General features: G+C 63.0%; 51 protein-coding genes and 1 pseudogene (2 of these 52 only partly in view). 34 read left to right on the forward strand and 18 right to left on the reverse strand.

Annotated features, from left to right (window positions below; genetic code table 11):
* Positions 1-11: the start of a hypothetical protein gene (locus P6U23_RS06560; RefSeq protein ID WP_407178755.1), read on the reverse strand. It extends 391 nt beyond the left edge of the window; 11 of the gene's 402 nt are visible here — the first part of the coding sequence; it begins with the start codon at positions 9-11; its stop codon lies off the left edge, out of view.
* Between the two features lie 238 nt (positions 12-249).
* On the opposite strand from P6U23_RS06560, the gene P6U23_RS06565 reads away from it, so the two are divergent.
* A complete protein-coding gene (locus P6U23_RS06565; protein WP_407181352.1) occupies positions 250-1,419 on the forward strand; it encodes an MFS transporter in 1,170 nt (389 codons plus the stop codon).
* 42 nt (positions 1,420-1,461) lie between these two features.
* Here the strand turns inward: P6U23_RS06565 and P6U23_RS06570 are convergent, their stop codons facing one another.
* Positions 1,462-1,968 carry a hypothetical protein gene (locus tag P6U23_RS06570; RefSeq protein WP_407178756.1) on the reverse strand — a complete coding sequence of 169 codons (507 nt, stop codon included), beginning with the start codon at positions 1,966-1,968 and terminating at the stop codon, positions 1,462-1,464.
* A gap of 301 nt (positions 1,969-2,269) precedes the next feature.
* Between P6U23_RS06570 and P6U23_RS06575 the strand changes: the two genes are divergently transcribed.
* Genes P6U23_RS06575 through P6U23_RS06585 form a run of 3 tightly spaced genes read left to right on the forward strand, consistent with a single transcriptional unit; the run spans position 2,270 to position 5,677 of the window.
* Positions 2,270-4,339, forward strand: a complete 2,070-nt coding sequence (locus tag P6U23_RS06575; RefSeq protein WP_407178757.1) for a TonB-dependent siderophore receptor — start codon at positions 2,270-2,272, stop codon at positions 4,337-4,339.
* Positions 4,340-4,349: 10 nt separating this feature from the next.
* Complete coding sequence (locus P6U23_RS06580) at positions 4,350-5,501, forward strand: PepSY-associated TM helix domain-containing protein (protein WP_407178758.1); 1,152 nt, start codon at positions 4,350-4,352, stop codon at positions 5,499-5,501.
* A complete protein-coding gene (locus P6U23_RS06585) occupies positions 5,501-5,677 on the forward strand; it encodes a hypothetical protein (RefSeq protein WP_407178759.1) in 177 nt (58 codons plus the stop codon). The genes P6U23_RS06580 and P6U23_RS06585 overlap by 1 nt, the downstream gene beginning before the upstream one ends.
* 120 nt (positions 5,678-5,797) lie before the next feature.
* On the opposite strand, the gene P6U23_RS06590 is transcribed toward P6U23_RS06585, so the two are convergent.
* Entirely contained in the window at positions 5,798-6,592 is a 795-nt protein-coding gene (locus P6U23_RS06590; RefSeq protein ID WP_407178760.1) for a GntR family transcriptional regulator, read from the reverse strand.
* Between the two features lie 175 nt (positions 6,593-6,767).
* Between P6U23_RS06590 and pcaB the strand changes: the two genes are divergently transcribed.
* The 6 genes from pcaB to P6U23_RS06620 all read left to right on the forward strand — a co-directional run bounded on the left by pcaB (position 6,768) and on the right by P6U23_RS06620 (position 14,250).
* The gene (pcaB, locus tag P6U23_RS06595; RefSeq protein WP_407181353.1) at positions 6,768-8,108 is read left to right on the forward strand and encodes a 3-carboxy-cis,cis-muconate cycloisomerase; all 1,341 of its coding nucleotides are present in this window, start codon (positions 6,768-6,770) and stop codon (positions 8,106-8,108) included.
* 82 nt (positions 8,109-8,190) lie between these two features.
* Positions 8,191-9,528: a cation:dicarboxylate symporter family transporter gene (locus tag P6U23_RS06600; RefSeq protein ID WP_407178761.1), complete on the forward strand. Its 1,338-nt coding sequence runs from the start codon at positions 8,191-8,193 to the stop codon at positions 9,526-9,528.
* Positions 9,525-10,919: a class II fumarate hydratase gene (locus tag P6U23_RS06605; RefSeq protein ID WP_407178762.1), complete on the forward strand. Its 1,395-nt coding sequence runs from the start codon at positions 9,525-9,527 to the stop codon at positions 10,917-10,919. The genes P6U23_RS06600 and P6U23_RS06605 overlap by 4 nt, the downstream gene beginning before the upstream one ends.
* Before the next feature lie 150 nt (positions 10,920-11,069).
* Positions 11,070-11,747: an HAD family hydrolase gene (locus P6U23_RS06610; RefSeq protein ID WP_407178763.1), complete on the forward strand. Its 678-nt coding sequence runs from the start codon at positions 11,070-11,072 to the stop codon at positions 11,745-11,747.
* Positions 11,748-11,990: 243 nt separating this feature from the next.
* Positions 11,991-12,941: an alpha/beta fold hydrolase gene (locus tag P6U23_RS06615; protein ID WP_407178764.1), complete on the forward strand. Its 951-nt coding sequence runs from the start codon at positions 11,991-11,993 to the stop codon at positions 12,939-12,941.
* Positions 12,942-13,233: 292 nt separating this feature from the next.
* Positions 13,234-14,250, forward strand: a complete 1,017-nt coding sequence (locus P6U23_RS06620; protein WP_407178765.1) for an NAD(P)-dependent alcohol dehydrogenase — start codon at positions 13,234-13,236, stop codon at positions 14,248-14,250.
* A gap of 39 nt (positions 14,251-14,289) precedes the next feature.
* On the opposite strand, the gene P6U23_RS06625 is transcribed toward P6U23_RS06620, so the two are convergent.
* Positions 14,290-14,943 (reverse strand): TetR/AcrR family transcriptional regulator, encoded by a 654-nt coding sequence (locus P6U23_RS06625; protein WP_407178766.1) that lies wholly within the window; start codon positions 14,941-14,943, stop codon positions 14,290-14,292.
* A gap of 242 nt (positions 14,944-15,185) precedes the next feature.
* On the opposite strand from P6U23_RS06625, the gene P6U23_RS06630 reads away from it, so the two are divergent.
* Genes P6U23_RS06630 through P6U23_RS06640 form a run of 3 tightly spaced genes read left to right on the forward strand, consistent with a single transcriptional unit; the run spans position 15,186 to position 18,992 of the window.
* Entirely contained in the window at positions 15,186-15,683 is a 498-nt protein-coding gene (locus P6U23_RS06630; RefSeq protein ID WP_407178767.1) for a (2Fe-2S)-binding protein, read from the forward strand.
* Positions 15,680-16,738, forward strand: coding sequence for an FAD binding domain-containing protein (locus P6U23_RS06635; protein WP_407178768.1), 1,059 nt, complete (start codon positions 15,680-15,682; stop codon positions 16,736-16,738). The genes P6U23_RS06630 and P6U23_RS06635 overlap by 4 nt, the downstream gene beginning before the upstream one ends.
* Positions 16,728-18,992 carry a xanthine dehydrogenase family protein molybdopterin-binding subunit gene (locus P6U23_RS06640; RefSeq protein WP_407178769.1) on the forward strand — a complete coding sequence of 755 codons (2,265 nt, stop codon included), beginning with the start codon at positions 16,728-16,730 and terminating at the stop codon, positions 18,990-18,992. Before P6U23_RS06635 ends, P6U23_RS06640 begins: the two co-directional genes overlap by 11 nt.
* Positions 18,993-19,685: 693 nt before the next feature.
* On the opposite strand, the gene P6U23_RS06645 is transcribed toward P6U23_RS06640, so the two are convergent.
* The 4 genes from P6U23_RS06645 to P6U23_RS06660 form a co-directional block, all read right to left on the reverse strand.
* A complete protein-coding gene (locus P6U23_RS06645) occupies positions 19,686-21,287 on the reverse strand; it encodes a gamma-glutamyltransferase family protein (RefSeq protein WP_407181354.1) in 1,602 nt (533 codons plus the stop codon).
* 292 nt (positions 21,288-21,579) lie between these two features.
* Entirely contained in the window at positions 21,580-22,089 is a 510-nt protein-coding gene (locus P6U23_RS06650; protein ID WP_407181355.1) for an Lrp/AsnC family transcriptional regulator, read from the reverse strand.
* A 152-nt stretch (positions 22,090-22,241) separates the two neighbouring features.
* Positions 22,242-23,660, reverse strand: a complete 1,419-nt coding sequence (locus P6U23_RS06655; protein ID WP_407178770.1) for a cytosine permease — start codon at positions 23,658-23,660, stop codon at positions 22,242-22,244.
* A 289-nt stretch (positions 23,661-23,949) separates the two neighbouring features.
* Positions 23,950-24,393: a MarR family winged helix-turn-helix transcriptional regulator gene (locus tag P6U23_RS06660; RefSeq protein WP_407178771.1), complete on the reverse strand. Its 444-nt coding sequence runs from the start codon at positions 24,391-24,393 to the stop codon at positions 23,950-23,952.
* Between the two features lie 216 nt (positions 24,394-24,609).
* Between P6U23_RS06660 and P6U23_RS06665 the strand changes: the two genes are divergently transcribed.
* From P6U23_RS06665 to P6U23_RS06710, 10 genes are all read left to right on the forward strand, one after another.
* A complete protein-coding gene (locus P6U23_RS06665) occupies positions 24,610-25,887 on the forward strand; it encodes an amidohydrolase/deacetylase family metallohydrolase (RefSeq protein WP_407178772.1) in 1,278 nt (425 codons plus the stop codon).
* Between the two features lie 131 nt (positions 25,888-26,018).
* Positions 26,019-28,310, forward strand: coding sequence for a xanthine dehydrogenase family protein molybdopterin-binding subunit (locus P6U23_RS06670; protein ID WP_407181356.1), 2,292 nt, complete (start codon positions 26,019-26,021; stop codon positions 28,308-28,310).
* Positions 28,307-29,143, forward strand: coding sequence for an FAD binding domain-containing protein (locus P6U23_RS06675; RefSeq protein ID WP_407178773.1), 837 nt, complete (start codon positions 28,307-28,309; stop codon positions 29,141-29,143). The genes P6U23_RS06670 and P6U23_RS06675 overlap by 4 nt, the downstream gene beginning before the upstream one ends.
* Positions 29,140-30,354 (forward strand): xanthine dehydrogenase family Fe-S subunit, encoded by a 1,215-nt coding sequence (locus tag P6U23_RS06680; RefSeq protein ID WP_407178774.1) that lies wholly within the window; start codon positions 29,140-29,142, stop codon positions 30,352-30,354. The genes P6U23_RS06675 and P6U23_RS06680 overlap by 4 nt, the downstream gene beginning before the upstream one ends.
* A 73-nt stretch (positions 30,355-30,427) precedes the next feature.
* A complete protein-coding gene (locus tag P6U23_RS06685) occupies positions 30,428-31,570 on the forward strand; it encodes an ABC transporter substrate-binding protein (RefSeq protein ID WP_407178775.1) in 1,143 nt (380 codons plus the stop codon).
* 75 nt (positions 31,571-31,645) lie between these two features.
* Positions 31,646-32,518 carry a branched-chain amino acid ABC transporter permease gene (locus tag P6U23_RS06690; RefSeq protein ID WP_407178776.1) on the forward strand — a complete coding sequence of 291 codons (873 nt, stop codon included), beginning with the start codon at positions 31,646-31,648 and terminating at the stop codon, positions 32,516-32,518.
* Positions 32,515-33,561, forward strand: coding sequence for a branched-chain amino acid ABC transporter permease (locus tag P6U23_RS06695; protein ID WP_407178777.1), 1,047 nt, complete (start codon positions 32,515-32,517; stop codon positions 33,559-33,561). The genes P6U23_RS06690 and P6U23_RS06695 overlap by 4 nt, the downstream gene beginning before the upstream one ends.
* On the forward strand, positions 33,561-34,343 hold the full coding sequence (locus tag P6U23_RS06700) for an ABC transporter ATP-binding protein (protein WP_407178778.1): 783 nt from the start codon (positions 33,561-33,563) through the stop codon (positions 34,341-34,343). Before P6U23_RS06695 ends, P6U23_RS06700 begins: the two co-directional genes overlap by 1 nt.
* Positions 34,336-35,040 (forward strand): ABC transporter ATP-binding protein, encoded by a 705-nt coding sequence (locus tag P6U23_RS06705; protein ID WP_407178779.1) that lies wholly within the window; start codon positions 34,336-34,338, stop codon positions 35,038-35,040. Before P6U23_RS06700 ends, P6U23_RS06705 begins: the two co-directional genes overlap by 8 nt.
* Positions 35,012-35,395, forward strand: a complete 384-nt coding sequence (locus P6U23_RS06710; RefSeq protein ID WP_407178780.1) for a Rieske (2Fe-2S) protein — start codon at positions 35,012-35,014, stop codon at positions 35,393-35,395. Before P6U23_RS06705 ends, P6U23_RS06710 begins: the two co-directional genes overlap by 29 nt.
* 5 nt (positions 35,396-35,400) lie before the next feature.
* Here the strand turns inward: P6U23_RS06710 and P6U23_RS06715 are convergent, their stop codons facing one another.
* From P6U23_RS06715 to P6U23_RS06760, 10 genes are all read right to left on the reverse strand, one after another.
* Positions 35,401-36,255 (reverse strand): alpha/beta hydrolase, encoded by an 855-nt coding sequence (locus P6U23_RS06715; protein WP_407178781.1) that lies wholly within the window; start codon positions 36,253-36,255, stop codon positions 35,401-35,403.
* A gap of 21 nt (positions 36,256-36,276) precedes the next feature.
* Entirely contained in the window at positions 36,277-37,254 is a 978-nt protein-coding gene (locus tag P6U23_RS06720; protein ID WP_407178782.1) for an ABC transporter substrate-binding protein, read from the reverse strand.
* Positions 37,223-38,293 (reverse strand): hypothetical protein, encoded by a 1,071-nt coding sequence (locus P6U23_RS06725; RefSeq protein WP_407178783.1) that lies wholly within the window; start codon positions 38,291-38,293, stop codon positions 37,223-37,225. The genes P6U23_RS06720 and P6U23_RS06725 overlap by 32 nt, the downstream gene beginning before the upstream one ends.
* A gap of 47 nt (positions 38,294-38,340) precedes the next feature.
* On the reverse strand, positions 38,341-39,792 hold the full coding sequence (locus P6U23_RS06730; RefSeq protein WP_407181357.1) for an FAD/NAD(P)-binding protein: 1,452 nt from the start codon (positions 39,790-39,792) through the stop codon (positions 38,341-38,343).
* 5 nt (positions 39,793-39,797) lie between these two features.
* Entirely contained in the window at positions 39,798-41,303 is a 1,506-nt protein-coding gene (locus P6U23_RS06735; RefSeq protein ID WP_407178784.1) for an amidohydrolase family protein, read from the reverse strand.
* Positions 41,300-42,217 carry a polysaccharide deacetylase family protein gene (locus P6U23_RS06740; protein WP_407178785.1) on the reverse strand — a complete coding sequence of 306 codons (918 nt, stop codon included), beginning with the start codon at positions 42,215-42,217 and terminating at the stop codon, positions 41,300-41,302. Before P6U23_RS06740 ends, P6U23_RS06735 begins: the two co-directional genes overlap by 4 nt.
* Positions 42,214-43,407 (reverse strand): amidase, encoded by a 1,194-nt coding sequence (locus P6U23_RS06745; RefSeq protein ID WP_407178786.1) that lies wholly within the window; start codon positions 43,405-43,407, stop codon positions 42,214-42,216. The genes P6U23_RS06740 and P6U23_RS06745 overlap by 4 nt, the downstream gene beginning before the upstream one ends.
* 7 nt (positions 43,408-43,414) lie before the next feature.
* On the reverse strand, positions 43,415-44,899 hold the full coding sequence (locus P6U23_RS06750) for a 4-hydroxyphenylacetate 3-hydroxylase family protein (protein ID WP_407178787.1): 1,485 nt from the start codon (positions 44,897-44,899) through the stop codon (positions 43,415-43,417).
* A gap of 231 nt (positions 44,900-45,130) precedes the next feature.
* Positions 45,131-46,471, reverse strand: a complete 1,341-nt coding sequence (locus P6U23_RS06755; RefSeq protein WP_407178788.1) for an 8-oxoguanine deaminase — start codon at positions 46,469-46,471, stop codon at positions 45,131-45,133.
* Between the two features lie 14 nt (positions 46,472-46,485).
* A complete protein-coding gene (locus P6U23_RS06760) occupies positions 46,486-47,343 on the reverse strand; it encodes an alpha/beta fold hydrolase (RefSeq protein WP_407178789.1) in 858 nt (285 codons plus the stop codon).
* 349 nt (positions 47,344-47,692) lie between these two features.
* Between P6U23_RS06760 and P6U23_RS06765 the strand changes: the two genes are divergently transcribed.
* The 11 genes and pseudogenes from P6U23_RS06765 to P6U23_RS06815 all read left to right on the forward strand — a co-directional run.
* Positions 47,693-49,270, forward strand: a complete 1,578-nt coding sequence (locus P6U23_RS06765; protein WP_407178790.1) for an ABC transporter ATP-binding protein — start codon at positions 47,693-47,695, stop codon at positions 49,268-49,270.
* The gene (locus P6U23_RS06770) at positions 49,263-50,360 is read left to right on the forward strand and encodes an ABC transporter permease (RefSeq protein WP_407178791.1); all 1,098 of its coding nucleotides are present in this window, start codon (positions 49,263-49,265) and stop codon (positions 50,358-50,360) included. Before P6U23_RS06765 ends, P6U23_RS06770 begins: the two co-directional genes overlap by 8 nt.
* Entirely contained in the window at positions 50,357-51,277 is a 921-nt protein-coding gene (locus P6U23_RS06775; protein WP_407178792.1) for an ABC transporter permease, read from the forward strand. Before P6U23_RS06770 ends, P6U23_RS06775 begins: the two co-directional genes overlap by 4 nt.
* 54 nt (positions 51,278-51,331) lie before the next feature.
* Positions 51,332-52,417: a BMP family ABC transporter substrate-binding protein gene (locus tag P6U23_RS06780; protein ID WP_407181358.1), complete on the forward strand. Its 1,086-nt coding sequence runs from the start codon at positions 51,332-51,334 to the stop codon at positions 52,415-52,417.
* Between the two features lie 256 nt (positions 52,418-52,673).
* Positions 52,674-53,729 (forward strand): catalase family peroxidase, encoded by a 1,056-nt coding sequence (locus tag P6U23_RS06785; RefSeq protein ID WP_407178793.1) that lies wholly within the window; start codon positions 52,674-52,676, stop codon positions 53,727-53,729.
* On the forward strand, positions 53,726-54,304 hold the full coding sequence (locus tag P6U23_RS06790) for a cytochrome b (protein ID WP_407178794.1): 579 nt from the start codon (positions 53,726-53,728) through the stop codon (positions 54,302-54,304). The genes P6U23_RS06785 and P6U23_RS06790 overlap by 4 nt, the downstream gene beginning before the upstream one ends.
* 189 nt (positions 54,305-54,493) lie before the next feature.
* Positions 54,494-54,691 (forward strand): annotated as a pseudogene (locus P6U23_RS06795) (hypothetical protein); the annotation flags it as partial.
* 111 nt (positions 54,692-54,802) lie between these two features.
* Positions 54,803-55,522, forward strand: coding sequence for a DUF4331 family protein (locus P6U23_RS06800; protein ID WP_407181359.1), 720 nt, complete (start codon positions 54,803-54,805; stop codon positions 55,520-55,522).
* Positions 55,523-55,675: 153 nt separating this feature from the next.
* On the forward strand, positions 55,676-56,191 hold the full coding sequence (locus tag P6U23_RS06805; protein ID WP_407178795.1) for a Dps family protein: 516 nt from the start codon (positions 55,676-55,678) through the stop codon (positions 56,189-56,191).
* 328 nt (positions 56,192-56,519) lie between these two features.
* Positions 56,520-57,146: a sensor histidine kinase gene (locus P6U23_RS06810; protein ID WP_407178796.1), complete on the forward strand. Its 627-nt coding sequence runs from the start codon at positions 56,520-56,522 to the stop codon at positions 57,144-57,146.
* A gap of 154 nt (positions 57,147-57,300) precedes the next feature.
* Positions 57,301-57,671, forward strand: the 5' portion of a protein-coding gene (locus P6U23_RS06815) for an HdeD family acid-resistance protein (RefSeq protein WP_407178797.1). Its footprint extends 238 nt past the window's final position; 371 of the gene's 609 nt are visible here — the first part of the coding sequence; its start codon is at positions 57,301-57,303; its stop codon lies beyond the right edge, outside the window.

Below are 57,671 nucleotides of genomic sequence, written 5' to 3' on the forward strand. Positions count from 1 at the left end.
ATGAGGCGCATGCCCGCTTGTCCACCTGCCAGCCTATATCGAACGCGCGATCGAGAGCGTCAAGCTCGAAGGCCGCAGCATCGGGGAACAGACACGGAACTGCCGTTGCGTTGGATGCGCATGCCTAATATCGCGTCATGTTGCTTGACCGATAGGCTCCGGACAGGGAAGTTGCGGGTCGTGCACGCCCCTAACACCAACAAAGTGCAGGAAACGCCCGCCTCTGCGCCCGACTCGCGTCAGGCTTGGCTGCGGCTTGCGCTTGCGCTTCTCATCGCCTCCATCGGCAGCGTCGGCCTGTGGACGGTCGTCGTCGTGCTGCCCGTGGTGCAGACGGAGTTCTCAGCGAGCCGTGGCGCGGTCTCGCTGGCCTTCACGCTCACCATGCTCGGCTTCGGGCTCGGCGGCGTCGTCGTCGGCAGAATGACCGACCGCTTCGGCATTGTCGTTGCGATGGGGGCAAGCATCGTCGTTCTCGGATGCGCCTATGTCCTGGCCGGGCTGTCGGGGACCCTGTGGCAGTTCATCGCCGTGCACTTCCTGATCGGACTGGGCACGTCCGCAAATTTCGCGCCGCTGATGGCGGAAGTGTCGCATTGGTTCGAGCGCTATCGCGGTCTCGCGGTGACCATCGTCGCCAGCGGAAATTATGTCGCGGGCGCGGCCTGGCCGCCGCTCACCACGTGGGGTATTGGGAGCGCCGGGTGGCGCGCAACCTACATCGCGATCGGCGTGTTCTGCGCGGTGACGATGGCGCTGCTGCTTCTGGTGCTGCGTGCGCAGATCGGACATGCCGCGGTTCGCGATCACGCCGGCGAGGCGCCGCCGCGTCTTGATCTCAACCTCTCGACCAATGCGCTGACCGCGCTGCTCTCGATTGCGAGCATCGCCTGCTGCGTGGCGATGGCGATGCCGCAGGTCCATATCGTCGCCTATTGCGGCGATCTCGGTTACGGTGTGGCGCGTGGCGCCGAAATGCTGTCATTGATGATGGCGCTCGGCATCGTCAGCCGCATCGGCTCGGGAGTCCTGGCCGACAAGATCGGCGGCATCCGCACGCTTTTGATCGGATCGGTCGCGCAAGGTTTTGCGCTCTTGTTCTACCTGTTCTTCGACAGCCTGACCTCGCTCTATCTCATCTCCGGAATGTTCGGCCTGTTCCAGGGTGGTATCGTGCCGAGCTATGCCATCATCGTGCGCGAGGCGATGCCGGCGCGGGAGGCCGCCACACGCGTCGGCCTGGTGATCTTCGCCTCCGTGATCGGCATGTCCTTCGGTGGCTGGATCTCCGGCGTGATCTTCGACGCGACCGGCTCCTATGCGGCGGCCTTCGCCAACGGCCTTGCCTGGAACGCGCTCAACATGGCGATCGTGCTCGCGCTGCTCCTGCGCGCACGGGCGCGCCTGGCGGTGGCGTAGGCCGCCCTAGGGCCTCGCCTTGCGGGAAATGACAGGGCGTTTTTAAGGCTTTGCAGCCTGAGAAATCCATTCGGGCGTAAGAATCTCATTAATTCGCTGAATGATTTCCGTGACCGCGTTTTCCGCTCGCCAGAAAGGCAGCAAGTCATCTCCTCTCAGAGCTGCTCCATCTGCACGCAATGCCTCCGCCGCACGCATCGCGGCGTAAGGCAGCTCTTCATAAAGACTCCGCAACTCGATCGCTTCTTCGGATCGAATGACAAATCGGCGCTTCGGAAGAGCTGGGAATGGCTGCTGTCGAAGAGGTTTGGCCACTGCGATCTCCCTTCTGTTTTCGCGTTTGATAATAGCACGGCTTACGGGGCGAGAGTGATCGGCAAGATCCCGTGAAACTTCAAAATCAAGGCATTGCCCTGCAGGGACTTGAACCGCTTGATCACGCATCAAGATCGATGATGCGCATGGAAACGTTCTAAACTTGATGCCGATTTTTGACCGCTTCCAAAGTTGAGAGCTTCTAGAGAGAAATCGCGTCCAATTTCTTTTCACGATCGTTTCGTGGCGTTAGGGGGTGCCTCATTAGGGGTTCCGATGGGGCGCAACTTTGAAGACTTCAGCACCGGCAGGGGTGAGCGCGGCTTTCCTCATTATCGCAATAGCGGCGACGGCGGGCAGGGCGCAGGCACCTTCGACATCCGAGCAGCAGGATACGGCGGCACCACTTCCTCCCGTCACGATCGATGCACCGAGACGGCGTGCGCAATCCGGGAGCACAAATCGGACCGTGAGCGTGGCGCGCTCAGCGCGTTCGGTGCATTCGACAACAGTACCCGAACGCGGCGTTGAAACTGTGCGCACCGAAACCGCGGCGAGGAAGGGTACATTCCAGCAAGGCAATGGTCCGATCCAGGGTTACGTCGCTCATCGTAGCCTCGTCGGCACCAAGACCAATACGCCGCTGCTGGAGGTGCCGCAGGCGATCTCGGTCGTCGGCCGCGAGCAGATGACGGACCAGAATGCGCAGACGGTGGTCCAGGCGTTGGGATACACGGCCGGTGTCGCCACCAACAACAGCCCGAACGACACGCGCTTCGAGTCGCTCCGCATCCGCGGTTTTCAGCCGGTGCTCTACCTTGATGGTATGGAGCTTCCCTACGGCGCCAGCAGTTTTGCCCAGCCGAAGATCGATCTGAATTTGCTCGAACGGGTCGAGGTGCTCAAAGGTCCTTCTTCGTCGCTGTATGGGCAAATCGCGCCAGGTGGCATGGTCAATCTGGTCAGCCGTTTGCCTTCGGCGACGCCGGTCAATTCGGTTGAGTTTCTGGCCGATAGCTGGGGCCGGGCGCAGACCAACTTTGATATCGGCGGCGGCGACCCAAAGGGCGATGTGATGTATCGTATCGCCGGCACGCTGCATGGCGGTGGAACGCAGGTCGATTTCGTCGATGATTTTCGTGGTGCGATCGCGCCGTCCTTGACCTGGAGACCCGACCTCGACACGACATTCACGTTCCTGAGCGGCTATCAGCGTGATGTCACCGGGCTTGCGCTGCAGTTCTTCCCCGCCGTGGGCACGCTGTATCCGAATCCGAACGGCCGGATTCCGCTCACCAAGTTCGTTGGCGAGCCCGGCTTCGATCATTTCGATCGCACGCAATATTGGGTCGGTTATCAGTTGGAGCATTCGTTCAATGAAGTCTGGACCGTGCGCCAGAGCCTTCGTTACACTGGCGTCGAGACCAACACCTATGCGGTCGCGGGCGCCGGCGCGCTGGGCTCCACGGCGCTGCGGCCCGATCTTGAGACCTTGAACCGCGGCGTTTTCTCCTTCCCCGAAGATGCCACGGCGCTCACGATGGATAACGAGGCGGAAGCGCGGTTCTCGACCGGGCCGCTCGCGCATGTCGCGCTGCTTGGCTTGGATTACCGGCATGCGACCAGTGAACTGAACGAGGGTTTTGGGTCCGCGCCTGCCGTCAACCTGTACAACACGGTCTATGGCGCGCCGATCACGTTCCCCGTAACCACGATTCATAGCGGCCAGACACAGGATCAAACAGGTCTCTACCTCCAGGACCAGATCGCGCTTGGCCGCTGGCGCCTGACACTGAGCGGTCGCCATGATTGGCTGAACACGGAAACGCTCAATTTCATCAAGGGTACGCAGCAGAACCAGGATGATGAGGCTTTTTCCGGCCGCGCCGGCTTGAACTATGTGTTCGATTTCGGCCTTTCGCCCTATGTCGCCTATGCGCGCTCGTTCCAGCCGATGCTCGGCCTGACGCAAGCAGGGACGCCCTTCAAACCAACAACGGCCGAGCAGGTAGAGGTCGGCGCCAAGTATCAGCCGGTCGGCACCAATCTGCTGCTGACGGCAGCGCTCTTCAATATCGTCCAGCAGAACGTGACGACACCCGATCCGACCAATCCGCTGTTTAGCGTGCAGACCGGCGAAGGCCGCTCGCGCGGCGCGGAGTTGGAAGCCACGGCAAGCCTGACCGAGGGATTAAAGCTGATCGGCTCCTACACATACACCGATACGGAAGTGACGAAGACGAACACCCTCAGTCAGCTTGGCAGGCAATTCACGGTCACGCCGCGCAATCAGGCCGCGCTATGGGCCGACTATACCTTGCAGCAAGGGCAGTTTGCCGGTTTCGGATGGGGCGGCGGCATCCGGTACATCGGCGAGTCCTACGGCGATGCGGCAAATACGATCCTGATCCCCGGCTACACGCTGGTCGACGCGGCCCTCCACTACGATCTGTCCTATCTGGATCCCAGGTTGCGCGGCGTCAAACTCGCCATGAACGCGACCAACCTGTTCGACAAATACTATGTCGCGACATGCACGAGCCTGAATGCCTGCTATCTCGGCTCCGGCCGCACGATCACGGGCAGCGTGCGCTACACCTGGTGAGGCCGCCATCATGACGCCGCGCGTGGTCGGCATCTGGAAGGACGTCCACAAATGGACGAGCCTGGTCTGCACGCTCTTCCTGTTCATGCTCTGCCTGACCGGATTGCCGCTGATCTTTCACGAAGAGATCGATCAATCGCTGGGCGTCAAGGCCAAGCCCGATGCTGTCGCCGCTTCGACGCCGCTCCTCAGTCTCGATCGCATCCTTGAGATCGGCCGCGCGTGGCGGCCGGGCGAGGTCATAACCTTTGCGGTCCCGGACGATGATGAGCCGATGTGGCATCTGTTCATGGCTCCCGAGCTCAACGCCCGCAGACCGACCGCGATTGTCACGATCGACGGTCACACCGGACGGGTGTTGCGCGAGGGCGGCAGCACCAGGAGCCCGATCATCAAGTTCATCAAGGACCTCCATACCGATCTGCTGCTTGAAGAAAGGGGCATGTTGTTTCTCGGGGCGATCGCGCTGTGCTTCGTCGTCGCAATCATATCCGGCGTCGTGGTGTATGGCCCGTTCATGCGGCGGCTCGATTTCGGAGCGGTCCGTCGTCGCACGCGGCGGCTCTATTGGCTCGACCTGCACAATCTTGCCGGAATCGTTCTCACCGCGTGGATGCTGGTGGTCGGCATCACCGGCATGATCAATACGCTGTCGCAACAGGTGGCGCGGCACTGGCAAGCGACCGAACTCGCCCAAATGATCGCGCCTTGGCGCGACGCTCCGGTGCCGGCGAGGCTATCGTCGCCGCAGGCGGCGATCGATGCCGCCGTGGCGGCCGCGCCTGGAATGAAGGTCGAGTCGGTCGCGATGCCGGGCACGCCCTTCGCAGGCGGTCATCACTATGCCGTGTTCCTCAGCGGCGACCAGCCCTTGACCTCACGGCTGATCAAGCCGTTTCTGATCAACGCCGCCGACGGAACGCTCTCGGATACGCGAGATCTGCCCTGGTATGCGAAGGCACTGTTCGTTTCGAAACCACTGCATTTTGGCGATTATGGCGGCATGCCGCTCAAAGTGATCTGGGCGTTGCTGGATGTTGCGACGCTGATCGTGCTCGGAAGCGGCCTCTATCTTTGGATGGCGCGCTTCCGCGCGGCTGGTTCGCGACAGGTCGAGCATGTTGCTACAGGCGTTGCTTCGACGGTTTCGGAGTCCCGCTGATGGCGGTCTCGCGACGCTCGATTGCGCGGATATTCCGGTTTCCACTCATCATCGCCCTGATTGCCGTGTTCGGCCTGGTATCGGCGCTCCTTGGCGATGGCGTTTGGGACGCCGCATCGTGGATCGCGCTGACAATCCCTTTGCTCATCATGACATTCTTTCTGCTTCGGCCGTAAGCCAATGGGCCAGGACGCAGCGGGGAGCGAGTCGTTCTAAGCCGGAAGAATGAGATTCTAGCCGCGTAGCTGCGCGAGGGTAGACAGTTCGATGGACCCGGCTCGAGGCAAAGCCGGCCCTCACTTGCTCCGCGCGGATCGCGCGCGTGGCCGGCCTCCACTTTGGTTCGAAGCAGTCGATCCTTGCCGCGTGAGCCGCATGGAATAGCCATAGCGGTCGGCCGGATGGACGCTGATCGAGATTTCCGCCAGCGAATTCGGGCTCAGCACGTATTGGCGCCGGATCTCAAGCGCATGCGATCCGGCCTCGGCGCGAAGTTTGGAGGCGATCCGCGGCGGCACGCCGATCGCGCGGATGTCCTGGCGGATCTCGGCGATCTGCCGGCCGGTGATCGCCTCGAGCAGCGTGCCGAAGATGCCCGCATGGTTCTTCATCCGGGCGCGCACCTCACCGGCATAGGCGGCATCGATGTAGATATCCGTCCAGCAGATCGGCAGCCTCGTTTTATCTCCAGGAACGAGGCGCACGCTCGAGATGCGTAACCAGCGGCGGCCGGCGCGGCAGCCGAGCCAGGCGGCGAGTTCGTCATCGGCGACCTCTTCCGCGACCTCCTGGATGTCGCGCACTGTCTCGATGCCGAATTGCTGGACGGCCTCGATGGTGCCGAGGGTCTGGATGAATCCGTGCCCCCCAAGGGAAGGGGAGGATGCCTCCACCCGCGTGCCGGCGCTTTTTTTCCGGCTCACCAGGCCTGAGGCCTGCAATTCCTGCATGGCCGCGCGAACGGTCGAACGGCTCACGCCAAATTGGGCCGCGAGTTCGATCTCGTTCGGGAGCACCGAGCCCACGGGATAACGCCCCGTGGCGATCGCCTCCGTGAGGCTGCGAGCAACATAGGCGTAGCGCGTTTCCAATCTTCACCGTCTCCATTCGGCCCAAAGGACATCGGCAAGCCGGCACGGCCGTGTCAAGGCCGGGTCTTGACAAGCCGGAATATGTACGATCAAAATATTATGTTCGTACATAGTTCAGACGTACATAGCTCAGACATAGGGAAGCGCCTTGGCCAGCACCGTCTTCGATTCCGTCATGTTCCGCGACATGTTCGGCACGCCCGCGATGCGCGCGATCTTCTCCGACGAGGCGCTTGTCGGCCGCTATCTCGAGGCGGAAGCGGCGCTCGCCCGGGCTGAGGCTCGCGCCGGCGTCATCCCGGCGGCAGCCGCAGAGGCGATCGACCGGGCCAGCCGCACGATCACCATCGATTTCGACAGGCTGCGGCAGGAGACGGAGATCGTCGGCTATCCCATTCTGCCGCTGGTGCATCAGCTCTCGGCCGCGGCGGGTGAGGCGGGACGCTACGTGCACTGGGGCGCGACGACCCAGGACATCATGGATACGGCCACCGTCCTCCAGCTTCGTGCCGCGCTCGACATCATCGCCGCGGATCTGGTCGAACTCGGCGGCATCCTGGCGAAACTCGCCACGAAATATCGCGACACGCCGATGGCCGGCCGTACCCATCTGCAGCAGGCGCTGCCCGTCACCTTCGGCTACAAGGCCGCGGTGTGGCTGTCCTCGATCGAGCGGCATCGCGAGCGCGTGGCTCAGGCCCGCCCTCGTGTCCTCATGGGGCAATTTGCCGGCGCGGCCGGCACGCTCGCCTCGGTCGGCGAGCAGGGCTTGGAAATTCAACGCCTGTTCTGCGAAGAGCTTGGCCTCGCGCAGCCCACCGCCACCTGGCACGTGGCCCGCGACGGCATTGCCGAAGCCGTGGCGCTGCTTGGGCTGATCACCGGAACGCTCGGCAAGATCGCGACCGACGTCATGATGATGTCGGCGACGGAATTCGGCGAGGTGTCGGAGCCTTTCGTGCCCGGCCGCGGCGCCTCCTCCACCATGCCGCAAAAGCGCAACCCGATCTCCAGCGAGCTCATGCTGGCCTCCGCCAAGGCCGTGCGTCAGCACGTCGCCACCATGCTCGACGGCATGATCCATGATTTCGAGCGCGCAACCGGTCCCTGGCATCTCGAATGGGTATCCGTGCCCGAGGCCTTCCTGCTCACCGCGGCTTCGCTCGCCAGCGCCAAGTTCATGCTCGCGGGTCTCGTGGTTCACGAACGGCGCATGCGCGAAAACCTCGACCTGACGCATGGCCTGATCGTCGCCGAGGCCGTGATGATGGCGGCCGCGCCGAAGCTCGGGCGGCAGCGTGCGCATGACGTGGTGTACGAGGCCTGCCGCAAAGCAATCCAAAGCGGCGGTCAGCTCGCCGACATTCTCGCAGCCGAGTCGGAAATCGTCACCGCGCTCGGCAGCATCGACATGATCCGCGCGCACTGCGATCCCACCCGCTATCTTGGGCTTTCCGGCGAGATGGTCGATCGGGCGATCGCGCTCGCCAAATCGGCGCAGGCAAAGCGGGGCTGACCGAACTCGCAAGAAACCCTTCAAGGCGCCCTCAAGAGCGCGCTTGCGACATCCCACAATTGTTTCAGGAGGAGACCGTGCCATGACGGCGATGGCGGACATCGGCGGAGCGGACGCGAAGTGTGGAAAGGAGCGCTCGCTCCTCGGCAATCTCGGCTTTCAGGTCGCCGTGAGCATGGCGCTGGGCATCGTGGTCGGGCTGGTCTGGCCGGACTTCGCGACTTCGCTGAAGATCCTCGGCGACATCTTCCTGCGGCTGATCAAGACCGCGGTCGCCCCGCTGGTCTTCCTGACGGTGGCCGTCGGCGTGGTCGCCGCCGGCGACATCAAGCGCGTCGGCAAGGTCGGCCTGACCGCCATGATCTACTTCGAGATCGTGTCGACGCTTGCGCTTGCGCTCGGCCTGGTGTTCGGCAACCTGTCCGGCGTCGGCCGCAATCTCGGCCACATCAGCGCATCGGCGGATGCGGCCAAGGGCGCTGCAGCGGCGGCAAAGGCGGCGGAGGCCTCGCACACGACGTTCGCGCAATTTCTGCTGAACGTCTTTCCCGACAATTTCGTCGGCGCCTTTGCGCGGGGCGAACTCTTGCAGGTGCTCGTCATCGCGCTCATCTTCGGCTTCGGGTTGATGGCGCTCGCGCCTGCGAAGCGCGCGCCGATCGAGAACGGGCTCAACATCATCTCGACGGCGCTCTTCGAGTTCATCCACATCATCATGCGGCTCGCCCCGATCGGCACTTTCGGGGCCATCGCCTATGCCGTGGGCTCCAATGGGACGGCCGTTCTGTTGTCGCTCATCTATTTTGTAGCGGCCTTTTACGTCCTCATCATCCTGTTCATCGCCGTCGTGCTCGGGACGATCTGCGCGGCCTTTCGTTTTAGCCTCTTCGACCTGCTGCGCTATCTGCGTGATGAGATCATGATCATGCTCGGCACCGCCTCCTCGGAGAGCGTGCTGCCACGCTTGCTTGAAAAGCTCCCAGCCTATGGCGCCTCGAAACAGACCGTCGGCCTGGTGCTGCCGACCGGCTATGCCTTCAACCTCGACGGCACCTCCCTGTTCATGTCGATGGGCGTCATCTTCCTCGCCAATGCCTATGGCGTGTCGCTGAGCTGGCAGCAGGAGCTTGGTATCCTCGCCATCATGTTGTTGACCTCCAAGGGCGCCGCGACCGTCTCAGGCGGATCCTTCGTCGTGTTCGCGGCCACGGTGACCACGACAGGCATCCTGCCTGTCGAGGGCCTCGCCTTGATCTTCGGCGTCTACCGCTTCCTGTCGATCGCGCTCGCCACCTGCAACGTCATCGGCAATGCGGTGGCTACGATCGTGGTGGCAAAACTCACCGGCGAGTTCGATGACGGGGCGCGCGCCAGGACGGCCATCGAGCCAAATCCGATTCCGAAGGACGATCGGTCATGACGCGCACGACACGAACGGAGCACGACGCCTTCGGCGCCGTCGAAATCCTGGTAGATCGCTACTGGGGTGCTCAGACCGAGCGGGCCCGCGCGGTCTTTGCTGTCGGCGAGGAGCATTTTCCACTCTGTCTCATCCATGCCTTCGGCCTGCAAAAGATCGCAGCCGCCCGCGCCAACCGCAGGCTCGGCGCGCTTGATCCCGCGCTTGCCGATGTGATTGAGCGCGCCGCGGCCGAACTGCGCGAGGGCAGGTTCGATACGCATTTCCCACTCACGATTTGGCAGACCGGATCCGGCACCCAGACCAACATGAACGTCAATGAGGTCATCGCCAACCGGGCCAACGAACTGCTCGGCCAGCCTCTTGGGACCAAGTTGCCGGTGCATCCCAACGATCATGTCAACCGCTCGCAATCCTCCAACGACAGTTTCCCGACGGTGATGCACATCGCGACCGCGCTGGAGCTGCGCGACCGTCTCTGTCCCGCGCTCGCCGTGCTGGAGACTGAGTTCGCCGCCAAGGCGAACGCCTTTGCCGACGTGCTCAAGGTCGGCCGCACCCACCTGATGGACGCCGTGCCCATGACGGTCGGCCAGTCATTCGATGCCTTCGCTCGGCAGGTCGGAAACGGCATCGTGCGCTTGCGCGATGTACTGCCGCGGCTTTGCGTATTGCCGCAAGGCGGCACGGCGGTCGGGACCGGCCTCAACGCACCGCGCGGTTTCGACACCGCCTTCTGCGAGGAGGCGAGCGCACTCGCCGGAATAGACTTCACGCCGAACGCGAGCAAATTCGAAGGCATGGCCGCACACGACGCCCTGGTCGAGGTGTCGGGGGCGCTGAATGTTATCGCCGTGTCGCTCCTGAAGATCGCCAACGACATCCGCCTGCTCGGCTCGGGACCTCGCTGCGGCCTTGGCGAATTGATCATCCCGCATGACGGCCTTACCTCGTCGATCATGCCGGGCAAGCGCAATCCGACGGTGGCGGAGGTGGTGGCGCAGGCCGCCTTCCAGGTCATTGGCAACCACGCCACGGTCTCGGCGGCCGGCGCGTCGGGGAGCTTCGAGCTCAACGTCGCAAAGCCGGTCCTGATCTATAATGTGCTGCAGTCCATCCGCATCCTGGCCGACAGCGCGACGATGTTTGCCCAGCGATTGGTGCGCGACCTCGAGGTCGATCGCGCGCGGCTCTCGCGCAATGTCTCCGACGCCTTACTGCTCGCGACGGCCCTCAACCCGGTTCTCGGTTACGACAAAGTCGCGGAAATCACCGCGAAAGCCCTGCGGGACGGAATCACGCCGCGGGAGGCCGCCGTCGCACTGGGCTTTATCTCGGCCGATGAGTATGACCGCTATGTCGATCCGCGGCGCATGGTCGGACCGCACTGACCGTCGTGCGTCTCCGAACAGATATAAGCGAAAGCTTTATCCCTTATTAGAATTTCCAAGTCGCCGCGGCGCGGCGCTTGAGCCAAATTTGCCTGAGGAAGCCTGTGGGACAATGCACGCGAGGGCAGCTTGGATCGCTTCGGAGCCATCATGTTCGACGTCGATGGGACGATGGCGGAGACCGAGGAGTTTCATCGGCGCGCATTCAACGACGCGTTCGGCCATTTCGGCTTGCCGTGGAGCTGGGATATTGCGACGTATGGCAGGCTGCTGCGGGTTGCCGGCGGGCGGGAGCGGATTCGACACTTCCTGAACTCCCTGCCCGAGCGGACCTTCGTTTTGTCGGACAAGGACATCGACGCGCTGCATCGCTTCAAGACGCGGAGATATGCGGAGCTCGTTTGCAGCGGCGCCTGCGAGCTGCGACCAGGAGTGGCTGCGCTGATCCATCAAGCCCGCGATCGGGGCGTGCCCTTGGCGATCGTGACCACCACGTCGCGTGACAACATCGTCGCGCTGCTAAGCAGAAATCTGGGACCGGATTGGAAGCGGAATTTCGACGTTATCGTCGCAGGAGAGGACGTGTCCAAGAAAAAGCCGGAACCGGACGCCTATATCGTGGCTCTCGGCGCCCTTGGCCTGCCCGCCGCGACCTGCCTGGCCATCGAGGATTCCCGCAACGGTCTCGTTGCGGCGGCCGCTGCCGGCGTGCCGGTCCTGATTACGCGCAGCCTCTACTTTCGCGACGAGGACTTCACCGGCGCAGCTACGGTCGTCGACCATCTGGTCGAGCTGCACCCTCAATTCTGGTTCGATCAAGATCATTGATTGGCAAAATCAAGCGGATCGCGACGTGACGACAAATTGGCGTCGGCGACTTTCATCCAACTCGCGGTCGCATCCCTGATTGCGGAGTTGTTCCGACCGGTCCGCCGACACGATCCTGCGCGTGCAGATCGGCGCACCGGGTGCAATTGGGCAAGCGACGGCGGAACCGCCATCCGCGCTGCAACCTCCGATCGCATTGGTCGTTACTCGGTGTCATGACCTTTCGGAACCGGGGAGAGTCCCATGCCGAGATGTTGCAAACTCTTGGTGACGTTCGTAGTCGTCAGTCTCTGCTTCGTTCGTGCCTCGGCGGAGGAATTGAAGCCGCGGTCCGATGACGGGGATCTCGGTCTGGGCTTCAGGAGCCACTATGCCGAGGTCAATGGCGTGAAGCTGCACTATGTGGCTGGCGGCACGGGTGAACGAACCGTGCTGCTCATCCCTGGCTGGCCCCAGACCTGGTACATCTGGCGAAAGGTCATGCCGGAGCTTGCGAAGGACTACCGCGTGATTGCCGTGGACACGCGCGGCATGGGTGACTCCAGCCGCCCCGACAGCGGCTACGACACCGAAACCACAGCGAACGATCTGAGCGAACTGATGCACAAGCTCGGCGCGGACCACTATGCGGTGATCGGCCACGACGTCGGCATGTGGATCGCCTACCCGTTGGCAGCGCGGCACGGCGGGGCGATCGACAAGCTCGTCGTCAGTGAAGCCCTGATTCCCGGAGTCAGCCCAACGCCGCCCATGTTGCTGCCGCCTGACGCGAATGCAGGGCTGACGCAATTCATGTTCAACCAGCTACGGGATTTGCCCGAGTTCCTCGTGGCGGGGCGGGAAGGTCCCTATCTGCGCTGGGTTGTCCAACATCTCGCCTATCGGCCGGATCGCGTTGCCATCGAGGAGTATGTCCGCGCCTATTCCGTGCCGGGCGCGATGAAGGCAGGCTTCGCCTACTATCGCGCCATCCCGCAAACGCAACGACAGAACCAGGAACTCATGAAGGCCAAGCTTTCGATGCCCGTGCTCGCTATCGGCGGGACGATCGGAGCCGGCCAAACCACCATCGACACGATGCGGCGCGTATCGGATCACGTGGACGGCGCAATTCTCAAAGACTGCGGCCACTACACGCCGGAGGAATGCCCCGACCAGTTCCTCAGGCTTGTGAAGCCGTTTCTGGCACGATGAGGCGCCGCCAATCTCTGCCAATCTCTGTTGCCTCAGCGAAAATTCGCTTACCTGAGAGGTAATGGAAAACATCTGCCGACTCGCTAGATATGGGACTTCTGTTCGTCGAGTGGCAGGTGAGCGGCGTAGTAGCGGGCATTCGGTTCGAATGCGGGGCTTGCGATCGCTTCGCGCTTGAGTGTGAGCGGACAGCGGAGGCAGTGAGCTACTTCGACACTTTGGCGTTGCCTGCTACGGGCCAGCCAATGGGCAAATGAACAACTCCCGAAACGACAACAAGGGCGGATGAAGCATGCGCTGCTATGCATTCTCCAAGATCATCTCATTGGACGATCTCGTCCTGACCGAACGGCCGGATCCGGTGCCGGGTCCGCGCGACATCTTGCTGCGCATGCGCGCCGCGGCGCTTAATTTCCGCGATCTGGCCATTGTTCGCGGGCACTATCACGTGGACGTTTCGCCGCCGCTGGTGCCGGTTTCCGACGGCGCCGGTGAAGTCATCCAGATCGGCAGCGAGGTCACGCGGTTTCGGATCGGCGATTTGGTCTGCCCGACCTATCTGCCGGAGTGGATCGATGGCCCGATTCGGCCGTGGAACGTCCGGCGGCGGCTGGGCGGGCCGAGCGACGGCGTCTTGTCGGAGCTCATGTGCCTGCACGAAGACGAGGCGGTGCGTGCCCCGCGCCATCTCGATGCCGCCGAGGCCGCGCAGTTGCCGGTGGCGGCGGCGACGGCCTGGCATTCGCTGTTTCAACTTGGCTCGGTGCGCCCGGGCGAAACCGTGCTGATCCAGGGAAGCGGCGGGATCTCGACAATTGCGCTACAACTCGCGCATGCCGCCGGCGCGCGAACGATCATGGTGACGCGCAACGATCGCCACACGGACGCCTTGCGTGCATTGGGCGCCGATGATGTGCTCAGCAACGGTGCTGCCGAGAATTGGCCGCACGATTTGCTCAACTTGACCGGTCAGAGGGGCGCGGAGATCTCGGTCAACGTTGCGGGTGGCAGCACGCTGACCCGCTCGATCGCCGCAACCCGAATGGGCGGCCTGGTTCATCTGGTGGGCTATGCCGCAGGCACCATCGCCGATCTCGACATCTTCACCGCAATCAGGCACGCAACCACCATCCACGTGGCGACAGCCGGCAATCGGGAGAATCTCGAAGACTTGGTGCGTGCGGCGGAGCGGCACAAGATCCGGCCGGTCATTGCCAACCTTTTTCGGCTGAAGCAGATTCGTGATGCTTTCGCTTTCCTCGCAAAGGGAGGTCACCTCGGCAAGGTCGGTCTGATCCTGGATTTCTAGTCGCGCTCGAGCAGCCAATCCGAAGCCGCTTAGTCCGCGCTAGCGCTTTCTCTTTCGCGCCGCTGGTTTTCGGCCGCCGGCGCGCTGCTTCGGCGCGGCCTTGCGTGGAGGCTCCGGCTGCACCCGCAAGCCGTCGACGAACACGTCCATCAGCCGCAGCACGGTCGCTTGCCAGCCGGGTTGGTCGTGCAAATAGCACATGCCGACCAGCGCGCGCAGCAGATCCTCCGGGCTGACATCGGGGCGGATCTCGCCGGCGTTAATGCCGCGGTCGAGCAATATGCCGATCGCCTTGGTCAGGCGCTCGAACGAAAAGCTGTGCAGCTCCGGCGAGCCGTGCGCCGCCAGCGCCAGCGCGGCGGCCATGCCCTTCTTGGTCGCGACGAACTCGATGTTGGAGGCGAGCCAGCGGCGCAGCGCATCGACCGGCTTGGCTTCGCTCTTCAGGTTTTCCGCGAGTTCGCCGAGCTGCTCCACTTCGCGCCGGTAGACCGCCTCGTACAAGGCCTCGCGGGTCGGGAAGTGGCGATAGAGCGTGCCGATGCCGACGCCGGCCTGCCGCGCCACGGCTTCCAGGCTCGCCTCCGCGCCGCCCGCGCTGAACACGGCCTTGGCGGCCTCGAGCACGCGCTCGCGGTTACGGATCGCATCGGCGCGGGGTTTCCGAACGAGTGCCGCGGATGGCTCAGTCATCTCACTTCTTCGTGCCTACACGCGATCTTTTTTTGCATCGTCATACCCGGGCTATCTTTTTGTTCGAGCATGACCTTTTTCGCAAGAACCGGTAGCCGCTTTCGCTTCCCATGCCTAGGGTCCCTTGCAAAGCGGAGGGTGCCTCCGTATATGCCTCGCCGCAAACAGACGGCAGTTGGGGTGACCACCGCGAGTGGCCGCCGGCTTCAGCCGTTCGACCATAGCACTGATCGGAGCCTTGCATGATTAACTCCATCAGCCTCACCGTGAATGGGGTCCGGCGCGACATCGCGTTGCCAGACCCGCGGGTGACGCTGCTCGATCTCTTGCGTGAGCAGTTGGATCTGACCGGCACCAAGAAGGGATGCGACCGCGGCCAATGCGGCGCCTGCACCATTCTGGTCAACGGCCGGCGCATCAATTCGTGCCTCGCCCTGGCGATCAGCCATGACGGCGCGGACATCACCACAATCGAAGGCCTGGCGCAGGGCGACAAGCTGCATCCGCTGCAAGCGGCCTTTATCGAACATGACGGTTTCCAATGCGGCTTCTGCACCCCCGGGCAGATCATGAGCGCGCTGGGCCTGATCAATGAAGGGCAGGCGGGCTGCGACCCCGAGCGCATCCGTGAAGGCATGAGCGGCAATCTGTGCCGTTGCAGCGCCTATGCAGGGATCACCGAAGCGGTGCTGGAGGTGCAGCAGAGCCTCGCCGCCGAGAAGGAAAGGCGCGTCGCATGAAAAGTTTCGACTATGTCAGGCCGGCAAGCATTCCCGAAGCGGTATCTGCGGCGAGCGCGCCGGGCGCAGCCTATCTTGCCGCCGGCACCAATCTGCTCGACCTCATGAAGGGCGGCGTGAGCCGGCCGGACCGGCTCGTCGATGTGACGCATCTGCCGGGGCTCGACCGCATCGAGCCGCTGGCGGATGGCGGCGTGCGTATCGGCGCGCTGGTGCGTAACGCCGATCTCGCCCATGACGCGGCCTTTGCGAAGGCCTATCCGGCTGTGGCCGAAGCCCTGCTGTCCGGCGCATCGGCGCAATTGCGCAATGCCGCCACGGTCGGCGGCAACCTGCTGCAGCGGACGCGTTGCGCTTATTTCTACGACGTCGCGAGCGCCTGCAACCGGCGCGCACCCGGGACCGGCTGCGACGCACGACAGGGCGAGAACCGGTTGCATGCCGTGCTCGGCTGGAGCGATGCCTGCATCGCCACCCACCCGTCGGACTTCTGCGTGCCGCTGGTCGCACTCGATGCCGTCGTGGAAATCGAAGGCAAGGGCGGCCGGCGCAATGTGAAGCTGGAGGATTTGTATCGCCTTCCGGCTGACGCGCCGGAATGGGAGACAGTGCTCGAGCCCGGCGATCTGATCGTGGCGCTCAAGTTGCCCGGCGATGCCAGCGACTTCGCCGCGCACGCGCGTTATCTGAAGGTGCGCGAGCGCACCTCCTATGCCTTCGCGGTGGTCTCGGCCGCGGCTTGTCTGCGGCTGGAGCGCGGCAACATCGCGGAGGCGCGCATCGCGCTCGGCGGCGTCGCCGCAAAGCCCTGGCGCGCGCATGAGGCCGAGAAGGTCTTGGCCGGTGGCGCGCCAAACGGCGAGACCTTCCGCCGCGCCGCGGAGGCTGCGCTCGCGGGCGCAAAACCTTCCGGCGACAATCAATTCAAGATCGAGCTCGCGCGGCGTATTGTCGTGCGGGCACTGAGCCTCGCCGCGAGCGGCACGCCAGAGCGCATTCCCGCTTTGCCGGCTTCCCCCTTCTCATCTGTCCCCGGAGCGTTGCATGACGCCTGAGATCCGCCTCACCGAATCCCCGGTCCATCTGCGGCATGGCGCGAATATCGGCCAGCCGTTGACCCGCCGCGACGGCATTTTGAAAGTCACCGGCAAGGCGCCTTACGCCGCTGACCGCCATCCCAAGGGAATGCTCTATGCCGTGCTGGCTGTGAGCAGCATCGCGCGCGGCCGAGTCACGTTCCTCGATGTCGCCGCGGCCAAAAGCCATCCCGGCGTTGTTGACGTCATGACGCCCACGCACAAGCCGCCGCTCGCGGAAGATCCGGATGCGAAGACCAATCCGTTCATGTTCCGGATGGAGCTGCTGCAGAGCGATGCCGTGCGCTATGCGAACCAGCCGATCGCGGTGGTGATCGCGCAAACGCTGGAAGCCGCGACCGAAGGCGCGGCCTTGCTGGCGCCGACATATGAAACGCTGCCGGCGCGCGTCGGCCTCGACGCCGATGAAAGCTTCGTGCCGCCCGCTGTCGGACCCGGCCATCCCCCGATCGTCGAGCACGGCGACGTCGAGGCGGGACTTGCCGCCTCCGCCAAGGCGATCGATGCGAGCTATGAAACGCCGGCGCAGTATCACAATGCGATGGAGCCGCACGCGATCGTCGCAAGCTGGGATGGCGACAAGCTTTCCATCGACACGCCGAGCCAGGGGCTTGCCTGGGCGCAGGGACGCATCGCGGGCCTGTTCGGCATTCCCGTGGAGAACATCCACATTCGCAGTCCATTCCTCGGTGGCGGTTTCGGATCCAAGGGCCTGATCTCTGGACCGCAGATCCTCGGCATCATGGCGGCACGCCTGGTCGGCAGGCCTGTGAAACTGGTGCTCCGCCGCGAACAGATGTACGGCCCCGTCGGCCATCGCGCGCCGACCCGGCAACGCCTTCGCCTCGGCGCCGACGGCAACGGCCTCCTGACCGCGCTGGAACATCAGGCCAAGACGGTCACGAGCTCGTTCGACGATTTCTACGAGTCGGCTGCCGATGCCTCGCACACGCTCTATGCGAGCCGTGCGATCCGGACCGCGCATGAGGCGGTGCGTGCCGATACCGGCACACCACTGTTCATGCGTGCGCCTGGCGAGGCAACGGGCTCGATTGCGCTGGAGAGCGCAATCGACGAGATGGCGTGGGCCTGCGGCATCGACCCGCTGCAATTCCGCATCAGGAACGATGCGGAGGTCGAACCGATCTCCGGCAAGCCGTTTTCGTCAAAAGCCCTGCGCGAATGCTACACCAAGGGCGCCGAGCGCTTCGGCTGGTGGGAACGTCCGCTGAGCCCAAGGCAGATGCGCGATGACAATGGCTTCCTGGTCGGCTGGGGCATGGGCACCGCGACCTTTCCGGCGCTCATGTTCCAGGCCAATGCGCGCGCCGTGCTGCGCGCCGACGGCAGTGGCGTCATGGAGACGGGCGCGCATGACATGGGGCAGGGCGCCTGGACGGCGCTCGCGCAAATCGCGGCCGATGGCCTTGGTCTCGATATCGACCGCGTCGAGTTCAGGGCCGGCACCTCGGATCTGCCCGATGCCGGCATCGCCGGCGGCTCGGCGCACACCGCGACCGCGGGTGTGGCCATTCACAATGCCGGCGCGGCCGTGATCGCAAAGCTGGCTGATCTCGCCACGCGCGACCAGCGCTCGCCTTTGTTCGGCGCCGGCAATGCCGGCGTGATCGCGCGCAACGGGCACCTGCATCGCCGCGACGACGAGACGCGCAGCGAATCCTATGCCGATATCCTGCGGCGCGCCGGTCTCGCCGAAATCGAAGCCACGGGCGGGGGCGCGGCCGATCCGGCTGCGCAGGCGGACTACGCGATGCACGCACATGGCGCAGTGTTTGCGGAAGTGAAGGTCGATCCCGATCTCGGCCAGATCCGCGTCACCCGCATGGTCGGTGCGTTCGCGGCGGGGCGCATCATCAACCCCAAGCTGGTGCGTAGCCAGCTCTTCGGCGGCATGATCTGGGGCCTGTCCTTTGCGCTGCACGAGGAAGCCGTGATGGACCGCCGCTCGGGCCGCATCATGAATCCGAATCTCGCGGAGTATCATGTGCCTGTGAATGCCGACGTGCCGTCGCTGGATGTGCTGACCGTCGATGAGCATGATCCTCACGTGAACCCGCTCGGCATCAAGGGTGTCGGCGAGATCGGCATCACCGGCAGCGCCGGCGCGGTCGCCAATGCGGTCTGGCACGCCACCGGCGTCCGCCTGCGCCGCTTCCCGATCCGGATCAGCGATCTCTTGGTCGCGAGTTGACGAAGAGGCAGATGGCCGCCTTGCGATTTGCTGTGACCTTGCTCCACAAGCGGGGAGAGGTCGCATCGCATCGGTAGATGCGATGCGACCTTTTCCCCCAAGCAGAGAGGAAACATTGCCGATCAGCTTGACGTGACTGTGCTCGAGCGACGGGCGTGGCACACAGAGGTGAGTTGGAGCCATCGCCGCTGCGCGAGCTTTCGCGCTTGAAGTGTATACGGCAGCGCCAATCCTCCTTGGATTGAAAATGCGCTTTAATTGCAATGTGTTAGCCACCTCATACTGTTCGTCGCGCCGCCAGGCCTAGCCTTTGCGCGAACAACCGCTCGGGAGGCAACGATGCCCGAATGGCTTACCGTCCCCGCGACGATCACTTGCGTTGTTCTTTTGACCATTATCGTTCTCATTGCCGTTGGCGCTTGGTAGGTAGCAGAGACTGCTTTCAAGCCGCTCGGGAGGTAACGATGTTCCGACCCGAATGGTATATTCCGATGATCGCTTGCGTCTCGTCCCTGAGCATTTTCGTTTTGATGATTGCCGGCGCTTGGTAGCGCCCGCGCCCGACCTCCGGCGCGAGCGCGAGCGAAGTATCCAATCCGCGGATGCAGTCTGGATTGCTTGGTCGCTTCGTTCCCAGGAATGACGGCCTGAGTGAAAGCCTTCGTACGGCTGTGCAAAGAGATCGGAGGGGCGCTAGCTCTCCGCGACCGTCTCGCCCCAGGCGTGGAAGACCTCGGTCGCGCCGCTGTTGGTATCGCCCGCGCGCAGCACAACGCTGGGGAAGGCGAATTTTCCGGGCCAGCTCTGCACCCGCGCCTCTTCATAATCAAAGTGCCGGCGCATGAACTCGCGCACATCCTCTGGAAGACGTGTATCGCCGATCACGATCTTGCCTTCGCTGGCATCGATGCGTGGCTGGTGAATGGCCGCGTCCAAGTCCATGCCGAAATCCATCACAAAGGACAGGATCTGTGTCACGGCGGGTAGGATGCGGCGGCCGCCGGACGCGCCGAGCGCGAGCCGCCTGCCATCGGCGGTCTGCGCCACTACGGGCGTATAATTGGTCAGGCAGCGTTTGCCCGGCGCCAGCGAATTGGCGACGCGCGGCGTCGGATCAAACCACATGATGCCGTTGTTGAAGGTGATCCCGCTTTGCGGGGTGACGAATTTGGAGCCGAAGGTCGAGAGCAGCGTTTGCGTCACCGCTGCCATGTTGCCGTCGCGATCGACCACCGCGTAATGCGTGGTGCAGCTCGGCGCCAGATATTCGGCACCGAGCGCGCGCCGCCCCTCCGCGTCGCCCATATCCTTGAGCCGCTCACGATAGGCCGATTGCAGCGCAAGCGCGTAGTCCGCGTAGACCGCCGCATTCGGCGCAGTGCCGGCCTGCGCCCGCAAATCGTCTTTCGATAACAGCCGCAGCGTTTGCGCGAGCGTCGGTCCGGCCGTGAGCTCCGGTGTCGCGTAGACGCTGCCGCCGCGATAGGGAATCTTCAGCGGCTCGCGCAGATGGGCCTGGAAGGAGGCGAGATCCTCCACCGACAGCGAGCCGCCGGCCGCTTGAATATCGGCCGCGATGCTGCGCGCGAGGTCGCCTTGGTAAAAGTCGCGCGCGCCAGCTTCGGCAAGCTGCGAGAGCGTCGCCTTGAGACGATCCTGCGGCAGGCGGACAACCGACCGGATGCCCCATTGCGGCTGCGGCGGCAGGCCGTCCTTCAGGTAGGCGGCAGCGCTCGCAGGATAGCGCCGCAAATCCGCCGCCGAGCTGCCGATGGCGAGCGCGGTCCACCAGTCCACGAGAAGACCGTCGTCGGCGAGCGCGACGCTCGGCGCGATCAGCTCACGCCACGGCAGCTTGGCGTAACGCCGGTGCGCTTCCGCGTGTCCGGCGACGACCCCGGGTACCGCGATCGAGGAGGGGCCGTGCAAGTTGCGGTCATCCTTCACCCGCGGCCAGGGAAAGATGTCGGATGCCGCAGCCCCGTCGCCGGTGAGCGGATAGTCCTCGACGCGCAGGCTTTGCGGCGCGCGCATGCCGTAGTCGATCACCTCGTAGCGATCTTCCTTGACACGGTAGAGCACCATCGCGCCGCCGCCGCCAATGCCACTCATCCAGGGCTCCAGCACCCCGAGCGCAAAGCCGGTTGCGATCACCGCATCGACGCAATCGCCGCCTGCGCGCAACACCTCCGCGCCGACCTCGGCTGCTCGCCGGGATTGTGAAGCAACGATGCCGCCCTTGGAGGTCACGGCAGGTTTTCGGATTTGCTGGAGGTTCGAGAAATGGTCGGACATTGGCTTCTTTCGCGCTGACGTTCCGGCAGTAAGTGTGCGTAACAGCCGTACCAAGTCCTTGTCCAGATCGCCGCTGCCGGTCAGCGTTGCGAAGATAGACATCTTCTAGGACTGCGCGACATTGCGTGAGGTGCGGCAGATGCCAGGGAGTGAAGGTACGGTGAGCAGGAGATGTCGCTACGTAAGGCGCGAGCGATATCAGCGCTCCCATAAGCACAGGCGCTGTTTATGCGAAGGCAATTGGCCCCTGCGGACACGGCGGTGGAGTGACGGCGTTCGTCGACGCAGCGACTTACAGCGTTGCAGACTGCCGGGCCGCCGCTTCGCGGCCGCTTTGTGCCGGGGCATAGACCAACGGCAGCTCCGTCGTGGACTTGATCTGCTCCATCGCGAACATCGAGGAGACGTCGTAGAGATCGATCTTCTCGATCAGGCGCCGATAGAGTTCATCATAGGCGCGGATGTCGGGCACCACGGCCCGGATCAGATAATCGACGTCGCCGCTCAGGCGGAAGAAGTCGACGACCTCCGGGAAGCCGATCACGATCCTTCTGAAACGATCCACCCATTCCGCGTTGTGCTGATTGGTCTTCACCGCGATGAAGACGCTGACGCCGAGGTTCAGCTTCTCCGGATCGAGCAGCGCGACGCGTCGGCGGATATAGCCCGCGTTCTCCAGTTTCTGGATCCGCCGCCAGCACGGGGTGGCGCTCAGTCCGACCTTGTCGCCGATGTCCTGTACCGAGATCGTGCTGTCCACCTGGAGGATGGCCAGGATTTTGCGATCGAGTTCATCGAGCATATGGGACATATGTGCTATCTATTCGTCTTTATGAATAGTATTATTCTACGATACGGTCTCCATCTAGCAAAAACTTGTGCCAAGCTGCCCGCAAAGGCGGCAGCCGTCTGAGCAAAAAAAGCGCGCCGCGAGCCGCGGCGGGCGAGCACCGATCACCGGCCTACATTGGTTGCCGCAACCGATGAAGGCGATGCGACCTGTTTACCTAATGCCAGATAGACCGCGCCCGACACGAGGATGCCGGCGAGCCAGCTCAAATCGGCGCCGCCCAAAAGATTGATCGAAATCGGTCCCTGCAGCGCGCCGACCAGGCCGTCCTCCAAGGACCATCCGGCCACGAGCCCCGCAAGGAAAGCGATGATGCCACCCCCATTGATGTCGCCATAGGCGCTCGTTTCCGGCGATCGGTAGAGCTGGGGAACCTCGATATGGCCTTTGCGCCTGATGAAGAAATCGGCCAGCACCACCCCCGCCCACGGGCTCATCCAAAGCAACAGGCTGACCATCCAGTTGTCGAACGCCTTCGCGAACGAAGGCGCGAAGATGAAATAGATCGTCACGAGATAACCGGCCACGCCGACGATGATCGTCAATGTGAACCGTGAGAAGTTAAGTCCCGCGCTCAGCGCGGCCAGCGCCGCCGAATACACGTTGAGAATGTTGGTGGCGATCGGGCCGTGCAGCACCAATAGCAGAATCAGGATGCTGGTGGGACCGCCGAACACGGCGCTCACCATCTTGGCGGGATCGGTGTCCAGCGTGGTGCTGGCGATCGTGGCGCCGACAATGGCGAGCCATACGGTGGGTACGAACATGCCGACATAGCTGTACCAGAAGACCGAGCTCGAAGGGACGCTGCGCGGCACGAATCTCGAATAGTCGGAGGCCCACGTCACCCAGGAAATGCCCCAGCCGACGCCGATCGCCGTCATCAAGAGCGTGAGCATCGCCATGTGTGCACCGGGCGGCAGCGAACTGGTCAGGCCCCAATTGACGACGCCGGGGCGCGTCCACGCCAGAATGCTCATCAGCACCATGATCGCGATGGTGACCGGCACGGTGTATTTCTCGAAGGTGCGGATCGCGTAGAAGCCGTAGACGCCGATCCCCACCTGCAGCGCCATCACCAGCGTGATGACGATGATCTCGATCACCCAGCTATCGGGAATGCCGAATTGCCCGAGAATGGCGACCGCGATCCTGACCGGAAAATAGGTGTTCACCCCGATCCAGCACAGCGTCATCAGAAACATGAGGATGCTGGGCAGGTAAGCGCCGCGGACGCCGAAGGCGGAGCGGCTCAGTACCATCTGATTGACGCCGGTCTTGTGCCCCATCACGGTGAACGCGGCGAAGATCGCGCAGCCGACGATGTTGCCAATCACGATCACCGCGATCGTTTCCAGCAATCCGAGCTTCAAGACGATGCCAAGCGCCCCCAGCGCCCAGTTCACCGGCGCAATGTTGGCGCCGGCCCAGATCCACATCTGCTGCGGTCCGGTCGAGTCCCGGTCAGCATCCGGAATAGGCTCGATGCTATGGATATCGGCACGAAGCTCGGAATTTTTCATGGCCACCCCCCAACACGAAGCACGCTTCGCATCTGCGGCAGCAACAATCATGCCATGGGCAATCCTTGTCCCGCTTCCCCATGCGGCCATGGGATCGAGAGCCTGCCTAAATGTGCGTCACCGAAAATTGGCGTTGTCTCTTCAAAGGCAAGACCAGGCCTGCGATCAGGCGATTCCCCGCAAAGCGAGGCTGCCGCATCGTCGCGAATGGAGTTGGTGGTGCTCAAGGCGGGCGATTAGAAACTGGGCAGCCCAAGCCAAAACGGCAGCAGGTTGATGCCGACGGCGTTCAATCGAACAGGGCGGCAGCGCTGTCACGATTGGCGTTGCCCGCCACAATGCGCTGCATCATATCGATGAACAAGGCCTGTTCCGGTTCGCTCAGATTGGCGAGTGTGGCGCGATGCGCTGCCCGCGCGGAAGCTTCGATCTTGTTGAGGAGGGCGGTCCCCGCAGCAGTCAGTTCGCACAACCGCGCACGGCGGTCGCTCTGATCGATGGCCCTCTCGACGAGGTGGCGAGCGGCCAATCGTTTGAGTGCGCCGGTCGTTGTGGTCCGATCGAGCGCGATATCGGCCGCTAACGTAGTCTGATCGGCGGTTCCGCGTACCGCCAGTGCGGAAAGCAGGCTGTATTGCAGCGGCGTGATTTCGAACCTGCCGCAGGCCTCCTGGAACAGCGCAACGTGGATTTGGTGCAGGCGGCGGATCAGAAATCCAGGCCGCTGCGACAATGGCCATGGGCGATGCTTCGCCTCACCGCGACGTCTTTTCGCTTGCCGCAACGCACAGTCTCCCAGCCTTGGTGAACCTCGCGCGAATAGCTCGATTCGGACGCCTTTGCCATCGGCAGATCATGGCACGAAGCTTGCTTGGAAGAATGCGAAGTATACTTCGTATTTCCGGAGAGCGGGAGCGAACCCGCCAGCGAGTCAAAAGGAGAAGTGTTCATGTCGATCAGTGCCGGCTTCGATCTGCTTTTACGTGGCGGACGCGTGATCTGCCCGGCGTCAGGCATCGACGGCGTCAGGGATGTCGCTGTTCGCAACGGCAAGATCGCGGCCGTGCAGTCGGACATCCTGCCGACCAGCGCGAGGGAGGTGATTGATGTGAGCGGCAAGCTGGTCTTGCCGGGGTTGATCGATACGCATGCGCATGTCTATCAATATGTCAGCGGCCGCTTCGGCATGAATGCCGATATGGTCGGCGTTCAATCGGGCGTGACGACGCTGGTCGATCAGGGCGGACCCTCGTGCATGACGTTACCGGGCTTCCGGCATTTCATTGCCGAACCCGCGAAGTCGCGCGTCTATGCCTTCATTTCGGCCTATCTCGTTGGCGGTCTCGAAGGACATTATTATCCGCAGCTCTATAGTCCCGATGGCGTCGATATCGACGCCACAGTGAAGGCGGCGAAAGCCAATCTCGACATCGTTCGCGGCATCAAGGCGCATGCCGAGATCGGCGGTTTCGCGCGCTGGGGCATTCGCGTCATTGAGATGGCGGCTGAGATCGGTCGCCGCGCCGATCTGCCGGTCTATGTGCATTTCGGCCAACTCTGGGGCCTGCCGGCGAGCGGCGCCAATGGTGAAGATGCCGACACCATTCTCTCGCGCGTGATCCCGCTGCTGCGCGAAGGCGATATCCTGGCGCACCCCTTTACGCGTCATCCCGGCGGCTTCGTCAACCGCGAGGGCGAGGTGCATCCGGTGATCGCGGCGGCGCTCGATCGCGGATTGAAGGTCGATGTCGGGCACGGCAGCCACTTTTCCTACCGCTTGGCCAAGAAGGCCATCGCAGCCGGTATCGTTCCAACAACGCTTGGCGCGGATATCCATGGTTACAATACGCATGTGCCCGCGCCGGCGGGCACGCCGGACCAGCACGAGGACGATGAAAATCATCCTTTCGCCGGACAAGCCAAGTTCAGCCTGGTCCAGGCGATGAGCTCGATGATTGCGCTTGGTCTCTCGCTCGAGCAGGTGGTGCCGATGGTCACCTCGAATCCGGCGAAGATGCTCGGCCGCGAGGACGAAATCGGCGCGCTGAAGGTCGGACGGGACGCGGACGTGTCCGTGCTCAACGAGCTCTCAGGCCGCTTTGCGTTGCGCGACAATGAGCACAACGAAGTCATCGCCGAACGTTTGCTTCAGCCTGCCTTCTGCCTGCGCGGCGGCGCGCGATACGATGCCGTCGCATCGATCCTGCCGCAGGCTGTTGCGGCTTGAGCAGCAACCGTCTCGCCTTCAGATCAGGAGCGTCGACCGTGCGCAATGAGCGCGATTTTCCGCACCACGACGGGGCCGGCGCCAGGCAGGGCGTCGGTGCGCGCCTGCCGCGCAAGGAGGACGACCGGCTAATGCGCGGCCGCGGCCAGTTCGTGGCCGACATTCGCTTGGCCGGCCTGCAGGATGTCGCCTTCGTGCGCAGCCCGCTGGCCCATGCGCTGATCCGCGGCATACAGGTGCCGGAGCGCTATCGCGCCAATGTCTTCACGGCTGCGGATTTGATCGGCGTCAATCCGATCCGCGCGGTGTCGGGATTGCCGGGGTTCAAGATCTCCGAGCAGCCGGTGCTCGCGGTCGGAAAGGTGCGCCAGGTCGGCGAATTGATCGCGATGTGCGTGGCGCCAACGCGGGCCGAGGCCGAGGACATCGCGGCGGCCGTGACGCTCGATCTCGAGGAACTTCCCGCCGTCCATGACATGCTCAAGGCGCGCGAAGTCGGTTCGGCGCTCGTGCACGAGCATTGGGGCGATAACGTCTTCCTGGAAACCAATTTCGAAGTCGACATTTCGTCGGCGCTCGATGCTCCGATCAAGGTGACGCGCGAGATCTCGACCGCGCGGCAATGCATGTCACCGCTCGAAGGGCGTGGCGTCGTTGCGACCTTCGACCACCGCCTCGATCAGCTCACGCTCTACTCCGCGGCCCAGATGCCGCACGTCACGCGCAGCGGTCTCGCCGAATGCCTCGGCATGGAGCAGGGTCGCATCCGCATCATCTCGCCCGATGTCGGCGGCGGGTTCGGCCATAAGGGCATCCTGTTGCCCGAAGAGGTCTGTCTCTCGTGGCTGACGATGCGGCGCGGCCACCCCGTGCGCTGGACGGAGGATCGACGCGAACACTTGACCGCGAGCGCTAACTGCCGCGAGCACCATTACAAGATCACCGTGTATGCCGATCGCGACGGTAGGCTGCGCGGCATCGATTGCGAAGCGACCGTCGATTCCGGCGCTTACTCCTCCTACCCCTTCTCGGCGTGCCTGGAGGCGGCGCAGGTCGCGAGCATCCTGCCTGGGCCCTACCTGATGCCGGCCTATCGGTGCCGGACGTTTTCGGTCGCGACCAACAAGTGCCCGATCCTGCCCTATCGCGGTGTTGCGCGCACCGGCGTGTGCTTCGCGCTGGAATTGATGCTGGACCTGGTCGCCGCCGAGGCGGGATTGGAGCCGGGCGAAGTGCGTCTGCGTAACCTCATACGACCCGAGCAGATGCCGTTCGACAACATCACCAACAAGCATTTTGACAGCGGGGACTATCCGGAGGCGATGCGTCGTGCCCTTGCGGCGGTCGACGTCGAAGCGGTGCGCGCACGACAGCGCAGAGGCGAACCGGATGGCCGGCGGATCGGCCTTGGCGTCTCGATCTATTGCGAACAGGCCGCGCATGGCACCTCCGTCTATTCCGGCTGGGGCATCCCGATGGTGCCGGGACATGAGCAGGCGACCGCGCGCTTGACGCCGGATGGCGGGCTAGAGCTGCGCGTCGGCGTACATTCCCATGGGCAGAGCATGGAAACCACGCTTGCCCAGGTTGCGCATGAGATTTTGGGCATCAATGTCGCTCAGGTGCACGTGATCCATGGCGACACCGCGATGACGCCGTATTCGACGGGCACGTGGGGGTCGCGCTCGATGGTGATGGCCGGCGGCGCGGTCGGTGCCGCATGCCGCGAGCTTGCCGAACGCGCCAAGCGCATCGGCGCAAAACTCCTGCAGCACGATCCGGCTTCGGTGGTGCTGCAGAAGGGCGAGGTGCGCGGAGTCAATGGCAGCGTCGGCTTGAAGGAGATCGCGCACACCTGGTACCGGCGTCCGCAGGACCTTCCGATCGATGTCGATCCGCACGGCCTGGACGTGACGGCGGGCTACAAGCCGCAGCGCGATAGCGGCACGTTCAGCTATGCGGCCCATGCGGCGGTCGTCGCGGTCGATCCGGAGCTCGGAGAAGTCGAGATCCTCGACTATGTCATCGTCGAGGACGGCGGCGTTCTCGTCAATCCGATGGTCGTGGACGGCCAGATCTACGGTGGTCTCGCCCAGGGCATCGGCACTGCGCTCTACGAGGAAATGCCGTTTGACGCAGCCGGGCAGCCGCTCGCGACGACACTTGCCGACTATCTGCTGCCGGGGCCGACCGAAGTGCCGGCCCCACGGCTTGATCACATGGAGACCCCGTCGCCCTATACCCAGTTTGGCGTGAAGGGCATCGGAGAGGGTGGAGCGATTGCTCCGCCGGCCGCAATCGCCAATGCGGTCAACGATGCTCTGCGCCCGCTGGGCGTGGAGCTCCTGCAATCGCCGATTACGCCCCACCGGATCGTCGAGGCGATCCTGGCCAGGCGCGAGATGCAAAGGGGGGCGGCATGAAGCCCGCGCCCTTCGCTTACGAACGTCCACGCGATCTCACGGCCGCGCTATCGCTTCTCGGCGAGACCGCGGCTTCGGCCAAGGTCATCGCCGGCGGGCAGTCGCTTGGTCCCATGCTCAATCTGCGGCTGACGGCGCCCGAGTTGATCGTCGATATCACCGCGCTTGCCGAGCTCAAGCAGGCGGAGCGTCATGGTGACGAACTCGTTCTCGGCGCATGTGTGACGCATGCGGACATCGAGGACGAGCGCGTCCCCGACCTCACGCGCGGTGCCATGCAGCGCATCGCCGCCAACATTGCCTATCGTGCTGTACGCAATCGCGGCACGGTTGGTGGATCGCTGAGCCACGCCGATCCCGCCGCGGATTGGGTCTCGGCGCTCACCGCCCTGGGTGCGAGGTTAACGCTCCGAAGCCGTGGCGGCACGCGCATGGTCAATGTGGAGGATTTCATTGTCGGAGCGCTGGAATCGGTGCTGCGCCTCGGCGAAATCGTCGAAACCATCCTCATTCCCGCACGATCGCCGTCTGCGCATTGGGGCTACGTCAAAAGCTGCCGCAAGACCGGCGAATTTTCCCACGCCATCGGCGCCGTGCTGATCGACCCGAGCGCAGGGAGCGCCCGCGTCGTGATCGGCGCGATCGAGGCGGCTCCGATCGTGCTCAAGGATCCGCTGGAGCTGTTCGGAGGGCACATCGGGAGCGATTATAAGGACCGCTTTGATGCGCGCGTCGCCGATGCGATCCTGGTGAAAGCCGGCGTCTCAAACGCGGCTCAGCGCCATATTCATGTCAGCGTGCTCAAGCGCGCCATTCGCGAGGCCGCCGCATGAGCATGGTTGCGCTCACCGTGAATGAGCGGCCGGTCGAAGCGCTCGCGGAGCCGCGGACCAGCCTTGCCGATTTCGTGCGCGACAAGCTTGATCTGACCGGCACGCATCTTGGCTGCGAGCATGGCGTCTGCGGTGCGTGTACGGTGCTGGTCGATGGCGTTCCGGCGCGCTCATGCATTACCTATGCGGTAGCCTGCGAAGGCGCCGATGTCACCACGATTGAAGGTCTCGACCAGGATGAGATCACGGCCGAACTGCGCGCGGCCTTCACCTGCGAGCACGCGTTGCAATGCGGTTATTGCACGCCGGGGATGCTCGTCTCCGCGCGCGATCTCGTGTTGCGCTTGCCGGAGGCGGACGAGAAGCAGATCCGCATCGGCTTGAGCGGCAATCTGTGCCGTTGCACCGGCTACGTTGGTATCGTGCGTGCTGTCGGTTCGGTCATCGAGCAGCGTCGCGGGCGAGGCATAGGCCCTGAACGCGACGGCGGTCGCAAGATGCTCGGGCCTGTCGGCTCGGGCCACGGCAGCCAGACCGGCACCCAACCAGCCGCGCAACTGCGGCCGCCGATCGCGCAAGTCGCGCGCGAAACGGCCGGGTCCGTCACCTCAATTCCGGACTTCACGCCGGCCAACGTCTTCGAGCAGAATTTTGAAGTCGCGCATCCGGCCGAGCGGGTGTTTGCCATGCTCGATGACATCGCGATTGTCGCGGCCTGCCTTCCTGGCGTCTCGCTTCTCGGATCACCGCGCCCCGACCGGGTCGAGGGCGAAATCCGCGTCAGGATCGGGCCGATTGCCGCGGTCTTCCGTGGTGCGGCGCGCATCGAGCGTGAGGTTGCCGAGATGTCGGGCCGTATCGTGGGAGTGGGCACCGATCAACGCAGCCGGTCTTCAACGCAGGGCGAAATTCGATTCCGCCTGGAGTCGTTGGAAGGCGGCGCGACGCGCGTCAACCTTTCCATCGGCTATACGCTGAAGGGGATGCTGGCCCAGGTCGGCAGGACGGGGCTCGTCCGCGATCTCGCCGGCCGGCTGATCGCGGAATTCGCCGGCAATCTCGATCGTCGCTTGTCGGGCGAGGCGTTGGCCGTCACGCCTGCAGCGCCAACCGAGCTGAATGGCTTGTCTCTGTTTTTTGGCCTTTTGCGCGCCCGGATGGGGCGGTGGCTCGCGCGCGCTTCGCGTCACGATCGCGGAGCTGCAGGATGATGAATGCTTTCGTCAAGCCAAGTGCGAAATCTGGACTGCATATGAACCAGCAGCGTGAGAGTGGAGAACCACAATGAGACGAACGATCAAATATGTTCTGGCGGCTGCTCTTCTGAGCGGGACGGCAAGTGCGGAAACCATCAAGATCGGCGTGAACGAACCTCTGACCGGCGCCTTCGCCGCTTCGGGTACTTACGTCGTCAACGGCGCGAAGATCGCTGCCGACGAAATCAACGCCAAAGGCGGAATCCTTGGCAAGAAGATCGAGCTCGTGATCGAGGACAACAAGAGCAATCCGACCGAGGCCGCCGCGGTGGCCGAAAAGCTGATCACCAGCGACAAGACGCCTGTGTTGATGGGAGCGTGGGGCTCGAGCCTGACGCTTGCCGTGATGCCGAAATTGATCGAATACGAAACGCCGATGCTGGTCGAGACCTCGTCGTCAGGCAAGATCACCACCAGCGGAAATCCCTACATTTTCCGGATCTCGCCGCCATCCTCCGTCGAGGCCGCAGCCTTCAAGAACATCGTCGACAAGCTGAACCTCAAGAAGGTCGACTTTCTCGTGATCAATAATGATTGGGGGCGCGGGACGGCCGACGACTTCGGCAAGATGTTCAAGGAGAAGGGCATCGGCGTCGGCCTGGTCGAAACCATGGATCAGGGCGCACAGGACATGAGCGCGCAACTCTCCAAGTTCAAGAGCTCCGATTCCGAGACCATCATCGTGACTACCTCGGTGGACCAGCTCACGCTGATATTCAAACAGGCGGCAGCGCTCGGCCTGAAGAAGCGCATCATCACGACGGGCGGTTCGCAAAATCCGGATCAGATCATTGCGCAAGCCGGGGCCGCGGCCAACGGCACCATGCACCTGACGACGTTCCTGCCGTGGTTGCCGGACCAGACGCCGAACCCGGAAGCCACCAGCTATTTCATTTCGGAATGGAAGAAGCGTGGCTTCGATTTTGCCGGCTGCACCGAGAGCTTCCGCGGCTATGACGGCATCCGCACGGTGGCGGCAGCAATCGAAAAGGCGGGCAAAGCGGAGCCTGCAGCGATCAAGGCCGCCTTTTGGGACATCAAAGTGAAGGGGCTGAATGGCGATATTGTCTTCCGCAAGTCCGGCCCTGAGGGCAAGGAGAGCGGTCAGAGCCAGCCGAACGTGTATCTGATCGAAATCGAGGACGGCAAGGTCGGATTGAAAAACCTCTAAGCGCGTCTGGTCGACCGGCGAGGGACGCGGCGTCGCTCGCTGACCTGGCCGGTATCGTGGCATTTGGGAGCCGTCTTGAGCGAGTTTCTGCAACATCTGGTCAACACGCTGGTTCTCGGCGGCACCTACGCCCTGCTGGGTATCGGGCTCACGTTGATCTTCGGCATCATGAACGTGGTGAACTTCACGCACGGCGTGTTGTACACGTTCGGTGCCTACGTCATGTTCATCGTGGTGCATCAGCTCGGACTGAATTTCTTTGTGGCGTTGCCTGTCGCGGTCGTCGCCGGCTGGGTTTTGGGCGCGGTGATCGAGCTGACATTACTGCGGCCGCTGCGCGGCTCCGACATCGACACCACGATGCTGGTGATGATCGGAGCCTGGATAGCGATGCAATCCGGCGCTCTATGGATTTGGGGTGGGGTGGCGAAATCGGTTGCGACACCCTTCCCCGAGGCGCCGCTGGTCCTTGGTCCGGTCTCGGTGTCCTGGCTGCGGCTGTTCGTGCTCGCGGCGGCCGGGCTCCTGATCGTGGTGACGTACCTGCTGATCAATCGAACAAAACTCGGCTATGCAATGCGGGCGACGTTCCAGGACGAGGACACGGCCTCGCTGATGGGGGTGAATGTCGATCTCATCTACACCTCGACTTTCGCCATCGGCTCGAGCCTTGCGGCCGCGGCCGGCGCGCTGCTCGGTCCCGTTTACGTGATCTCCCCGCAAATGGGCGATCTCGCCGCGGTCAAGGCCTTCGCGATCGTGATCCTCGGCGGGCTGGGCAACATCACCGGCGCGGTGATCGGTGGGTTCATTCTGGCATTGGCTGAAGAGCTCGGTGCCGGCTACGTGTCCTCCGGTTACCGGGATGCGATGGGGTTTTTGATCATCATCGCCGTTCTGATCTTCAAACCGACCGGACTGTTCGCACGCTCGGAGCGCGTCGGATGAGGTCAGTTGTCACGATTCTCACCATCGCCGCGTTCGCTTCGGTGCCGCTGTGGCTGCGCGACCCGTATCTGATGAACGCGCTGATCACGACCGGTATTTTCATCGTCGCGGCGATGAGCCTGAATTTGCTGCTCGGGTTTACCGGCCAGCTCAGCCTGGGCCACGTCGCCTTCTTCGGGATCGGCGCCTATGTCAGCGCGCTCACAACGCTCGGCTTCGATGTCGGCCTGCCGGGCGGATTCCATGTCGTGCATGACCCGTGGCCGCCGATCGCGGGCTTCGTGCTGGCGATCATCATTTCCGGCTTGTGCGGATATTTCGTCGGACGGCTCTCGTTTCGTGTTCGCGGGGCCTACTTCGTGATCGTTACGATCTCCTTTGCCGAAGTCGTCCGGCTGGTCGCGCTTAACTGGGTCGAATTGACCCAGGGACCATTGGCGCTCACCAACATCCCATCCATGGCGCTTTCCTTGCCGGGATTCGGCGAATTGGCGCTGCACACCAAGCTACAGAACTACTATCTGGTGCTGGCCGTGGCGGTCGCTGCCTATGTTCTGATCATGCGCCTGGTTCGTTCCCATTTCGGCCGGGCGATGCGTGGCTTGATGGAAAATGAGACGCTTGCCGTATCGGTCGGCATCGACGTGACGAAGACGCTGACGCTGGCGGCGGTGATTTCGGCGGGCATCGCGGGCGCGGCCGGCAGCCTCTATGCGCATTACATCCGGATCATCGATCCCGAAGTGTTCGCCTTCATCAACACGGTAACCATGGTGATCATGGTCATCGCGGGCGGCAAGGGTTCGCTCGCCGGCACCATCGTCGGCGGCCTGATCTTCGGACTGATGCCCGTGGTCCTGCGTCCCATCATGGCCCCGGAGGCGCAATGGATCGCCTATGGCGGCGTGCTGATCGCGATCCTTTTTGTCTTGCCGCGCGGCATCGTGCCCTCGCTCACGCAACGGCTTTCGCGGCAGCACGGCAAGACCGCAGCCGTGGGGCGGGTTGCCTTCACCGAGCATAGCGCAAAGGAACACGCGTGATGGGCAGCCTCGCGACCGCATTGAAGGTCGAGCAAGTCGCCGTACGCTTCGGCGGGCTTGTTGCCCTTTCGGATCTGAATTTCTCGGTCGGCGAAGGAGAGATCGTCAGCCTGATCGGACCGAACGGCGCCGGCAAGACGACCGCTTTCAACATCATGACCGGCTTCCTGCAGCCAACCCATGGCACGGTGAGCTATCGCGGGACGACGTTGAACGGATTGAAGCCGCCCCAGGTCGCGAACCTCGGTTTGATCCGGACCTTCCAGCGCACCAGCGTCTTCCCAAACGACACAGTGTTCGACAATCTGCTGATCGGGTTGCATCGCCAGGGCAGGACAGGGCTTCTCGAAGCAATACTGGGGCTGCCTCGCGCGCGCCAATCCGATCGCAGGCTGCGCCAACGCGCCGGTGAGCTCATCGAGTGGGTAGGCCTGCAACGCCGCGCTTACGATCCTGCGGGCTCGCTCTCCTATGGCGAGCAGCGCCTCGTCGGCGTAGCACTGGCGCTGGCCGCGGAACCGTCGATGCTGCTGCTCGACGAGCCCGTCTCCGGCATGAATGCCTCGGAGACCCACACGTTCGTCCAGCTCATCCGCAACATTCGCGACCGCGGCGTCAGTATCCTATTGGTCGAGCACGACATGCCGATGGTGATGAGCGTATCGGACCGCATCGTTGTGCTAAACTACGGGCGGATCATTGCGGAGGGAACGCCCGATATCATCAGGAATGATCCGGCCGTGATTGAGGCCTATCTCGGGCAGGGGGCGGTGCATGCTTGAGATCAGAGACCTCGTATGCGGTTACGGCGGGGTCACCGCGCTGCGCGGCATCTCGCTCGACGTGAAGCCGGGGCAGTTGGTCGCGCTGATCGGCGCGAACGGCGCGGGTAAGAGCACGACCCTTCGCGCCATTTCCGGGCTCGTGCCGCCGCGCTCTGGATCGCTGTTCTTCGACGGCAAGGATATGACCGGCGCAAGGCCGCCGCGCGTGCTGGCTTGTGGTATCGCGCATTGCCCCGAGGGCCGACGCGTGTTTCCGCATATGACGGTCGAGGAAAATCTCGTCATGGGCGCCTATCTGCGTACCGACACCAGCGAGATCTTAGCGGATCGCGACCGCATCTACGCCGAGTTTCCGCGCCTCGCCGAACGGCGCCGGCAGGCCGCGGGGACCTTGTCGGGCGGCGAGCAGCAGATGCTTGCGATCGGCCGTGCGCTGATGTCGCGGCCGCGCTTGATCATGTTCGACGAGCCTTCCCTTGGGCTGGCGCCGAATATCGTCGAGCGAACATTCGCCATCATTCGCCGCATACGCGATGCCGGAACGACGGTTCTGCTGGTCGAGCAAAACGCGTTCGCCGCGCTCGAAATGTGTGACCACGCTTACCTGCTTGAGGGTGGCCGCATCGTGCTCTCAGGCCGAGGGCCGGAGCTGATCGAGAACGCCCATGTGCGCAAGGCCTATCTCGGTGGATAATCGGCGGAGCGGGCCTTGCCGCGCTCAGCAGTGGATAGCCGCCTGCGGGTTACGCCAACTGATCGACCAAACCATCGTCCGCGCCCGTGTCGAGGGCGTCGATGTCGTCGTGATCTGGAGCGATGGCCGCGCGGTGGCTTGCGAACGAGCCTGCCCGCACGAGCAAGCCGATCTCAGCCTCGGCGAGGTATCGATGGGGCACCTGTTCTGTCCGCGTCACGCGGCGTCATTTGATCTCAGGGATGGCCGGATTTGCGAGGGCTGGCCAAGCCGGCCGTTGCGGCTGTATCCGGTGCGTATCGCAAACGACAAGGTATGGATCGATGCGGAGGCGCTCAAGTCATTCGTCGCGTAAAACAGCTATTCCGCCAATTGCCGTGCGATCTCGACGAGATGTCCGCCGGGACGCCGCAATTCGTTGAGGATGGTGAAGTGGTCGGCGCCTGCAATGGCAAAGAGTTCGCCGGGCGCGTTGGCGCTCCTGCGCCTCTCATGGAGGTGCATCGAATCAAGAACCAGCGCGGGCAGCTCGCTGCTGCCATAGGCGATGTCGAGCCGCTTATCGACCACGGCGAGGCGCAGCGGTGATAGCGTGGCGATCTCGTCGTCGGTCAGCTTCAGTGCGTTGTTGAGCGCGGTATCGCGGATCGGTGCAAGATCGAACACGCCCGAAATCGCAAGTCCCGCAGCGACGCGCGGGTGACCGAGCGCCATGGCAGCGAGATGAGCGCCGGCCGACCATCCCGAAAGCACGACGGGGCCGGCAATTCCATATGACCCGCCATTGGCGGCCAGCCAGTCCAATGCCTGGAATATCTCGGCGACGATCCGGGTCAGGGATGCCTCCGGCGCCAGCGAATAGCCGGGAATGGCAACCGACCAGCCATGCGCCGCGACGCCTTCGACCAGCATGGCAAACAGGTCGCGCGAATTGCGCTGCCAATAGCCGCCGTGCAGGAACACCAGACAGGGCTTGCCCGCATCGGAGCCAGGATAGATATCGATCTTCGTCCGTTCACGATCGCCATAGGGTAGATCCAGATAGGATTTCAGGCTGGATCGCAGCTTCTCGGACGCCGCGTTGCGCTCGGCGATCAGCGCTGGACTGTCCTTCACCGCGGCATTGTTGTCATAGGCGGCATCGCGTTCGGCTTGCGACAGTTGAGCCCAGTTCGATCGGGGATCTACAGGCTTTGTCGCTGAGGCATCAGTCACGTGCAATACTCCGACGCGCGCTTAGGTTTTCAGGATATCCGGATCGGAAAACATCTGCTCCGGCGAGAACTCGGTCGCGATCAAGCCATCTTCCAGCATGTAGCGGGTAATCACCTTGAGCATGGCGCGATTCTTCGCAAGGCCGACCGGCCAGTAATCATAGCCAAGATGCCGCTCTGTCAACAGCAGGCTTTCGAGCTGCCAGGGCAACATGGTGGTCAGGGCAGCGGAATCGAACAGCCGGTCTCTGGCGATCTTCTGCGCCTGGGCAAAGGCATTGAAGATGGCGCGCAATAGCCCGGGATTGGCTTCCGCCAGCGTGCGCTTGACCGCGATGAGATGCATGGGCGGGAAGATGCCGGTCCTGATGAAGTAGTCGAGTTCGATCCGCATAGGCTCCTCGAACAGCCGTCCGACGTTCGCAGAAGGCCAGGTGCTGGGCGCCCGCGCCGTATAGAGGGCGTCGATCTCACCTTCCGCCAGCAGCACGGCGAGACTCTTGTCATTGCGGTGCTCGTGCTTGAATCGCTCGGGATAGAGCTGCGGGTGCTCGTCGCCGGCGCGCGCGGTCTCGAGCCCTCCCGCGACATAGATTGGCACCGTGCGTTCGAGGCCGAAATGATCCTGGAAAATGCCGCGAAGCCAAACCGCGGCGGCCATGTCGAACACGGGCACGCCGATGCGTTTGCCGGCGAGATCGGCCGGCGTCCTTATTCCTTTCGCGGTATTTACGAAGACGTTGGAGAGCCGGAAATGCCGCGACGGAAAGACCGGCACGGCGGCGTAACGTCGCTCCGCCTGCTCCAGGCTTCTCAGATAGGACGAGATCGGAAATTCGCAGCAGTCGAAGGTGTGCTCGGTGAGCTGCTGGTTGAACAGCGCCTGCACGCCCATCAGCGTCACCTCGGCCGCAACGCCGGCGATCGAGACCTCGCCGCTTGCGATCGGCCTGGTCCGGTCGGAATCGCTAACCCCGATTTTCAGCGGTAGTGCCGTCATGAGCCTTCCTTCTTTCGCTGACGTAATCGCCGACCAGACGTTTGACCAACACGTCGAGCAACTCAGGCAGCGCGAGCGGAGTGGCGTTGCTGCCGCCGCGCGCGTAGATCGCCGTCGCCTTTGGAATATCGATCCGTAACCGGCGCGACAGCCGCTTGATGGCGTGCTTGCAGTGGTCGGGTCGCGGAAGACACTCAATATGGTGCTCGGCGGGCAGGTGGTCATTGGCGCCGACCAGTTCGAGGCGCTTGGCTTCCACCATGCGAGATGTTGCGACGTTGTGAGCCGCCCGCTCGCTCCGCGCCAGGACGAAGCTCCGATGGGTGAGCCCCGGCGCGACCCAGGAAATGACATCGGTGTAGTGGCGACCGATGCGGGCGACGACATTTGCCAATATGCGCGCCATCTCGTTGTGCATGACGACGTAGTGGCGGCGTTCTTCGTCACCCCATTTCCAGCGCATGGCTGACGTTCGCGTCGCGGTCGAGTCGGCTCGCCACGGAGACACGGCGTTGCCTCGGTTTTCGAACAGGCCGGGATCATCGTAGGCGACGGCCGGCGACGGCTTGCCGGCAAACGTGACGATGTGCTCATAGGGAACGACCGCCATCGGCTCCGAAATGACCATCCGATGCACAACCGTTCCGCGACCGTCGGCCAGCGGCGAGAGGTTCAACACCTCCGGCGAAAATTGCGGATCGAGGCGTGCCTGCAGCTCCTGCGGCAGATAGGTGCGGTGGAGCGGGCGAAATCCTTCGTCCAGCAGACGCTGATTGATCGCGATGTGTTCGGAGGAGAAAGGATAGGGCTTGGTCTTGGTGCAGGGCATGAACAGCAGGATGCGATGTTCCGCCTCGGTAAGCTCGGGCTCGTAGTCGTTCTGGATGTAATCCAGCCACTCACTGATCCGCGGGTGCTTAAGTGCCTCCACATTGTCCTGCGGACTGTACAGACAGAGCGTCTCATCAAGCTCGAACGGACTCTCGATCTTGAGCCTGGATTCCAGGACACGCTTGGATCGATCCTCAACGGTCACCATGGCCGATCATTTCCTGACGCATCTTTGAGTGGACATTACGATCTCTTTCATGTGGTTCGGGATAGTGCTGCGCCCTGCTCAAGGCCGATATTGAGCTCTGGTTCGTTATAGTCGCGCAGCGATTGCAGATGAAGATCGGCATCCTCGATGAACAATGAGCGGGTAATTCCGTATGCGATCCGATCAACGCCGAACTTGAGCGCGGAAATGCCGGCCGAGCACGCAAGGCTCGGCATTGCCGCGAAGGTGTAGCTGAAGATGTGAGCGAGGAAGGGGGCTGCCCCCTCGACCTTCTCTGTGAACTGGAAGTTGGGGGACAGATAGGGGTAGGAACCCAGCAGCGGGTGTTCTTCACCCGCCGCCGGATGATAACGGTCAGACCAGCATGCGATCTGGTCGTGAAATCTCGCGAGCTCGGGTCGCGACGCGAGATCGACGACGAAGCCCGTGCCGGCGATGAGAAAATCGAAAGCCTGCGTGCCTTTAGAGTGACCCAGCAGGATCTTGTCGCTCTCGAAACGAACGTGGTCGATCGGGCAGCCGAGCCGTATCGAGAAATTCTCGTGCAGCGCGCACCTGTCGAAAGTGTCCTGCGGGGGAGGCTGGTTCATATCGAAGATGATCTTCATGAACCGCCATTTCCGCGCATCGTCGAGATCGCCGAAATGGCGCAGAAAGCCCGCGAACTCCATCCACCGGTTCGGGTTGACGCTCGGCAGGTGCCTCCTGCGGACCAACAGCTCGACCGACCTGGCGCCGGCCTCCAGTGCCGTCGCGGCATTGTCGAACGCCGAGGCGCCGGCGCCGATCACGGCGACCATCTTGCCCGCAAGCGCGCGGAAGTCGATCCGCTCGGCCGTGTGAGCGTAGCATTTTCTTGGCAATGCTGCGGCGATCACGGCGGGCACTGCCCATCGGCCGCAGCCCTCGATGCCGGTTGCCAGCACGACCTTGCGAGCGAGTAGCCGCTGCGCGGCGCCGCCGATGTTGGCATGCACGGCGAGCAGGCTATCGCTCAGCGGCTCGATGTCTGTCACTTCGGCGTCATTGCTGACCTCGATTCCGACGGTCTTGCGGACCCACAGCAGGTAGGCCTGCCACAGCTCGCGCGGAATTTTGTTCAAGCCTTGCCATGACTGCTCGCCGAAGCGCGCCTCCCACCAAGCTCGGGGAGAGAGGCTGGGAATGCCGAGGTCGGGCCCCGTCACCATCTTCGGTGTGCGGAGCGTGTGCATGCGGGCGAAGGTCACCCATGGACCTTCGCGCCCCGCGGGGTTCCTGTCGAGCACGCGGACATTGCTGACGCGCTCGCGTAAAAGCCGGAAGGCAATCGAGACGCCGCTCTGGCCGCCGCCGACGATGACCACGTCGTGCACAGGGATGCCGTTCCGGTTGCGGTCGACCGTCCATTGCCGGGCCGGATAGCCGAGGCACTCCATTTCAAAGCGGACGCGCCGCTCCAGCTCGGTCAGATCGGCTGTCGAATGATCCGCGTGCATCAGGATCAACCTTGCCTCGGCACGATACGCCGCTCGATTGAAAGCGACTCGCTCGAGATGGACTCGGCAAAGGCGACCACGTGCGGCTCCAGCCGTTCGGCAAGGACGCGCGCCGAACGCGTGCTTGCCGCGAGGGTCCTTGCGCTTTCGCGAACGCGGTCGCGCAGATCGCTGGTGTCGACCGAAACGAGCTTGCGGTCGTGTAGTCTGAACACGCCGCCGACCATGACGTCGGTAATCGAGGCCGAATCGGCGCATGTCACGAGCTGATTGACGGGATCAGTGTCGGGAATGAAATCGATGTGAGAGAGGTCGAACAGGACAAGGTCGGCGCAGGCGCCTTGCTCCAACCGGCCGCATCGCTCGAGCCCAAGAATCTTTGCACCGCCGAGCGTTGCAAGCCTGACGACTTCTCTCGAGGTCAGCCAGTCGGTGCGGGAACCGGCGAAGCTGCGTGCGCCAAAGGAAGCAAGCCGCATCGCCTGGAGCATGCTGAGCGAGTCGGAGGAATTGGCGCCATCGGTCGCGAGGCCGACGTTGATGCCACGCGCGAGCATCGGCCTGACATGCGCAATTCCCGAACCGAGCCGATAGTTGCTGGCGGGGATGTGGGCGACCGAGCAGCCGTGGGCGGCGAGCAGGTCGAGATCCTCATCGTCGAGCCACACGCCATGCGCGGCGGTGAAGCTTGGCCGCAACATGCCGAGATCGGCAAGATGCCGGACGGCCGATCGGCCGTAGAGCTTGCGGGCGACCACCGCCTGCAGCCGGGATTCTGCGATATGCATGTGGATTGGAAGCCGGTGACGATCCGCAACGTCCATGCAATCCCGCAGAAAGCGCTCGGAGCAGTGATGCGGGATGGTCGGAGCGATGGCGACGCTCACGCCGCCGGGTAGCTCCCCTTGTGCTGCCAGGATCGTTTCGACGGAGGCAACGATCTCTTCACCGCTCGCGAGATCAAATTTGCGGACGGTCTCGCGCAAATCCTGCGGCAGCGCGTCCGGCAATCCCGGAATCGACTGGAAGAGACTTTGATCGGCTATCATCGGCGCCAGCACCGCGCGCATGCCGGCATCGGCGTAAGCCGCCGCCACCGCCGCTAAGCCTTCCTTGGTCGGGCGCGGAAATTCATAGACGAGGTCAAAGCAGGCGGTGCAACCCTTCGACAACATGTCGAGGGCCCCGAGCAGCGTCGACAAGTACATCGCTTCGGGATCGCGCGCGCCGGCAAGCCAGGGTCCGTTCGTCAGCGATGCTTCGAGAGTCCATGCCTCGGCGACGCCCTTCACCAGATTGGCATGACCATGGGTGTGAGCGTTGACAAGGCCCGGCAGGACCAGGCGATCACGGCCATCGTAGCGCGCGGCGTCGGTGATATTCAGGGTCCCGGGCGCGCCGATCCGCACGACTGTGCCGCCCTCAATCAGGAGATCCTTGCGATCGGCCGTGCCCGATTGAGGATCGACCACAAGGCCGCCAGCGATGAGCAGGGATTCGCTCGTCGTCATGCGCACGGCTCCGGAGGATGAGTTTCGATCCAGTGCCGGGCGACGTCGAAGCGGCTCGCGAACCAAATCCCCTGGTGCTGCGTGGCAAAGTCGAGAAATCGTGCAACAGCCTCCGATCGCGCGGGCTGGCCGGAGATGCGGCTGTGCAGGCTGATCGTCATCATGCGCGGATGACGCGCGCCCTCCGCGTAAAGCACGCGCAGCGCCGAGGCGAGGTGATCATAGAAATCGCTGGCCGTACCGAGCTTGGCGGTGGCCAGGCGATTGTCGTTGTTGGTGAAGCTATGCGGAACGATGAGATGGGGCCGTTCGCCAACGCTGACCCAATAGGGCCAATCATCGGCATAGCTGTCTGAATCGTACAGGAAGCCGCCAAGTTCGACGAGCAGCGCACGCGTGTTTCGGCTGGGCGAGTAGCGGCTCTGCCAGCCGAGTGGGCGACGGCCGGTCGCGCGTTCGATGCTGGCCACGGCGCGTGCGATGACGTCGCGCTCCTCGCTTTCGTTCAGCAGAAAATGCCGGACGAAGCGGTCGCCGTGACAGCACAGGTCGAAATTGAACTCGCGGATCGCCTCGGCGATCTGGGGATTGCGCGCAAGTGCCTGGGCGCAGGCGTTGATGGTGACCGGTATGCCGCGTTCCCTCAGCAGGTCGATGATCCGCCAAAAGCCGACGCGTGAACCGTATTCGAACAGGGACTCCGCAACGAAGTCGCGGCTACCGGCGGGCACCTCGCCCTGGATCGCGTCGGTCAGGGCCGTTTCGGTCATGGGATCGCCATCGCCGATCGATGGCTCTGCGCCTTCCTCGACGTTGAGCACGACCATGATCGTAAGGCGCGCATCGTTCGGCCAGCGTGCAACCGGCGGGGTCCTGCCGTAGCCGATGAAATCTCGCTCATGATCGGCCTTCATGTCGCGAGCGGCACCCGTTCGAATGCATGTCCGATCTTTTCCGCGCAATCCAGCAGCCGCTGGTCGCCGCGCGGCCCGGCGACGAGAGAAAGGCCGACGGGGCAGCCCTGAACGGTAACAGCGGGGATGTTGACCTGCGGCAAGCGGCACAGGCTCGCCACGCAGGTGAGCGCAAGGGTTTTCTCGCGGAACTCGACCTGTGCCGATACCGGTGCTTCCCGAAGCGGTGGAAGATCGTGTGCCGTTGGAAGGATGAAGACACCATCGTTGCCGAGCATATCCGTCAGCCGATCGGTCAGAGCCTCCCGCCTCACGAGGGCGGCAGCGAATTTGGCGGGATCGACGCGCGACGACAGTTCGATCCGTTCCGCAACCGCCTGGCTGAGCCGCCGTCCCGGCGCTTTGCCCCAGGCTCCCAGTGTCGACCACAGATCGTAAAGCTGCAAAGGTCTGAAGGTGTCGAGCCAGACGTCCACGCCTTCCGCAAACAGCGTGACCTCGGTCACGCCTCCAAGCGCTCGCGCGGCCGGCAGCAGCGCCTTGCCGATATGCGGGGCCGGGATGTCAAAGGCATCGCGCGCAAGTAGAAGTCGCGCAGACGCAACCTCGCGGATCGGGCCAAAATAGACTTCGCCGACACGCTTCAGTGTCGTAGCGTCGCGCGCGAGCCAGCCGACCGTGTCGAAGCTCGGCGCCATCGCCATGATGCCTGCGACCGATAGCCGGCCAAAAGTGGTGCGCAAGCCATACAGTCCGCAAAAGCTGGCTGGCACTCGCACCGAACCGCCGGTGTCGGTTCCAAGGGCGAAATCGCAAAGGCCCGCCGCAACCACGGAGGCCGAGCCGCTCGAGGATCCTCCGGGCACCCGCGCCGGCGCTCTTGGATTGATGGGCGTGCCGAAATGCGGATTGATTCCGAACATCCCGCACGCGACCTCGTCGGTGTGGGTCTTGCCGATCAGACGCGCGCCGGCCATGAGCGGCGCGAGCACACTCGGCGCCGTCGCCAGGGCAGGATCGGCGTCGCGCAAACGATCCGGATTGCCCCAGCCGGATTTGAATCCGGCGACATCCATGAGGTCCTTCGCCGCAAAAGATAAATCCGAAAGTGGCCCGTCCTCCTTCAGCTTCAAAGCGGAGGGGCCATGCTCCACGAAGCCAAGTTGCCGGATGTCTTCGAGATCGGACATGGCGGCTCTACTCGGCGGCGTCGGGAAGATTCACGTGACCGTCAGGCAAACCATAGCTGCCCATGAACTGGTCGACCGGTCGCTTCACCCCATCCCAATCGAAAAACCGAAAGGAGTTTCCGCGCGTGACGAAGGGCGCGCCGGAATAGAACATTTCATATTGCAGATGACGCGAGCCGAATTCGGAGCCAACGGCATCCCACGCAAGCTTCATCAGCTTGACGCGCTGCTCCGATGTCGCAACCGGAGACCGTTGTGTCTTGTGGATCATCACATTGGTTTCCGGCGTGGCGAAATCGGCATAGGAGGAGGGGACCATGATCATGCCGCCGCCGGAAAGCGAGCGGATCGCCTCGACCACCTCGGGATAGGTCGTCTGGGCGGTGACCTGCGCGGTGCAAAGCATGCTCCGATCCGGCACGTAGAATTCGTGAAAGCTCTCGCCTTTCAGCTCCATCGCGATGACAAGCGCTTCGATGTTGCTGACCTTGGCGGCAAGCAGTCCCAGCGTCTCGCGGACCTGTGGATAGTTGATGATGTTGTTGGTCTCGGCGATCTTGCGCGCGAGCCCAAGCAAGAAGCGAAGCTTCACCATCAGGCGGACGATGCACTGATAGTTCTGAAAGACGTGAGCGCGGGTGTCATGCCATTGCGCCTGCGCCATCTTCAGGTCCTTGAAAACGAACACCCGGTCCCAGGATATCTTGACGTCGTCGAAGTAGACCACGGCATCGTTCTCGTCGAACCGTGACGACAGCGGGTAATCGAACATTGACGTCGCGCTCTGTTCATAGCTGCGGCGCGACATCAGGCTGAGGCCCTTGGTGCCAAGCGGTACCACCGCCGTGAAGGCATAGGCTTCATCGCCGGCCTGCAACGCTTGAAAGCCGGAGACCAGTAATTCGTTCGCCATGATGCCGCTGGTGGCAAGCATCTTGGCGCCGCGAATGGTGATACCCTCGCTGTCCTCATCGACAACGGATGCGACGAGGTGCGGGTCGGGCTGGCCGCCGGCGGATTTCGCCTTGTCGGATTGCGGGTTGATGATGACGTAAGAGAGAAAGAGATCGTTGTCTCTGGCGTACTGAAAATAGGATTCCAGAGCGGCCGCGCGCGCGGGATCGTAATCCTGGAACGCCGCAAGGCCCATCCGAAGGCCCGCCAGGGTCGAGGCGACGTGATCCGGCGAGCGGCCGATCATGCCGCAGGAAAGCGCCGACCATCTCTCAATCGCATGGCGTCGCCGAACCAGGTCTCCAAAGGTCTTTGGAAGCTGCCAAGCCAGGTTGACGCGCTCGCCGCTGGTCGGCGAAACGAATGTCATCTGTTCGAGATTTTCGGGCGCGGCCTGATAGTCGTAGAGGCGCGCGGCGCTGGCGATGGCGCCGCGAAAATTGCTGTCGATCGTAACGTCGGTGATTTTGCGCCCGTCGATGTAGATCGTACGGTTATCGCGCAGGCTTGAAAGATAGGCTTTTCCGTCTTTGGCCATGGAGGACTCCGCGAAGCGTGTCGGAATCCGACGCCAGGCATTTACCCATTGCAGCCGGAAGCAGGCTTGAGATTAGGATTGGAGGAGAAATTCGGTCAAGCCGATCGATTGGGCAGCAGCAATATCGATATCGTCGGGAGTTTCCGCGCATTAGAGGCCGCGTGATTACCGATTGAGCAAACGGGAGGCCAAACTTGTGCAATTTGGTGTCGTGGAGCGGTTGCCGCGGAGCTACAGATCCGCCAGAAACGCGGCGGCGGCTCGGCCGTGCTCGTAACGCAGCCGCGCCAGATCAATTCCGACGGGCACGCCGTCGGTGACGCGCCATTGGCCGGCGATCATCACCCGGTCGGCGCGGTGCGCGCCACAAAGCACGAGTGCCGCGATCGGATCACCAGCGCCGGAAAATCTCAACTCGTCCAGCGTAAAGAACGCAAGATCCGCCTGCCGGCCTGGTTCAATTCTGCCGATATCGTCGCGCCCGAGGCAGGCGGCCGAACCTTCCGTCGCCCAGCGCAAGGCATCGAGATGAGTAACGGCGGATGCATCGTAAGCGAGACGTCCCAGCAGAAAGGCGTGGCGGACCGACTCCATGAGATTGGAGCTGTCATTTGAAGCCGAGCCGTCCACGCCAAGACCGACAGTGACGCCTGCCGCTTCCAGATCTTTCGTCCTGCACAGGCCTGACGACAGCACCATGTTCGAGGTTGGACAATGGCATACCCCTACGCCGTGCTTGCCGAGGCGCGCGATCTCCGCATCGTCGAAGTGGATGCCGTGGGCGAGCCAAACGCGCTCATTCAGCCAGCCCACCTGTTCGAGATAGTCGAGCGGCCGGCAGCCGAAATGATGCAGGCAGTAGGCGTCCTCGTCATGCGTTTCGCCCAAATGCGTGTGGAGCCGGCAGTCATGTTTTTCGGCCAGGGCGGCGGTATCGCTCATCAATCGGCGGGTCACGTTGAAGGGCGCGCATGGCGCCAGAGCCACGCGGAGGAATGCTCCCTCGCGCCTGTCGTGATATTTGCCGAGAACCCGCTCGCAATCCGTGAGGATCGTGTCGTAATCCTGCATCAGCCGCTCGTCGGCGATGCCGCCATTGGCAAAGCCGAGATTGATCGCGCCGCGCGTCAGGGTCATGCGCATCCCGAGCCTTGATGCTTCCTCGGCCTCGATGTCGACGGCGTCGGCGAGATCGTCCGGAAAGACAAACAGATGATCCGCCGCGGTAGAGCAGCCGGAGATCAGAAGCTCGGTCAAGGCGACCCGGACAGCAAGGCGGAAGCACTCGCGGTCAAGATGGGCGCCCCAGATCGGGTAAAGCTGCTTCAGCCAGGGAAACAGCTCCTTGTTGATCGCCCTGGGATGTGCGCGCGTCAGCGTCTGGAAGAAGTGATGGTGCGTGTTGATCAGGCCCGGGATGATGACGTGCCGCCGGGCGTCGAAAATGTCGTCGCAAGGTACGGTGGGTCCGTTCTGTTCGACGAGCTCGGCGATTTTACCGTCCTCGACGACAAGCCCGCGCTTGCCGCCGTTTGCGAGCACGGCGATCGGATCGCGAATCCAGGTTCTCATGGCTGCTGCTTCCGCTAAACCGGCTTATGCGCAAGCCAGCGGCCGGCTTCCGCCGCGAAGAACAGCTCGGAAAGCGCCGCATTGAACGCAGCAGGCTCTTCGCTGGTGATGTTATGGCCGGCGCGGGGAACGACGAGGAGGGCGGCCGTCGGCGCTGTTCGCTTCAGGAAAAAGCTGCCTTCAAGGCAGGGTTCATCCTCATCACCGACGACCACGAGCAGCGGCGGTACGAAGCGCTTCAGCTCGGCTTCCATTTCCCACAGCGTCGGGCGCTTGGCTTGTACGCCGAACATGGTGAGCGAATGGCCAAGGGCTGAATGCTCGGCAAGCATCCGGGTGAACTCGGACCAACCACGCGGATCCTTGTTCTTAAAGGCCTGGCGGTTTGGTCCGTCGGCATATGTCGCCGCGGAAATGCTCATATCTTGCTCGGCGAACATCTTGCCGGTTTCGACCGCCTGCAGTCGCTGCTGTCGACATCGCTCTGGTTCGGGCAAGGAGCCGGCGCCACATCCGGCCGCGACGACCGAGAGGCAGCGTTCGGGATGACGGATGCCAAGATGCAGCGCCGTGTACCCGCCCATGGAATGTCCGACGATGTGAGCTCGCTGAAGTCCCAAGCCGTCGAGAATGGCGAGGACATCGTCGACGGCGATGTCCTGGCTATAGCGTGCGGGCTCTATCGGGATGTCCGATGGCGGATAGCCGCGCTGGCTGAAGGTGATGCAGCGGTGCGAGCGCGCGAAATGGCGCATCTGCGGCTCCCATGTCCGGTAGTCGCCTGCGAATTCGTGAATGAAAAGGACGGCGCTTCCGCTCCCAACGTCTTCATAATAGAGCTTGGTGCCGGCGGAAGCCTGGATATGAGGCATTCAGTCCCCGTAAGTGCGGAAGGGTTTCGCGCGCATCCTGCAACAATTGCGCCAGGGCTCGCGCGGACGCGCGGACCTCATGCGCGTTCGGCAGCGACGACTGTAGGCATGGCGCCGATCGCACCCCAGAGCGATCAGGAGCCCGCGCTCCGTGGTATCCCAGCACGCCTTCTTAGCGGCGACACGGCGGATGAACTGCTGCCATCTGCCGTTCTCCGCCGCTCGCCGCGGGGCCAAAAATCGCTGAATCAGATGGAGCCCGCCGAGTTGGCGCGCGGATTGCTTGTGCCTTCTGGAGCCATTGCTCGCTGCCAAAACCCCTTGGCCGGAGGCTGCTTGAATTGAACACATGGATCAGTCGGGATTTGAAAACCTAAAGCCACGGTTGGTGCTGACCGGGATTACCAAGCGTTACCCGAGCGTGGTGGCGAACGAGGACGTCTCCTTGAGCGTCCGCCCGGGTGAGATTCACGCGGTTCTCGGCGAGAATGGCGCCGGCAAGAGCACGCTGATGAAGATCATCTACGGCGTCGCCAAGCCCGATGCCGGCACCATCCTCTGGAACGACCGTTACGAGACGATCACCGCCCCGGCACAGGCGCGCCGGCTGGGCATTGGCATGGTTTTCCAGCATTTCTCGCTGTTCGAGACCCTGACAGTCTGGGAAAACATCGCGCTGGCGCTGGATGAGCGTGTCCCGACCGCACAGCTCGCGGCGCGGATTACCGAGGTCTCGGAGAGATACGGCCTTCCGATCGATCCCTATCGGCTCGTTCACAGCATGTCGGTCGGCGAGCGGCAGCGCGTCGAGATCGTGCGCTGCCTGTTGCAGGAGCCCAAGCTTCTCATCATGGATGAGCCCACCTCGGTGCTCACGCCGCAGGCGGTCCTGACGTTGTTCAATACGCTCCGCCGCCTGGCGTCCGAAGGATGCAGCATTCTCTATATCAGCCACAAGCTCGACGAAATACGCGCGCTCTGCGACACCGCCACCGTGCTGCGCAGCGGGCGCGTGAGCGGCACCGCGATTCCGCGGAACGAAACCAACGAAAGTCTCGCCCGCTTGATGATTGGTGGCGAACTCGCGGAATGCCACCTGACGCCACGCGAGCCTCAGGAGGCACGACTCGAAGTCGATCATTTGTCGCTGATCTCGTCCGACGCCTTCGGTACCTCGCTTAACGACATTTGCCTTGAGGTCCGAAGCGGCGAAATCCTGGGGATCGCCGGCGTCTCCGGCAACGGCCAGAAGGAATTGATGGCGGCGCTCTCGGGCGAGCGGCTCAGTCCCGATGCATCGATGATCAAGCTGATGGGACGGCCGGTGGGGACGCTTAATCCGGCAAAGCGTCGCGCGCACGGTCTCACCTTCGTTCCCGAGGAGCGGCTCGGCCGCGGCGCGGTACCGCCGATGAGTCTGGCCTACAATGCGCTGCTGACGGGCGCGCAAAGCGGCATGGTGCGGAGGGGGATGATCCTGCCCGGCGTCATGCGACGATTTTCCAAGTCGGTCATCGAACGGTTCAACGTCAAGTGCGGCAGCGAACAATCCGTCGCCTCGAGTCTCTCGGGTGGCAATCTGCAGAAATACATCGTTGGGCGGGAGACCATGCTGCAGCCGAAAATGATGATCGTGGCGCAGCCGACCTGGGGCGTCGACGTCGGTGCGGCGCAACTCATCCGGCAGGCGCTGATCGATCTGCGCGACCAAGGCGTCGGGCTGCTGGTGATCTCGGAGGAGCTCGACGAGCTCTTCAACATCAGCGATCGAATCGCGGTGCTGGCGGGTGGGCGTCTTTCGCCGTCGGTGAAGCCCGCGGAGACGTCGATCGAGCAGATCGGCATCTGGATGAGCGGCAGGTTTGCCGATGCGATGCCCGGCGCGTCCGCTTGCCCGCCTTCGCGACTGGAGACGGCCGATGCTTAGGCTGGAACGGCGTCCGACACCTTCTTCCCTGATGCGCTTTGCCTCGCCGCTACTGGCGGCGCTCTGCATGCTGGTGACGGGATTTCTCCTGTTCAGCGCGCTGGGCAAGGATCCGGTGGAGGCCTTCTATCTCTTCTTCGTGAAACCCGTTTCGAGCACCTATGGCATCGGTGAGTTGCTGCTGAAGACGACGCCGCTTCTGCTCTGCGGCGTCGGACTCGCCTTGGGCTTTCGCGCGAACGTCTGGAACATCGGCGCCGAGGGACAACTCACGATGGGCGCGATCGCGGGCGGCGGCGTCGCACTCTGGTTCGGCGACAGCGACTCCAGCCTCGCAATGCCGCTGATGCTGCTCGCAGGCATTCTCGGTGGAATGGCCTGGGCCGCCATCCCGGCGTTCCTGCGGACGCGGTTCAACACCAACGAAATCCTTGTCACGCTGATGCTGGTGTACATCTCCCAGTTGGCGCTGTCCTGGCTCGTTCACGGTCCATGGCGCGATCCCGAAGGGCAGAACTACCCGCAATCGCAAGGATTCGGCGACGCCGAAACCATGGCGGTGCTGATCTCGGGCACGCGCGTGACCTGGGGCATCGTTTACGCGCTTGCGCTTGCACTCCTGGCCTGGATCTTTTCGCAGAAGACCTTTGCAGGATTCAGGATGCAGGTCGCGGGGCTTGCGCCGGCCGCGGCGGCCTATGCCGGCTTTTCGGAGAAGCGCAATATCTGGATCGCGCTGTTGCTGTGCGGCGGCATGGCTGGCCTTGCCGGCATCTGCGAGGTTGCGGGCCCGATCGGACGCCTGCAGCAGCAGATCTCGCCCGGTTATGGCTTCGCCGCCATCATCGTCGCCTGGATCGGGCGGTTACATCCGATCGGCATCATCTTCGGCGCGCTGCTGATGTCGCTGCTCTACCTCGGCGGCGAGGCGGCGCAGATGGGCATGGGGCTGCCGTCGGCGATCACGGGACTGTTTCAGGGCCTGCTGCTGTTCTACCTGCTGGCGATGGACCTCTTCATCAACTTTCGATTGAAGCGTGTCGAGAGCGCCGAGACCAAGCCCGCGGCCCCGGCGGAGAGCCTCGCATGATTGCCATTGTCCCGATGATTGCCAGCACGGTCGTCGCGGCAACGCCGCTGATCTATGCCGCGCTCGGCGAGACCGTGGTCGAAAGATCGGGCGTGCTCAATCTCGGCATCGAGGGCATGATGCTGATCGGTGCCGTGGCAGGGTTCGCGGCGGCGCGCGCCACCGGCAGCGATGGGGTCGGTTTTGTCGCCGCGGCCGCGGCAGGTATCGCCTTGTCCCTGATCTTCGGTTTTCTCACGCTCAACCTGCAGACCAATCAGGTGGCGACCGGCCTTGCGCTGACTTTGTTTGGCGTGGGTCTGTCGGCTTTCGTCGGCCACAATCTGGCGGGCCTGCCGGTGGAGCGGCTGGCGCCGGTTACGATTCCGGGCCTCACCGCCATCCCCGTGCTCGGCGATCTCCTCTTCCACTACGACATCATGGTTTATCTGTCGGTGGTTCTGTTCGTCGGCGTGCAATGGTTCCTGACGAAATCGCGCATAGGGCTCACTCTGCGTGCGATCGGAGAATCGCCGGCCGTCGCTCATGCGATCGGCAAGCCTGTGTTGGCGACGCGCTATCTCGCGGTGATCTTCGGCGGGGCGACCGCGGGCATTGCCGGCGCCTATCTCTCGCTGGTGCAAACGCCGATGTGGGTCGAGGGAATGTCGGCCGGCAAGGGCTGGATTGCGCTGGCGCTCGTCGTGTTCGGCACGTGGAAGCCAACCCGTGTCGTCGTCGGCGCCTATCTGTTCGGCGGCGTCACGCAGTTTCAGCTCTTCGCGCAAGGCTTCGCGCTGCCGATTCCGACCGAGTTCCTGTCGATGCTGCCCTACGCAGCGACCATCATCGTGCTCGTCATCATCTGCCGCGATCCGAGGACGATCCTGCTCAATCAACCGGCCTCCCTCGGCCACAGTTTTCATCCCACCGCGTGAGAGAGCCGCGCTCGCGGTTTATTCTGCTCTAGCAAGAAGGAAAGTATGATGGAGTTGAGAAAAATCTGGAACGCTCTGCGGGTGTGCGTGGCGGCGGGGCTGACGGCGACCTTGCCGGCGGCGGCGTTCGCTGCCGAACCGCTCAAGGTCGCGTTTGTCTATCTCGGGCCGGTCAGCGACGGCGGCTGGACACAACAGCACGACGTCGCGCGAAAGAAGCTGGAAGCGGCGCTGGGCTCCGCAATCAAGACGACCTATGTCGAGAATGTGCCGGAAACCGCGGATTCCGAACGCGTGTTTCGTCAGCTTGCCGCTGACGGCAACAAATTAATTTTCGCCACTTCATTTGGTTATATGGAGCCGCTGCAGAAGGTTGCGAAACTGTTTCCTGACGTGAAATTCGAGCATGTCAACGGCTTCAAGACCGCTGCGAACATCTCGGTCTACGAGCCTCGCTTCGAGGAGGGCTTTTACCTGATCGGGGTCATCGCCGGCCAGATGACAAAGACCAATACACTTGGCTTCATCGGCTCGTTCCCAATTCCCAGCGTCATGCGCAATATCGATTCGATGACCTTGGGCGCGCAGTCGGTCAATCCGAAGATCAAGATGAAGCCGATCTGGGTCAACACGTGGTACGATCCGGGCAAGGAGCGCCAGGCCGCCGACACCCTGATCGCGCAGGGAGCCGACGCGGTGGCCCAGAACACGGATTCGCCGGCGTCGATCCAGGCGGCTCAGGAGAAGGGCACCTACGCCTTCAGCATCGACGCGGATATGTCGAGCTTCGGCAAGAAGGCGCAGTTGACGGGTACGACCGAGGACTGGAGCGGCTACTATATCGCCGAAACCAAGAAGGTGCTCGACGGCACCTGGACCGGCAACCGGCATACGCGTTGGGGCTTGAAGGAGGGATTGGTGGTGATGGCGCCGCTCAATCCCGATATTCCGCCGGAAGCGGTCAAGGTGTTTGAGGACAAGAAGGCCAAGCTGATTTCGGGCGAGCTGAATCCCTTCGCCGGCCCGATCAAGGACAACGGCGGCAAGGTAATGGTTGCCGCCGGCAGCACCATGCCGGCCACCACCTTCAACTCCCTGAACTGGTATGTCGAGGGCATCGAGGGCAGCGTGCCCAAGTAAGCAAATCAGCAGCCTATCTGTTCTGCCGTGCCGGCGTTTCCTCACCGAGACGCCGGCATGTTGCTATTGAGAGCCATGTTGGTGTGCCTCACATCCAGTCGGGGCACGGGCTCCAGAATCCCGTGGTCTCCGAGGCTGGAGGAGATGCGCACTCGGTCGCTCGACGTGCGATTCGGATAGCGTTTCGTCGTGTTCGAAAGACCAGGGCCGCGGGCAGGGAGAAAGAGGGCCATCCGCCCGAACAGTGAGCCCTTGCATGTCCCCGCTGCACAATTCTCCCTTACGCCTGCTCGGATCTCTCGTGGTGATCTCGGCGATCGTCGGTGGTGGTGCTGCCGCACTCGCTTACACCGCGGGGTGGCTCTCGCCGCAGCGCCTGACGCCGGACAAGATGCTGGCCGCGCTGGCGCCCCCAGGCGGTCCGGCGCTCGGCCATCGCCGGAACCACGCAAAGGGCATCTGCTTCACGGGTGTCTTCGAGTCGAATGGAAACGGAGCGGGGCTCTCGAGCGCACAGGTTTTCACTCGCGGCCAATATCCGGCCCTGGGCCGCTTCAACCTGGGAACGGCCGATCCGAACGCCGCTGATGCGATGGTGCGAGTGCGCGGCATGGGGCTGCGCGTCGCCACCCCGGATGGCCGGGAATGGCGCAGTGCCATGATCGATCCCCCGTTCTTCCCGGTGTCGACGCCGCGAGCCTTTCGTGACCTGCTGCTGGCGTCCGCCAGCAAGGATCCGAATGCAATGAAAACATTCACCGCGGCGAATCCCGAATTCGCGGCGTTCGCCGCCTGGGCTTCGAGCGCGCCCTGGACCGGCAGCTATGCCGAAGAACGCTACAACAGCCTCAACAGCTTTACCCTGACGGATGCGGCTCGCGTGGAGCATACGGCACGCTGGTCGCTCGTCCCGACGGCGCAGATCGTTCCTGTCACGCATGATGATCTCGCCAAGCGCGGTCCGGACTTCCTGGAGCGGGAGATCACTGAGCGCGTGCGCAGTGGGCCGGTGCGTTGGACCATGGTCGTGACGGTCGCGAATCCCGGTGACCCGACCGCGGACCCGAGCAAGGTCTGGCCCGATGACCGCCGTACGGTGGAGGTCGGCACACTCATCGTGCAACGGATCGAGGCCGAGGCTGACGGCCCCTGCCGCGACATCAATTTCGATCCGACCGTTCTGCCCCCCGGCATACGGACGTCGGATGATCCGTTTCCCGCCGCGCGGTCATCGGTTTACCGGGAATCTTATGACCTACGCACCGCGGAAGCCAAGGACTACCCGCGAACCGAAGCCGGAGCCAAGCCATGATCCATATCCGCCACCGCTTCAGTCCGCTCCAGCGCCTGCTGCACTGGTTAATGGCGGCCTGCCTTCTTGCGATGTTTTTCATCGGCGTCGGCATGGTGTCCACGATCATGCCGAAGTATTTGCCGCTCGTTGCGACCCACGAATCGCTCGGTATCGCCATTCTTGTGCTTGCCCTGATCCGCCTTGTCGTGCGGCTGTATCAGGGGGCGCCGGCCCTGCCGGCCGATCTGCCCGAGCCGATGAAGCTCGCGGCGCATTTGTCGCATTATGCGCTCTATGCGCTCATGATCGCGATGCCGCTGCTCGGCTGGGGGATGCTGTCCGCTGCGGCCTATCCGGTCGTGCTGTACGGGGGGATTCGCCTTCCATCGCTCATGCCGCAGAGCGACAGCCTGCACGCCCTGCTGTGGGATGCACATTTCTATCTTGCTTTCGCATTCTTCGCGCTGGTGCTGTTGCACATCGCCGCGGCGCTATTCCATGCCTTGGTCCGGCGCGACGGCGTGTTCGAGACGATCGCTCCGGTGCCGGTTGGTGACGAGCTTGCCCCAGCCAAAGTAATCCCGGCTGAATAGATGCCGGCAGCGAGCGACGCCATGGATTTGTTGGGTGTCCGTCCATCGCAGCAACGTGCGATTCGGAAAAGGCATGAAGACCTCCGAAAGACCGGCGTGCTGCAGCGAGCTATGGTTGAACGCGCCCTCAACCAGCCTCTTGCCGCACCAGGCACCCGCCTCGTCGCAGCCCTCTCGTGAGCAAAATTCATGTCGCATCACCTGGATTCACCGATCGCCCGGCAAGATATCCGGCTGGACATCACCGACCTTTACCTTTTTCGCGGTGAGCAAGGCACGGTCTTCGTCATCAATGTGGGCCACTCGATCGCGGGACCCGTTCCGAGCCCCGGATTTCATCCGGAGGGGATGTATGAATTTAAAGTCGACCTCAATGGCGATGCCGTGGAGGAGATAACGTACCGCATCAAATTCGCTGAACGGGATGCCGCCGGGCGGCAGCGCATGATGCTTCATCGCGTGGATGGGGGGCAGGCGAGCGATCCACATGCTCCGGGCGTGCTGCTGCTCAGCGGCACGACCGGTGAGACGGTCTCCGACCCCGCCGGATTTCGTCTCTGGGCGGGAAAGGCCGGAGACCCCTTCTGGATCGAGCCCGATGTGCTGCACGCGGTGGGCCACGCGCTTCAGGACGGGACGATCGTCGACCTGAAGGATTGGGATCCGCTGCGGGCGAAGAACTTGTTTGCGGGCCACTCGGTCTATTCGCTGGTGCTCGAAGTGCCCGATACCGAGTTGATCGGGAACGGTGGAAAAATTGGCGTCTGGGCCGTCGCATCCTTGGCGACCGATGCCGGCGGATGGCGATCGATCAACCGCGTGGGACTCCCGATGATCCATCCGCTGTTCACCCAATACAACGAAGATCTGGGTAACCGTCTCAACGCGGGACGACCGGCCGATGACTTCGCGACCTTCGGTGACGCTGCGATCAAGGCGATCGCGGGGGCAGTGCGAGCGAGCGGGACTGCCGAAGATCCTGAAGGCTACGCGACGAGAATCGCTCATCGGCTCTTTCCGAACCTGTTGCCGTATGTCGTAGGCACGCCCGCGGTCTTTGGCTTCGGTGACTGGAACGGCCGATCCCTGACGGACAACGCGCCGGATGTCATGTTTTCGATCGCGACAAACGGCCCTGTGCGGCTCGGCATTGGCAAGGAGTCCGTGACGTCGAAACCGTCCGGATCATTCCCCTATGTTCCTGCGGTGCCCGCCTGAGCAATGCCCCGTCCGGCCCCACACTCCCTGAGGACCCTTCGTGCGAAATTGAAAACGGCGCGGGTGTCCTGGAAAGACCCGCGATGGCCACATGGCTAGTAACGACGGGCATTAAGGCAATGCGTCTGCCGCTCAACTCAAAAGGATAGAACGATGGTGGCCTCTCGCGCCCGCGAAGAACTGGAAACGCCGACCGATCTCGGGAGGGACGCGGTACGGGATATTCCCGCCGCCCTTGGCGCCCTGCTGGCGGATGTCTTTGCTCTCTACGTCAAGACAAAGAACTTCCACTGGCACATGTCCGGTACGCATTTTCGCGACTATCACCTGCTGCTCGATGAGCAGTCCGATCAGATCTTTGCGATGACCGATCCGATCGCCGAGCGCGCGCGCAAGATCGGCGGCACGACCATCCGCTCGATCGGTCATATCGCGCGCCAGCAGCGCATTCTCGACGACGACGCGGAATACGTCGATCCACAGGACATGTTGGCCGAGCTGCGCGGCGACAACCAACAACTAACAAAGGAAATGCGGCAGGTACACCAGCTCTGCGATGAATATGGTGATGTCGCGACGGCAAGTCTCCTGGAAAACTGGATTGACGAAACCGAACGGAGGACCTGGTTCCTGTACGAGACCTCGCGCAGGCGCTCAAATTCCGAGTGAGCAAGGATTCTTCATTACGCCCTCTGCGCCGCGCGAGCCTTTCAGGCAGCCGAATGCCGGTCCTCTCGGCGCCGGCATTACTGTGGCGCTTCGCGGGTGCCGCGCCGAGGGGCTCTGCCGATTTAGCTCGGCCTCAAGCGAGGATGGCAAGGATGAGGGAGCACTAAGACCATCGCTGAAACCAAGCGTGCAATTGTAAAACGCGGCTGGCGCGCTCGAAAGATGAGCGCACATTCCCCGGATATGTTGAGCCGCTGATCGGCTCATTTGTGTAACCAGGAGCGAGCGTTCAGGGCGCTCGCTCCTGGATGGTATCCGGGATTGCGAGATGAATAGTCACGTACAGGCTTCTTCCGAACCGGTGGTTCACTCGGAGCGACTGCTGCTGCGGGAGTTATCGCACCGGATCAACACTGAATTTGCGTTTGCAATCAGCTCGCTGTCACTGGCGGCGGACCGTTGCAAGAGCAGTGAGGCCAAGCTGGCGCTCGGCGCGGTTCAGGATCGCCTGCAGAGCTTCGCTCGTGTGCATCGATCCCTGCAGATGCCAGACTACAGCACGACGATCGACGCGAGCGCCTATCTTCACAAGCTGTGTCAAGCCATCAGCCACTCGAAGCTCGAGAGCAAGGGCATCGAGCTGACCCTGTCCCTCTGTCCGCTCAGGATGAGCTCGGAGCGCTGTTGGTATCTCGGGATGATCGTGTTCGAGTTGATTACGAATGCGGTGCGCCACGCGTTTCGACAGGGCTCTGGAAATATTGAGCTTGAGCTTCTGCCGTCCGGAGCGTCGGTCGAATGCCGTATCACCGATAACGGAACATCCAATCCCACCATTTCTCCAGGAATGGGCTTGAGAATCGTCGAAGCGCTCGCAAGCAATCTGGATGGGACGATCGACACACAGTTCGGGCCACGTGGAACGAGGTCGATCCTGATCTTCCCCCTGGACTAGGCGTGTTGGCGTGATCCACAACGAACTGCTCTGCCGTGCGAACCGGGAACGGGCGAGAGCTGGTCGAAAGACTGTGCATGGTGGGCCCGGCCAAGCTCCGATCCGTGGCGACGTGACGCGCCGCCACTGAAGATCCACAGGAGGCCTTAAGGTCATGACGAATGCTCTCAATACGCTCGAGGTCAAACCGGCGCTCGGCAGCGCCATACGCGCGATCAGCGGCAAGTGGGGTTGGTTCGTCGTGCTTGGCGTTGGCGATCTCATCCTTGGCGGCATCGCATCCACAAATCTGATGTTGGCCAACCTGGCTTCGGTGTTGTTTATCGGAGCGGCGGTGCTGGTGAGCGGCCTGTTCCAGATCGTGCACGCGTTTACAGCGCGAGGCCTTGGTAGCTTTTTGTTCTGGCTGTTGAGCGGCCTGGTTTACGCGGCGGCGGGCGCCATCATTCTCTATGATCCTGTCCTGGCCTCCGTCGAATTATCGCTCCTGGCGGGTGTGTTCATGGTGGTTGCGGGCGTCATGCG

Source organism: Bradyrhizobium sp. STM 3562, assembly GCF_045571435.1.
GTDB lineage: Bacteria > Pseudomonadota > Alphaproteobacteria > Rhizobiales > Xanthobacteraceae > Bradyrhizobium.

Excerpts from the sequence above, each read along its gene's own strand:
- P6U23_RS06665 (WP_407178772.1), top strand. The coding sequence starts at position 24,610 with ATGTCGATCAGTGCCGGCTTCGATCTGCTTTTACGTGGCGGACGCGTG.
- P6U23_RS06750 (WP_407178787.1), bottom strand. The coding sequence starts at position 44,899 with ATGGCCAAAGACGGAAAAGCCTATCTTTCAAGCCTGCGCGATAACCGT.
- P6U23_RS06625 (WP_407178766.1), bottom strand. The coding sequence starts at position 14,943 with ATGACTGAGCCATCCGCGGCACTCGTTCGGAAACCCCGCGCCGATGCG.
- P6U23_RS06600 (WP_407178761.1), top strand. The coding sequence starts at position 8,191 with ATGACGGCGATGGCGGACATCGGCGGAGCGGACGCGAAGTGTGGAAAG.
- P6U23_RS06700 (WP_407178778.1), top strand. The coding sequence starts at position 33,561 with ATGGGCAGCCTCGCGACCGCATTGAAGGTCGAGCAAGTCGCCGTACGC.
- P6U23_RS06730 (WP_407181357.1), bottom strand. The coding sequence starts at position 39,792 with ATGCACGCGGATCATTCGACAGCCGATCTGACCGAGCTGGAGCGGCGC.
- P6U23_RS06605 (WP_407178762.1), top strand. The coding sequence starts at position 9,525 with ATGACGCGCACGACACGAACGGAGCACGACGCCTTCGGCGCCGTCGAA.
- P6U23_RS06720 (WP_407178782.1), bottom strand. The coding sequence starts at position 37,254 with ATGACGGCACTACCGCTGAAAATCGGGGTTAGCGATTCCGACCGGACC.
- P6U23_RS06580 (WP_407178758.1), top strand. The coding sequence starts at position 4,350 with ATGACGCCGCGCGTGGTCGGCATCTGGAAGGACGTCCACAAATGGACG.
- P6U23_RS06755 (WP_407178788.1), bottom strand. The coding sequence starts at position 46,471 with ATGAGAACCTGGATTCGCGATCCGATCGCCGTGCTCGCAAACGGCGGC.
- P6U23_RS06640 (WP_407178769.1), top strand. The coding sequence starts at position 16,728 with ATGACGCCTGAGATCCGCCTCACCGAATCCCCGGTCCATCTGCGGCAT.
- P6U23_RS06655 (WP_407178770.1), bottom strand. The coding sequence starts at position 23,660 with ATGAAAAATTCCGAGCTTCGTGCCGATATCCATAGCATCGAGCCTATT.
- P6U23_RS06585 (WP_407178759.1), top strand. The coding sequence starts at position 5,501 with ATGGCGGTCTCGCGACGCTCGATTGCGCGGATATTCCGGTTTCCACTC.
- P6U23_RS06770 (WP_407178791.1), top strand. The coding sequence starts at position 49,263 with ATGCTTAGGCTGGAACGGCGTCCGACACCTTCTTCCCTGATGCGCTTT.
- P6U23_RS06805 (WP_407178795.1), top strand. The coding sequence starts at position 55,676 with ATGGTGGCCTCTCGCGCCCGCGAAGAACTGGAAACGCCGACCGATCTC.
- P6U23_RS06735 (WP_407178784.1), bottom strand. The coding sequence starts at position 41,303 with ATGACGACGAGCGAATCCCTGCTCATCGCTGGCGGCCTTGTGGTCGAT.
- P6U23_RS06695 (WP_407178777.1), top strand. The coding sequence starts at position 32,515 with ATGAGGTCAGTTGTCACGATTCTCACCATCGCCGCGTTCGCTTCGGTG.
- P6U23_RS06790 (WP_407178794.1), top strand. The coding sequence starts at position 53,726 with ATGATCCATATCCGCCACCGCTTCAGTCCGCTCCAGCGCCTGCTGCAC.
- P6U23_RS06710 (WP_407178780.1), top strand. The coding sequence starts at position 35,012 with ATGTGCGCAAGGCCTATCTCGGTGGATAATCGGCGGAGCGGGCCTTGC.
- P6U23_RS06620 (WP_407178765.1), top strand. The coding sequence starts at position 13,234 with ATGCGCTGCTATGCATTCTCCAAGATCATCTCATTGGACGATCTCGTC.
- P6U23_RS06650 (WP_407181355.1), bottom strand. The coding sequence starts at position 22,089 with ATGCTCGATGAACTCGATCGCAAAATCCTGGCCATCCTCCAGGTGGAC.
- P6U23_RS06645 (WP_407181354.1), bottom strand. The coding sequence starts at position 21,287 with ATGTCCGACCATTTCTCGAACCTCCAGCAAATCCGAAAACCTGCCGTG.
- P6U23_RS06765 (WP_407178790.1), top strand. The coding sequence starts at position 47,693 with ATGGATCAGTCGGGATTTGAAAACCTAAAGCCACGGTTGGTGCTGACC.
- P6U23_RS06745 (WP_407178786.1), bottom strand. The coding sequence starts at position 43,407 with ATGTCCGATCTCGAAGACATCCGGCAACTTGGCTTCGTGGAGCATGGC.
- P6U23_RS06810 (WP_407178796.1), top strand. The coding sequence starts at position 56,520 with ATGAATAGTCACGTACAGGCTTCTTCCGAACCGGTGGTTCACTCGGAG.
- P6U23_RS06775 (WP_407178792.1), top strand. The coding sequence starts at position 50,357 with ATGATTGCCATTGTCCCGATGATTGCCAGCACGGTCGTCGCGGCAACG.
- P6U23_RS06760 (WP_407178789.1), bottom strand. The coding sequence starts at position 47,343 with ATGCCTCATATCCAGGCTTCCGCCGGCACCAAGCTCTATTATGAAGAC.
- pcaB (WP_407181353.1), top strand. The coding sequence starts at position 6,768 with ATGTTCCGCGACATGTTCGGCACGCCCGCGATGCGCGCGATCTTCTCC.
- P6U23_RS06610 (WP_407178763.1), top strand. The coding sequence starts at position 11,070 with ATGTTCGACGTCGATGGGACGATGGCGGAGACCGAGGAGTTTCATCGG.
- P6U23_RS06675 (WP_407178773.1), top strand. The coding sequence starts at position 28,307 with ATGAAGCCCGCGCCCTTCGCTTACGAACGTCCACGCGATCTCACGGCC.
- P6U23_RS06725 (WP_407178783.1), bottom strand. The coding sequence starts at position 38,293 with ATGGTGACCGTTGAGGATCGATCCAAGCGTGTCCTGGAATCCAGGCTC.
- P6U23_RS06615 (WP_407178764.1), top strand. The coding sequence starts at position 11,991 with ATGCCGAGATGTTGCAAACTCTTGGTGACGTTCGTAGTCGTCAGTCTC.
- P6U23_RS06670 (WP_407181356.1), top strand. The coding sequence starts at position 26,019 with ATGCGCGGCCGCGGCCAGTTCGTGGCCGACATTCGCTTGGCCGGCCTG.
- P6U23_RS06785 (WP_407178793.1), top strand. The coding sequence starts at position 52,674 with ATGTCCCCGCTGCACAATTCTCCCTTACGCCTGCTCGGATCTCTCGTG.
- P6U23_RS06635 (WP_407178768.1), top strand. The coding sequence starts at position 15,680 with ATGAAAAGTTTCGACTATGTCAGGCCGGCAAGCATTCCCGAAGCGGTA.
- P6U23_RS06705 (WP_407178779.1), top strand. The coding sequence starts at position 34,336 with ATGCTTGAGATCAGAGACCTCGTATGCGGTTACGGCGGGGTCACCGCG.
- P6U23_RS06740 (WP_407178785.1), bottom strand. The coding sequence starts at position 42,217 with ATGAAGGCCGATCATGAGCGAGATTTCATCGGCTACGGCAGGACCCCG.
- P6U23_RS06630 (WP_407178767.1), top strand. The coding sequence starts at position 15,186 with ATGATTAACTCCATCAGCCTCACCGTGAATGGGGTCCGGCGCGACATC.
- P6U23_RS06680 (WP_407178774.1), top strand. The coding sequence starts at position 29,140 with ATGAGCATGGTTGCGCTCACCGTGAATGAGCGGCCGGTCGAAGCGCTC.
- P6U23_RS06685 (WP_407178775.1), top strand. The coding sequence starts at position 30,428 with ATGAGACGAACGATCAAATATGTTCTGGCGGCTGCTCTTCTGAGCGGG.